The sequence below is a fragment of the Aerococcus christensenii genome (genome assembly GCF_001543105.1).
GTDB classification, from domain to species: domain Bacteria; phylum Bacillota; class Bacilli; order Lactobacillales; family Aerococcaceae; genus Aerococcus; species Aerococcus christensenii.
Map to the genome: position 1 here is coordinate 1,556,626 of NZ_CP014159.1, position 57,671 is coordinate 1,614,296.

General features: G+C 39.2%; 57 protein-coding genes and 1 pseudogene (2 of these 58 only partly in view). 15 read left to right on the forward strand and 43 right to left on the reverse strand.

The window, feature by feature from the left end; genetic code table 11:
• Positions 1–115, forward strand: partial view of a type II toxin-antitoxin system RelE family toxin gene (locus AWM71_RS07460; RefSeq protein ID WP_236701126.1) — the 3' portion only. 248 nt of this gene lie to the left of the window's left edge; only the last 115 of its 363 coding nucleotides appear in the window; its start codon lies beyond the left edge, outside the window; its stop codon occupies positions 113–115.
• 43 nt (positions 116–158) lie between these two features.
• Here the strand turns inward: AWM71_RS07460 and AWM71_RS07465 are convergent, their stop codons facing one another.
• A complete protein-coding gene (locus tag AWM71_RS07465) occupies positions 159–3,302 on the reverse strand; it encodes an ABC transporter permease (protein WP_060777346.1) in 3,144 nt (1,047 codons plus the stop codon).
• 9 nt (positions 3,303–3,311) lie between these two features.
• The gene (locus AWM71_RS07470; RefSeq protein ID WP_060777347.1) at positions 3,312–4,013 is read right to left on the reverse strand and encodes an ABC transporter ATP-binding protein; all 702 of its coding nucleotides are present in this window, start codon (positions 4,011–4,013) and stop codon (positions 3,312–3,314) included.
• A gap of 147 nt (positions 4,014–4,160) precedes the next feature.
• On the opposite strand from AWM71_RS07470, the gene AWM71_RS07475 reads away from it, so the two are divergent.
• The gene (locus tag AWM71_RS07475) at positions 4,161–4,754 is read left to right on the forward strand and encodes a TetR/AcrR family transcriptional regulator (protein ID WP_060777348.1); all 594 of its coding nucleotides are present in this window, start codon (positions 4,161–4,163) and stop codon (positions 4,752–4,754) included.
• Between the two features lie 213 nt (positions 4,755–4,967).
• Here the strand turns inward: AWM71_RS07475 and AWM71_RS07480 are convergent, their stop codons facing one another.
• The 10 genes from AWM71_RS07480 to AWM71_RS07525 all read right to left on the reverse strand — a co-directional run bounded on the left by AWM71_RS07480 (position 4,968) and on the right by AWM71_RS07525 (position 14,379).
• Complete coding sequence (locus AWM71_RS07480; protein WP_197415364.1) at positions 4,968–5,747, reverse strand: ABC transporter permease; 780 nt, start codon at positions 5,745–5,747, stop codon at positions 4,968–4,970.
• Positions 5,731–6,402, reverse strand: a complete 672-nt coding sequence (locus AWM71_RS07485) for an ABC transporter ATP-binding protein (RefSeq protein ID WP_060777349.1) — start codon at positions 6,400–6,402, stop codon at positions 5,731–5,733. Before AWM71_RS07485 ends, AWM71_RS07480 begins: the two co-directional genes overlap by 17 nt.
• On the reverse strand, positions 6,392–7,357 hold the full coding sequence (locus AWM71_RS07490) for an ABC transporter substrate-binding protein (protein WP_201783955.1): 966 nt from the start codon (positions 7,355–7,357) through the stop codon (positions 6,392–6,394). Before AWM71_RS07490 ends, AWM71_RS07485 begins: the two co-directional genes overlap by 11 nt.
• 489 nt (positions 7,358–7,846) lie before the next feature.
• Entirely contained in the window at positions 7,847–8,956 is a 1,110-nt protein-coding gene (locus tag AWM71_RS07495; protein WP_060777350.1) for an LPXTG cell wall anchor domain-containing protein, read from the reverse strand.
• A gap of 297 nt (positions 8,957–9,253) precedes the next feature.
• Positions 9,254–9,661: a hypothetical protein gene (locus AWM71_RS07500; RefSeq protein WP_060777351.1), complete on the reverse strand. Its 408-nt coding sequence runs from the start codon at positions 9,659–9,661 to the stop codon at positions 9,254–9,256.
• Between the two features lie 83 nt (positions 9,662–9,744).
• Positions 9,745–10,281, reverse strand: a complete 537-nt coding sequence (gene hpt, locus AWM71_RS07505; RefSeq protein WP_060777352.1) for a hypoxanthine phosphoribosyltransferase — start codon at positions 10,279–10,281, stop codon at positions 9,745–9,747.
• Between the two features lie 135 nt (positions 10,282–10,416).
• Entirely contained in the window at positions 10,417–10,956 is a 540-nt protein-coding gene (hpt, locus tag AWM71_RS07510) for a hypoxanthine phosphoribosyltransferase (protein ID WP_060777353.1), read from the reverse strand.
• 139 nt (positions 10,957–11,095) lie between these two features.
• Positions 11,096–11,575, reverse strand: a complete 480-nt coding sequence (locus AWM71_RS07515) for a hypothetical protein (RefSeq protein WP_060777354.1) — start codon at positions 11,573–11,575, stop codon at positions 11,096–11,098.
• A complete protein-coding gene (locus tag AWM71_RS07520) occupies positions 11,572–13,143 on the reverse strand; it encodes a VWA-like domain-containing protein (RefSeq protein WP_236701127.1) in 1,572 nt (523 codons plus the stop codon). The genes AWM71_RS07515 and AWM71_RS07520 overlap by 4 nt, the downstream gene beginning before the upstream one ends.
• 30 nt (positions 13,144–13,173) lie before the next feature.
• Positions 13,174–14,379, reverse strand: coding sequence for an ATP-binding protein (locus tag AWM71_RS07525; RefSeq protein ID WP_060777355.1), 1,206 nt, complete (start codon positions 14,377–14,379; stop codon positions 13,174–13,176).
• Between the two features lie 442 nt (positions 14,380–14,821).
• On the opposite strand from AWM71_RS07525, the gene AWM71_RS07530 reads away from it, so the two are divergent.
• The gene (locus AWM71_RS07530) at positions 14,822–15,370 is read left to right on the forward strand and encodes an NADPH-dependent FMN reductase (RefSeq protein ID WP_060777356.1); all 549 of its coding nucleotides are present in this window, start codon (positions 14,822–14,824) and stop codon (positions 15,368–15,370) included.
• A gap of 54 nt (positions 15,371–15,424) precedes the next feature.
• Positions 15,425–16,060, forward strand: a complete 636-nt coding sequence (locus AWM71_RS07535) for an MBL fold metallo-hydrolase (RefSeq protein ID WP_060777357.1) — start codon at positions 15,425–15,427, stop codon at positions 16,058–16,060.
• Positions 16,061–16,156: 96 nt separating this feature from the next.
• On the opposite strand, the gene pip is transcribed toward AWM71_RS07535, so the two are convergent.
• The 3 genes from pip to pnuC all read right to left on the reverse strand — a co-directional run bounded on the left by pip (position 16,157) and on the right by pnuC (position 20,599).
• A complete protein-coding gene (gene pip, locus AWM71_RS07540) occupies positions 16,157–17,089 on the reverse strand; it encodes a prolyl aminopeptidase (RefSeq protein WP_060777358.1) in 933 nt (310 codons plus the stop codon).
• Positions 17,090–17,273: 184 nt separating this feature from the next.
• Complete coding sequence (gene mprF, locus AWM71_RS07545; protein ID WP_060777359.1) at positions 17,274–19,772, reverse strand: bifunctional lysylphosphatidylglycerol flippase/synthetase MprF; 2,499 nt, start codon at positions 19,770–19,772, stop codon at positions 17,274–17,276.
• A 182-nt stretch (positions 19,773–19,954) separates the two neighbouring features.
• A complete protein-coding gene (gene pnuC, locus AWM71_RS07550; protein ID WP_060777360.1) occupies positions 19,955–20,599 on the reverse strand; it encodes a nicotinamide riboside transporter PnuC in 645 nt (214 codons plus the stop codon).
• Positions 20,600–20,766: 167 nt separating this feature from the next.
• Between pnuC and AWM71_RS07555 the strand changes: the two genes are divergently transcribed.
• From AWM71_RS07555 to AWM71_RS07570, 4 genes are all read left to right on the forward strand, one after another.
• Complete coding sequence (locus AWM71_RS07555; protein WP_060777361.1) at positions 20,767–21,201, forward strand: universal stress protein; 435 nt, start codon at positions 20,767–20,769, stop codon at positions 21,199–21,201.
• Positions 21,202–21,216: 15 nt separating this feature from the next.
• The gene (locus tag AWM71_RS07560; protein WP_060777362.1) at positions 21,217–21,648 is read left to right on the forward strand and encodes a universal stress protein; all 432 of its coding nucleotides are present in this window, start codon (positions 21,217–21,219) and stop codon (positions 21,646–21,648) included.
• Between the two features lie 87 nt (positions 21,649–21,735).
• The gene (nth, locus tag AWM71_RS07565) at positions 21,736–22,383 is read left to right on the forward strand and encodes an endonuclease III (protein ID WP_060777363.1); all 648 of its coding nucleotides are present in this window, start codon (positions 21,736–21,738) and stop codon (positions 22,381–22,383) included.
• Positions 22,376–22,948 (forward strand): 5-formyltetrahydrofolate cyclo-ligase, encoded by a 573-nt coding sequence (locus AWM71_RS07570; RefSeq protein WP_060777364.1) that lies wholly within the window; start codon positions 22,376–22,378, stop codon positions 22,946–22,948. Before nth ends, AWM71_RS07570 begins: the two co-directional genes overlap by 8 nt.
• Before the next feature lie 15 nt (positions 22,949–22,963).
• Here AWM71_RS07570 and ybaK read toward each other — a convergent pair whose 3' ends face one another.
• From ybaK to AWM71_RS07595, 5 genes are all read right to left on the reverse strand, one after another.
• Positions 22,964–23,446, reverse strand: coding sequence for a Cys-tRNA(Pro) deacylase (gene ybaK / locus AWM71_RS07575; RefSeq protein ID WP_060777365.1), 483 nt, complete (start codon positions 23,444–23,446; stop codon positions 22,964–22,966).
• Positions 23,439–24,308 carry an NAD(P)H-hydrate dehydratase gene (locus tag AWM71_RS07580; protein WP_060777366.1) on the reverse strand — a complete coding sequence of 290 codons (870 nt, stop codon included), beginning with the start codon at positions 24,306–24,308 and terminating at the stop codon, positions 23,439–23,441. The genes ybaK and AWM71_RS07580 overlap by 8 nt, the downstream gene beginning before the upstream one ends.
• Before the next feature lie 153 nt (positions 24,309–24,461).
• The gene (gdhA, locus tag AWM71_RS07585; protein ID WP_060777367.1) at positions 24,462–25,808 is read right to left on the reverse strand and encodes an NADP-specific glutamate dehydrogenase; all 1,347 of its coding nucleotides are present in this window, start codon (positions 25,806–25,808) and stop codon (positions 24,462–24,464) included.
• 60 nt (positions 25,809–25,868) lie between these two features.
• The gene (locus AWM71_RS07590; protein ID WP_060777368.1) at positions 25,869–26,381 is read right to left on the reverse strand and encodes a ComE operon protein 2; all 513 of its coding nucleotides are present in this window, start codon (positions 26,379–26,381) and stop codon (positions 25,869–25,871) included.
• Positions 26,382–26,550: 169 nt separating this feature from the next.
• Positions 26,551–26,964: a pyridoxamine 5'-phosphate oxidase family protein gene (locus tag AWM71_RS07595; RefSeq protein WP_060777369.1), complete on the reverse strand. Its 414-nt coding sequence runs from the start codon at positions 26,962–26,964 to the stop codon at positions 26,551–26,553.
• Between the two features lie 218 nt (positions 26,965–27,182).
• On the opposite strand from AWM71_RS07595, the gene glyA reads away from it, so the two are divergent.
• Positions 27,183–28,424, forward strand: coding sequence for a serine hydroxymethyltransferase (gene glyA, locus AWM71_RS07600; RefSeq protein WP_060777370.1), 1,242 nt, complete (start codon positions 27,183–27,185; stop codon positions 28,422–28,424).
• 79 nt (positions 28,425–28,503) lie between these two features.
• On the opposite strand, the gene AWM71_RS07605 is transcribed toward glyA, so the two are convergent.
• Positions 28,504–30,186, reverse strand: a complete 1,683-nt coding sequence (locus tag AWM71_RS07605; protein WP_060777371.1) for a hypothetical protein — start codon at positions 30,184–30,186, stop codon at positions 28,504–28,506.
• A gap of 144 nt (positions 30,187–30,330) precedes the next feature.
• Between AWM71_RS07605 and AWM71_RS08515 the strand changes: the two are divergent.
• The 4 genes and pseudogenes from AWM71_RS08515 to lexA all read left to right on the forward strand — a co-directional run.
• Positions 30,331–30,456: pseudogene (locus AWM71_RS08515) on the forward strand (ATP-binding protein DrrA1-3 family domain-containing protein); the annotation flags it as partial.
• Positions 30,449–31,735 (forward strand): ABC transporter permease, encoded by a 1,287-nt coding sequence (locus AWM71_RS07610; RefSeq protein ID WP_060777372.1) that lies wholly within the window; start codon positions 30,449–30,451, stop codon positions 31,733–31,735. The pseudogene AWM71_RS08515 and the gene AWM71_RS07610, both read left to right, overlap by 8 nt.
• A gap of 154 nt (positions 31,736–31,889) precedes the next feature.
• Complete coding sequence (locus tag AWM71_RS07615; protein ID WP_060777373.1) at positions 31,890–33,557, forward strand: Rqc2 family fibronectin-binding protein; 1,668 nt, start codon at positions 31,890–31,892, stop codon at positions 33,555–33,557.
• 79 nt (positions 33,558–33,636) lie between these two features.
• Positions 33,637–34,248, forward strand: coding sequence for a transcriptional repressor LexA (gene lexA, locus AWM71_RS07620; RefSeq protein WP_060777374.1), 612 nt, complete (start codon positions 33,637–33,639; stop codon positions 34,246–34,248).
• Positions 34,249–34,367: 119 nt separating this feature from the next.
• Here the strand turns inward: lexA and AWM71_RS07625 are convergent, their stop codons facing one another.
• From AWM71_RS07625 to rpsU, 13 genes are all read right to left on the reverse strand, one after another.
• Entirely contained in the window at positions 34,368–34,880 is a 513-nt protein-coding gene (locus AWM71_RS07625) for an adenine phosphoribosyltransferase (RefSeq protein ID WP_060777375.1), read from the reverse strand.
• 2 nt (positions 34,881–34,882) lie between these two features.
• Complete coding sequence (recJ, locus tag AWM71_RS07630; RefSeq protein ID WP_144428647.1) at positions 34,883–37,201, reverse strand: single-stranded-DNA-specific exonuclease RecJ; 2,319 nt, start codon at positions 37,199–37,201, stop codon at positions 34,883–34,885.
• 41 nt (positions 37,202–37,242) lie between these two features.
• Complete coding sequence (rnz, locus tag AWM71_RS07635) at positions 37,243–38,163, reverse strand: ribonuclease Z (protein ID WP_060777377.1); 921 nt, start codon at positions 38,161–38,163, stop codon at positions 37,243–37,245.
• A 54-nt stretch (positions 38,164–38,217) separates the two neighbouring features.
• On the reverse strand, positions 38,218–39,552 hold the full coding sequence (gene obgE, locus AWM71_RS07640; protein WP_060777378.1) for a GTPase ObgE: 1,335 nt from the start codon (positions 39,550–39,552) through the stop codon (positions 38,218–38,220).
• Positions 39,553–39,588: 36 nt separating this feature from the next.
• On the reverse strand, positions 39,589–41,682 hold the full coding sequence (gene glyS, locus AWM71_RS07645; RefSeq protein WP_060777379.1) for a glycine--tRNA ligase subunit beta: 2,094 nt from the start codon (positions 41,680–41,682) through the stop codon (positions 39,589–39,591).
• A complete protein-coding gene (gene glyQ / locus AWM71_RS07650) occupies positions 41,675–42,601 on the reverse strand; it encodes a glycine--tRNA ligase subunit alpha (RefSeq protein WP_060777380.1) in 927 nt (308 codons plus the stop codon). Before glyQ ends, glyS begins: the two co-directional genes overlap by 8 nt.
• Positions 42,602–42,863: 262 nt before the next feature.
• Complete coding sequence (gene recO, locus AWM71_RS07655) at positions 42,864–43,646, reverse strand: DNA repair protein RecO (RefSeq protein ID WP_060777381.1); 783 nt, start codon at positions 43,644–43,646, stop codon at positions 42,864–42,866.
• A gap of 26 nt (positions 43,647–43,672) precedes the next feature.
• The gene (gene era / locus AWM71_RS07660; RefSeq protein WP_060777382.1) at positions 43,673–44,584 is read right to left on the reverse strand and encodes a GTPase Era; all 912 of its coding nucleotides are present in this window, start codon (positions 44,582–44,584) and stop codon (positions 43,673–43,675) included.
• A 13-nt stretch (positions 44,585–44,597) separates the two neighbouring features.
• Complete coding sequence (locus AWM71_RS07665) at positions 44,598–45,029, reverse strand: diacylglycerol kinase family protein (protein ID WP_060777383.1); 432 nt, start codon at positions 45,027–45,029, stop codon at positions 44,598–44,600.
• Positions 45,004–45,480, reverse strand: coding sequence for an rRNA maturation RNase YbeY (gene ybeY / locus AWM71_RS07670; RefSeq protein ID WP_060777384.1), 477 nt, complete (start codon positions 45,478–45,480; stop codon positions 45,004–45,006). Before ybeY ends, AWM71_RS07665 begins: the two co-directional genes overlap by 26 nt.
• A 30-nt stretch (positions 45,481–45,510) precedes the next feature.
• Positions 45,511–46,482, reverse strand: coding sequence for a PhoH family protein (locus AWM71_RS07675; protein WP_060777492.1), 972 nt, complete (start codon positions 46,480–46,482; stop codon positions 45,511–45,513).
• A 171-nt stretch (positions 46,483–46,653) separates the two neighbouring features.
• On the reverse strand, positions 46,654–47,097 hold the full coding sequence (locus AWM71_RS07680) for a GatB/YqeY domain-containing protein (RefSeq protein ID WP_060777385.1): 444 nt from the start codon (positions 47,095–47,097) through the stop codon (positions 46,654–46,656).
• A 58-nt stretch (positions 47,098–47,155) separates the two neighbouring features.
• On the reverse strand, positions 47,156–47,329 hold the full coding sequence (gene rpsU / locus AWM71_RS07685) for a 30S ribosomal protein S21 (RefSeq protein ID WP_060777386.1): 174 nt from the start codon (positions 47,327–47,329) through the stop codon (positions 47,156–47,158).
• Between the two features lie 354 nt (positions 47,330–47,683).
• Here rpsU and AWM71_RS07695 point away from each other — a divergent pair, with 354 nt between their 5' ends.
• Positions 47,684–48,610: a 2-keto-3-deoxygluconate permease gene (locus tag AWM71_RS07695; RefSeq protein WP_060777388.1), complete on the forward strand. Its 927-nt coding sequence runs from the start codon at positions 47,684–47,686 to the stop codon at positions 48,608–48,610.
• 88 nt (positions 48,611–48,698) lie between these two features.
• On the opposite strand, the gene AWM71_RS07700 is transcribed toward AWM71_RS07695, so the two are convergent.
• Positions 48,699–49,196, reverse strand: a complete 498-nt coding sequence (locus AWM71_RS07700) for a Fur family transcriptional regulator (protein WP_060777389.1) — start codon at positions 49,194–49,196, stop codon at positions 48,699–48,701.
• 111 nt (positions 49,197–49,307) lie between these two features.
• Here AWM71_RS07700 and AWM71_RS07705 point away from each other — a divergent pair, with 111 nt between their 5' ends.
• On the forward strand, positions 49,308–50,138 hold the full coding sequence (locus AWM71_RS07705) for a pyruvate, water dikinase regulatory protein (RefSeq protein ID WP_060777390.1): 831 nt from the start codon (positions 49,308–49,310) through the stop codon (positions 50,136–50,138).
• Between the two features lie 121 nt (positions 50,139–50,259).
• Here the strand turns inward: AWM71_RS07705 and AWM71_RS07710 are convergent, their stop codons facing one another.
• The 8 genes from AWM71_RS07710 to AWM71_RS07745 all read right to left on the reverse strand — a co-directional run.
• Positions 50,260–50,550 (reverse strand): hypothetical protein, encoded by a 291-nt coding sequence (locus tag AWM71_RS07710; RefSeq protein WP_060777391.1) that lies wholly within the window; start codon positions 50,548–50,550, stop codon positions 50,260–50,262.
• A 33-nt stretch (positions 50,551–50,583) separates the two neighbouring features.
• Positions 50,584–51,165, reverse strand: a complete 582-nt coding sequence (locus AWM71_RS07715) for a hypothetical protein (protein WP_060777392.1) — start codon at positions 51,163–51,165, stop codon at positions 50,584–50,586.
• A gap of 199 nt (positions 51,166–51,364) precedes the next feature.
• Positions 51,365–52,039, reverse strand: coding sequence for an RDD family protein (locus AWM71_RS07720; protein WP_060777393.1), 675 nt, complete (start codon positions 52,037–52,039; stop codon positions 51,365–51,367).
• Between the two features lies 1 nt (position 52,040).
• Entirely contained in the window at positions 52,041–53,063 is a 1,023-nt protein-coding gene (gene sppA / locus AWM71_RS07725) for a signal peptide peptidase SppA (protein ID WP_060777394.1), read from the reverse strand.
• A gap of 49 nt (positions 53,064–53,112) precedes the next feature.
• The gene (gene aspS, locus AWM71_RS07730) at positions 53,113–54,882 is read right to left on the reverse strand and encodes an aspartate--tRNA ligase (RefSeq protein WP_060777395.1); all 1,770 of its coding nucleotides are present in this window, start codon (positions 54,880–54,882) and stop codon (positions 53,113–53,115) included.
• Positions 54,883–56,184 carry a histidine--tRNA ligase gene (gene hisS, locus AWM71_RS07735; RefSeq protein ID WP_101660346.1) on the reverse strand — a complete coding sequence of 434 codons (1,302 nt, stop codon included), beginning with the start codon at positions 56,182–56,184 and terminating at the stop codon, positions 54,883–54,885.
• A gap of 526 nt (positions 56,185–56,710) precedes the next feature.
• Complete coding sequence (locus tag AWM71_RS07740; RefSeq protein ID WP_060777397.1) at positions 56,711–57,118, reverse strand: hypothetical protein; 408 nt, start codon at positions 57,116–57,118, stop codon at positions 56,711–56,713.
• A 310-nt stretch (positions 57,119–57,428) separates the two neighbouring features.
• Positions 57,429–57,671: the final stretch of a YSIRK-type signal peptide-containing protein gene (locus tag AWM71_RS07745; protein WP_082632759.1), read on the reverse strand. It continues 6,807 nt past the right edge of the window; only the last 243 of its 7,050 coding nucleotides appear in the window; its start codon lies off the right edge, out of view — the gene reads right to left on this strand; the stop codon is at positions 57,429–57,431.

The window sequence follows — 57,671 nt, forward strand, 5'->3', positions numbered from 1 at the left end:
CTTAGTCATCATTATCGGCGCTAGGGCAGATTCACAAGTTTATAAAGAAGAATATCCCTACTACTCCTCACCCACTCCTCCTAACAAAAAGGGACAAGGAAAAGACATTCATTAGCCTTTTCCTTGTCCCTTTTTACTTCTAGAGAATTTCCCCTTACCTATTCAACCGACTTCAAGGCTTCTAGCATATCGATCACTTTTAATTTTTGATGAATGATTTCCGCCAATATAGCCGTGACCACTAAAATAATGAAGGCAGGAACGAGGAAGGTCTTGAATTTGAGTGCAGGATCAAACATGACATCTGCAGGTGGAACCACTTCTAATATATAGCGATGAAGGAGTTCTCCTATACCATATCCCACAAATATTCCGATAATCGTCAGTAAGAAAGTCTCTCTATAGATATAGAGGGTCACTTCCTTATCGTAGAAGCCTAAGACCTTAATCGTAGACAGCTCTCGGATCCGTTCAGCAACATTCAGATTGGTGAGGTTATACAAGATAACAATCCCTAATAAGGAAGCAATAATGATCAAGACGGTCATAATTTTATCCAACGCTTCAACGATGGTTTGAACTTGATTGATAAGCATCGTATTTTGAATCACACCACTTACAGCAGAAGACTCCATAAAATAAGCTGCCGTGGATTCTGTATTTGCTATGGACCGATCTTTTAATTGGACCCAATGCGCATTTTCATCCATGTCTTTACCGACCATTTGTTCATAGCCTTTTGGCGTTGTGAACACAAAGTGTCCCATATACATCTCCGTAATCCCTGTAACCTTGGCTTCAAACGAATGTTTATCGTCTTCTTCAAAGGTCACCGTATCCCCTACTTTGGCATTTAAAGCATGGGCCAAGCGTTCTGAGATCACAATTCCCTCATCACTTAAGTCTATTTTCTCTCCCGTCGAGCGATTTTGTAGACAGACATAATCCGAAAGATCAGCTTGTGTTGGAACTAATAGTTTAATGTCTTGTTTTTCTTGCTTATCTAATGTTTTCTGATGCAAGTCTTCATAGTGAATAGACGTATGTCCAGCAATAGATTCATTTTTCAAGCGATTGTCTAAGTCTTCTCGATCCTTGTCTCTCACATAATCATTCTCAGCAACAATCAAATCATACTTTAACAGCTGGGTAAATTGACGCTGGTTAATGTTTGCAATAGAGGATTGGACCGCATAACCTGTAAATAACATAGCGATAGAGCCTGCAACCCCGAAGATCGTCATAAACATCCGCTTTTTATACCGGAACAAATTTCTAGCCGTGACTTTGTGGGTAAAGCTCATCCTCTTCCACAAGAAGGGGATTCTCTCTAACATAATTCGTGACCCACCACTTGGCACTTTCGGGAGGAGCAATTGAGCGGGTCTTTCCGTCAATTCTTCTCTTCCCACAAAATAAGCAGGGATAACTGCACTAGCCATAGCGAGAACTAAAGCCACCAACGAGATTTTCCAATGAAAATGATATTCAATAGCAGGTAGAGCAAAGCCCGTGCGATAAGCATTATAAACGATATAAGGAAGTAAGGTATGTCCTAAGATAATCCCTACCACGGTTCCAGAAAGACTGGAGGCAATCCCGTAAAAGGTGAATTTCTTCAAAATGTCTTTGTCTTCATAGCCCAAAGCTTTGAGGGTCCCCGTTTTAATTCGCTCTTCTTCAACGAAACGCGTCATCGTCGTTAAGGTCACTAAAGCCGCAACAAAGTAGAGGAAGATAGGAAAGACTTTGGCTAGGGCGTCGATCACGTTCGACACAATATAATAAATCTTATATCCTTCTCCACCAGGGATTTCTTTTCTGTTATAGAGATAATATTTTGGCAAGCTCATATGATCGATAAGCGCTCTAAAGTCATCAATTTCCTTTTGCTTGTCTTCTATGGTTTGCTTAGCATCTTCTACCTTTTCATCAAATTCTTTCTTCTTTGCTTGATAGTCTTGCTCTTTTTGCGCAAGTTCCTTTTCAGCACTGGCGAGTTGACTCTCGCCATTTCTTTTTTGGGATTGATAAGCTGCTTGGGCTTGCCGATATTCTTCAGTTTTATCATCGAGTTGTTGAGAAGCGTCTTGCAATAGGGCCCTCTTTTGAGCCAATTCTTCTTCCTTCTCGTTTAAAATCTTCTGCATGCCGAGAAGTTGGTTTTCTTTGGTCGTTAGATCTTCTGGAATAGGAAGATGAGCGGCTTCTAATCGTTTCTTTGCGTCCTGACACTGCGCCCAACTGGCATTAAAGGCTTCTTTCTTTTGATTGAACATATCTTCTGCTTGTGAGAAGAGACCTTGTTTTTGATCGAGCCTTTGACTTCCTGATTGAAGTTCACCTTCAGCCACCGTAAATTGTTGGTTGGCTTGAGAGAGCTTAGCTGCCAATTCATTTTGGCCTTCTGCCAATTTTCTATGATAGTTATCTAAGGTCAACCGGCCTTGCCGCAAAGCATCTTGTTTGCTTTTAAGTTCTGCTTTCTTTTCATTCAATTGGTCTTGATGAGAATCAATTTTTTCATTGGCTTCTTTCTGGATCGCTTCTAAACGATGGAAAGGCTGAGATTTTAAGAGATCCTCTAACTTTTCTTTGTGTTGGTCCAAACGCTCTTCGTAAGTTTTAGAAGCGGGATCTAAGGTAGATAAGTCCTCAAATTTCAAACGAGCAATCATATAAATATCTGAATCAAAAGCTTCTTCACTGAGAACACCATATCCCTTTAAGGAGCCTGTCCCCGCCATAGAGATCCCCTGATTAACATCAGAAATAATCTCTGTCGATCGAACAAAACCCACTAATTGAAAGTGATGCTGCTTTAAAACTTTCCTCCCGGCGATATCTTCTTTTTCATCGAAACGAAGGGTTTCCCCGATCGTATACTGGTCTTTAAATTTAGCGTCTAAAGCAATCTCTTGATCATTTTGAGGCAGTCTACCTTCTGTCACCTCATAATCTGAAACCTTATCTCCTTTTGAAAAGAGACGGATGCTGTCTTGTTTTCCTTCAAAAGTGACATCCTTGAGGTACCCATATTCAATATGTTGGAGACCACCTGCTTGATTTAAAAGGAAAACATCCTCCTGATCAATCCCCTTATCTGCAATCAGCGTGAGGTCCGCAGCATTTAATTGCTGAAAATAATTCCAACCGGTCTGACGCATATCTGGGCCAGTAACCCCCAAACCAACTAATACGAAGGCCCCTAACAGCATTAAACTAAAAATCGATAAAAATCTTCCCTTCGAGTGACGAATTGAAGAGAAAATATCTTTCCAAAACATTTTATTTTTGAACATTCTATTCGCCTACCATTCAATCGATTGAATATCTTTCGGATGAGCATTCAGGTCTATGGATTTCACTCTGGCATCATGCATATGAATCACTCGATCCGCAATGGGAGCAAGTGCTGCATTATGAGTCACAATAACTACCGTTGCCCCATTTTTTCGACTCATATCTTGCAAAATTTTGAGAACCTGCTTTCCAGTTTGATAGTCCAAAGCTCCAGTCGGTTCGTCACATAGAAGAATCTTTGGACGTTTGGCCACTGCTCTGGCAATTGCTACTCGCTGTTGTTCCCCCCCAGAGAGTTGGGCAGGATAATTATTCATCCGGTTTTTGAGACCCACTTTAATCAGTGTCTGCTCTGCATCTTCTGCTTCATTCACAATTTCAGAAGCGAGTTCTACATTTTCTTTCGCCGTTAAATTAGGAATAAGGTTATAAAATTGGAAAACAAACCCGACCTCTTCACGCCGATATTGGGTTAATTGTTTTTTGCTAGCTTTGGAAATATCTTTCCCATCAATAATAACTTTTCCAGAATCATTGACGTCCATTCCTCCGAGAATATTTAAAACGGTTGATTTGCCGGCTCCAGAGGTTCCTAAAATGATGGCTAATTCCCCCTTTTCCACTTCAAAACTTACCTTATTATTGGCTAAAATCTGTGTTTCTCCCATTTGGTAACTTTTGCATGAATCAATCATTTCAATATATGCCATTGATTTCACTCCTTAAATAAACAACGTGTTGATTTTTTAACGCTTGTTAGTATAAACTGATTAGGGAAGTCTTACAATACACAATTTAAAGTGAACTGTTAATTTTGTACAAAACGTTTCTAAATTCAACGACTCAAAGGAGAAGCCATGACTAAACAACGAAACACCTTAACCAAAGAAAAAATAAAAAATGCCTTTTGCCAATTGCTAATTGATAAGGGGATGGATGCCTTAACGGTCAGTGACATTTCCAGATTAGCAGATATCAATCGGGGAACTTTTTACCTCCATTACGTTGACAAATACGATCTCTTAAAAAAGCTAGAGGACAACATTATTGAAGATCTGGAGGTAATTCTATTAGATGAAGACCAGCTCAGTAATACAACTGAACCAACCCTTTTTCCCTATCAATCGGTATACAATGCTCTTGCCTATGTCAAGAATGATTTTCCTTTCATCCATGCTTTGGCTAGTCCTAATGGCGATCCAATGTTTGTCACGCGTTTTAAGCAGGTACTGATCCTTGTTTTTGAAAAAAAGATTCGATCTTTTCCTAATATCTGGCAGTATGAGAACACCCTTCCTTCTGATTATGCGCAAGAAATTTTGATTTCTGGCATTATGGGAATCATTCAACTCTGGATAAAGAAAGGCGGAGAAGAACCCATTGAGCAAATCGCTCAAATTATTACCAAAACCCGCCATCTTTCTGCCGATGATATTGCTAAAAATATTTAGAAAACAGTTGGAAAGGCATGAAATACTTATTTTTTTGGAAATGAAGGGGTTATTCTTGAGTCTCTATTTTGATATAATTTCACTCTAACCAAAAAGCCGACCATCAGAGATTAGCACTTCTGACAGTCGGCTTTCTTTTTTGAAATATTTACTTTTAATATTACAAAAGATACGTTTCTCATTCACAAAATCATTTTTTCAGTCTTTGACTGATTAGGAATCCACATGTTGCGTAATTTTCCATGAGCACGCCCAATTTTCAAGAAGATCCAATAAAAGATATCCGATCATTCCGATAATCCCTAAAGTAATCATGGCTGCATACATCGTATCATAGTTTCGAGTCTCCATAGCATTCATAATATAGTAACCTAATCCAGAGCGCGCTGCAAAGGTTTCTGCTATGAATAACAAAGCAAGTGACATCCCCAAGCTTGTCCGTAAGGCGGACACGATCGTAGGGAGACAAGCTGGCCATAAAAGATGGTGAAAAGTTTGCCAAGGAGTAGCTTGTAAACTTTTCATTAACTGCGTTTGATTATTAGGAATAGACTTAGCCGCATCTCGAATCAACAGTGAAAAATGAAAAAATAAAGCTGTTGATAATAAGCAAATTTTAGAAGAGTCTCCTAATCCTAAAAAGATTAAGATAATGGGCAGAAAAAGTACTTTGGGTAAAGAATACCCTAAATACAGAAAAGGTGAAAAATATTTATCTACCTTCTGTTTCCTGCCGCAGACTAACCCTACCGGCAAAGAAACAAGCAAAGCAATCATAACACTAATAATTAAGCGATAAATACTCGAAAAAATATGAGGAAGCATAGCGCCTGATTTCCAAAGCACCTTAAAATGACGGAGTACAATAATAGGCCGAGGCAAAATCGGCTTATCAATCAGCCAAGCAAAGAAATCCCAAACAAAAAAACAAACCACTAAAGTAAGAAGTAGAGGAAAAGATTTTTTGAGCCTTTTTTTAATTTTTGCGAACATAAGTGATTCCCCCACTTTCATCTTTATTAAATTCAATAATTTGTTCTCCAAAACGAAAGGCTTGTTCCTCCGAATGCGTCACAAGAATTAAGGCAATAGATTTCTTCATCAAGGCCTCCTCTAACAAACTTTGGCAATTTCGGCTAGTGGTACTGTCCAAAGCTGAGAAAGGTTCATCTAGTAGCAATAATTTTGGCTTTTGTAAGATACTTCTAGCCAAAGATACCCGCTGAATCTGTCCGCCTGATAAAGTGAGTGGATAACGGTTCATAATATTTTCAATCTCCATTTGGTGGATGACCCACTCTAAATCTTCAGCTGATACTTCTTCTTTCGCTAATTTTTTAGGTAATAAAATATTCTCTTTTACAGTTTTCCAAGGAAACAAACTATTATTCTGAAAAGAAATACCAATTTCACGTGTAGGCTCTATCAGTTCTTTTCCTTCAAAATAGATAGTTCCCTCTGTGGGGCGTTGAAGGCCACAGACTAGACGTAAAAAGGTAGACTTCCCACTCCCAGATGCTCCCATTAAGGAAATATGTTGACCAGAATGAACAGTTAAATTGATATGGGAAAAGATTGACTGAGAAGCTCCTGGATACTTGACACTTACATTCTTAGCTTCTAAAAGAGGGTGTGAATTAGAAGCCATTATAAACCATTTCCTCATAAGAATAAGGTTTATCAAGCAATTTCTTTTCAAGCATCCAATTCATAATACGCTCAACATCTTTTTCGCTAGGCAATGCTTGTGGTGTAAAGTGAGGCACTTTATAATCATTAGCTAATTGAGAAGGAATATTCGCTTTTTCAATTGCTAAATCTTTATATTTATCCGGATTTTCATTCAAAGCTTTTTCTGCTTTTTGATAAGCAGTTAAAAATTTATGAACGCCTTCTTTGTCTTCCTTAATTCTCTTTTCAGATAATAATAGAACAGATTGTGAATAATTTTCTTTTAATTTCGTATCGTCAATTAAAACGTGTGCTCCATTTTTCACAGCAATTTCAGCCAAAGGATCCGGCAAAATAGCCGCTTGAATATCTTTACCAGCAAGTACAGACTCTAAACGAAGCAATAATTTTGGAAATTGAACCTTTTGAAGATCTTTAGGATCCATTCCTAATTCCTTGCTATATTGATCCACAAGGTATTCCATCATAGTATTTTCAGCAATTGCTAATGGTTTATGAGGTAAATCTTTAGGATCTACAAGGTTACTCTTTGGTGAAGAAACCACTAAAAAACGTCCTTCTTCTTGAGTAGCTCCCAAACATGTGGCAACTGCTCTCACATCACAATTTCCTTTTTTGAATAGAGCCCCTACAATTAAGTCCGTCGTTACGCCATCGAGTTCCCCAGCTTCCATGGCATTTTGTTGATCAACCGTACTATTAAACTCAACAATTTCGATAGGAACTCCTTCCTTTTTAAAGAAGTCTTCTGCTTCTCCCACATAAAGTGGAATATTATCATTAATCCGAAGAACACCAATTCGGTAAGGCTTAACGGCATTAGATGATTTCCCACAAGCAAATAAAGTAACACTGAGTAGCAATACACCAAAAATTACACCAATGGTTTTCATGAATTTTTTCAACTTCATTATTCTCCTTCCTCTTCTATAAGTACTCGTTTAATTAATAAACACAATCATTATAGAAAATAATTCGAAATTACACAAGCTAAATACAAAATATCTACTTAAAAAAATAGTCTAAATAAAACTACTTCAAAAGAGAATTTTTTCTTTTTTGAAGTAGTCAATCACTTATTCCTTGATAACACTCAGGTTGTCATTAGCAAATGATAATGACATAGTGCCTTAGCAAATAAAAACGGAACAACTGAGAAAAGCGATTCCCACGAAAGGGAAATTAACAGAGGTCGAGAATATCAAATATTATCAAGTTTACTCAGTATTGAACAAGCCCACTTTTAATGCTATTATCTTAAACCTTATCAGAAAGGAACATCAAATGCCTTTTAAAAACTCTATAAAAAGTTTGGAAAGAAGGCTTTATTCATGAAAAATATGGCCTTATGCGCTTCTTGATGACTAAAAAAGTCATCACTTTTTGCTCCTTCCTATATCTTACTTTCTCTTTTTGAAAACAGTATAGCCACCTACTGAACTGATGAGTAGCCCTAGACCTTCCAAAAGCGATGACTGCTCTACGATACCAGTTTGAGGTAAAACTTTCCCTTGTTCCCCTTTGTTAGCTTGCTCAGTTTTAGAGCTTTGACCACTTTCGTTTTCTTGAGATTTCTGATTTTTATTAAATCTTGTTAGCTTTTGATCTATTTTAGCCTCAGAATTCCTCTTTGCTGTGCTTACTTTTAAATCTTTTTTCTTTGATTTAATAGAAATTGATAATTCGTTCTTTCCTTGAGAGTCTGCAACCTTGCTTGGCAGCGGTAGACTTGGATTAGGGACCTGTACTCCCAGATCTCCCTTGTCGCCCTTAGGTCCTTGTAGGCCCGGATCTCCCTTGTCGCCCTTAGGTCCTTTTAGGCCCGGATCCCCCTTGTCGCCTTTAGGCCCTTTTAGGCCCGGGTCCCCCTTGTCGCCCTTAGGCCCTTTTAGGCCCGGGTCCCCCTTGTCGCCCTTAGGCCCTTTTAGGCCCGGATCCCCCTTGTCGCCTTTAGGCCCTTGTAGGCCCGGGTCCCCCTTAAGGCCTTTCAAAGCGTCTAAAGAAATGTTTTCCTCTTTGTCATTCATATAGGTTACATGAAGAACAGGCTGTCCATTGACAACTTGAATAGCAATATTGCGAATAGGATTAGGATGGTCGACTGAAAATTTAAAAATAAAAAGCTTATTGGAAGAAATTGAACGCCCATCTGTAACATATAATTTGTACTTTCCATTTTTTAAAGCATTCATGTCAAGAGCAACACTATTTCCGAGAGCTTTCTTCAAATTTTTTCCCTTAGCATTTTCCTTTTCAGGTAAAATAAGGTAATAAATAGATGTCATAGTTTGCGTACCATCTTTATTAATTAATTGATACTGGGAGGGATTGTAGCAAATCCCATCTTTTTCTTTTCCGCAGTGTAATTTGCCGACCCCCTCTTGACTAGAAGAATTCATTTCTATCCATTCCATTGCCGCTTGGGCTTGACTGAGGTAGGCATCTGTTGCGAAAAGAAGTGCCCCTGTGGTGACAAAAAGTGAGAGATTCTTTAAGGTTTTAACTTTCATAATAATACCTCCTTATAAATGAATACGGTTCTCTTTCACAATATTACATTAAAAAAAAAAAAAAAACTCAAAATAAAAGCTTTCAATAGCAAATTTATAAAGAATACCCAAAATCAAAATTTCATCTTAAACCAGCCACCGTATAAAAAAAGATATTCGAACGAAAGAATTCGAATATCTTTTCCTTATATACAATATAACGTCTCACCCTTTGTTTATGGAGACCAATACCTTTTTATATGAAAAATTCTCTTTATAAATATCTAAAGATCACTTCATACTTGTCTGATGAATCTATTATTCCTTTATGTTAAGATCTTTTTTTCTGCCTTGCTTCATGAACCTCATAATAAGAACAATTAAGAAAATGATTCCTATAGACAAAGTCCCTAAAAATACTTCAAACATTGTACTAGCATGAATCAACATTTTACGCGAAATGACAAAAAGAATCAATTCTAGAATTGCTTGGGTGGAATGATATAAAATCATCAGAACTAATTCTACCCCCACAATTAACAAAAGAGCGTAACCTAAAAATCTCTGAAACACTTCATAGGTATCCAGTGTATTGGCCTTTCCTATCAATGTAAAATACTCTGGAAATTCCAACAAACCAATTAAAACACCAACAATAACTAATACAGAAATAGCTATCTCTAAAATTCGTGCTCCTTTTTTAATTTGATCTTTTATATAATCCACTCAAAACCACTCCTTACTTTACATAAAAAGCACTGAAAGGAACTTGTATGCAAGCCTTTTAGTGCCTTTGGAAAATGTGCTTGTTATTGATAACATTTAGGTTTCAAGACCCCAATATAAGGTAAGTTTCGGTATTGTTCATTGAAATCCATACCATATCCCACCACAAATACATTAGGAATCTCAAAGCCAACATAGTCTGCTTGAAAATCAACTATCCGCCGATCTTGTTTATTTAATAAAGCCGTCGTTTTTACTGAAGCGGCGTGACGCTTTAACATTAAAGCGTGGAGTTCCTTCAAGGTTTGACCAGTATCTATGATATCTTCTACAAATAAGATATCTCTTCCCTTCACATCTTTTGTGATATCTTTTATTATCTTGATTTGTCCAGATGAATTTGTCGCTTCTCCGTAAGAAGAAACTTCCATAAAATCAATTTCGAGTGGAATAGGCATATGCCGAATAATATCCATAAAATAAGGACAAGCTCCCTTTAAAATTCCTACTAATAAAGGTTTTCTCCCTGCATATTCTTGGGATAATGTTTGTCCTAATTCAGCGACCTTTTTCTCAATAGCATCCTGACTAATCAAAACTTCTTCAATGGCATCAATCATAATGAACCTCTAATCTCTTTGATCTTTTTTAAACCCGAACTTTTTATTTTATATATTGAATAAGATTCGTGTTTACTAGATTATTATACTGGAACAGGTCAGAATTGCAAGTCCTTTATCTTTCAATTCTCTGAACTAGGCATAAACTTCGGGTTTTAAGACTCCTATTTGAGGATAATTGCGCAGCTGTCCCTTAAAGTCTAATCCATAGCCTACAACAAATTTATCAGGAATTTCAAAGCCTACCCAATTCGCTTGAAAATTATTGACACGATGACTAGGTTTATTCAATAAGGAAACAGTTTTAATCGAGGCAGCTTTTCGTGCTGTGAGCACCTCATATAAGTAAGATAAGGTTCGTCCTGTATCGATAATATCTTCTACAAATAAAACATGGCGCCCTTTAACAGATTCAGAAAGATCTTTTACAATTTTCACCTCTCCACTTGATTCAAAGGCATCTCCATAAGAAGATACATCCATGAAATCAATTTCTAATAAGATATCCATATTCTTCATGAGGTCAGCCATAAAAGGCATGCCTCCTTTTAAAATACAAACTAATAAAGGATTTTTGTCCTTATATTCAATGGCAAGCTCTTTTCCCAATTCTTTAATCCGAGCTTGTAGTTCATCTGCAGGAATTAAGATTTCTTGCATTAACTCATCCATAATAATTATTTCTCCTCGTTATTCAGATATGTGTTCTATAAATACTAAGAAATTGCTCCATCAAAGCAAGCAAAAATCTTTTACCTGCTTCTATTCACAATAGTCTCATTATACAATGAAATTTTAAGAATTCAATCAATCCTCATTTTTTAAAGGTTTCATCTACTTCTCTAGCCTTTAAGAAAGCTTGTCGCTTGGTTTCCAATTCCGGAACTTGCTCTTCCATTAACCGATTCCAAAGCTTCTTAGGCGATCCGTGACGCTGAATAATCGTCCCTTGCTTCTGTGAAAGCGTCTCAGCCTCTGACATTTTCTGGCAGTAAAAAGTCCATATTGCATCTAAAAAAGCATCCAGATCATCCACTTTGACGCGATGTTCTTGGCGATATTGGTTGGCATTAATGAGAAGGGTTTCTTGCTGATAAGAAGACGAGAAAGCTTCCAAGTACCCATTGACGACCATATAAAAAGCCACTTGCGTATCAATATTCTTAAAATTAAAAGTTATGTGAATATGATTAGCTTGCAATTCTTGATAAGGCAAAGTTTTTACCAGTTCAAAATAATGTCCGAATTGGCAAGCGATAATTAAGCGTTTTTTCTCTAAGGTCGATAAAGTCAAGATGAAGCGCCCCTTTTTAGTTGATTCAACAAGTAATGATTATACTTCTCATCCGCTCTTAAATAAAGGAGTTTTCCTTCTGAAGAGGTAGAAAGTGGGGACGCTTCTTTTGGATCAGCATCTGTAAGAATCCAATACATATTGTGGTAACCATAGCGTTCAAACCCGTCATCACCATAGCCATCTGTAAAATAGACAGCTACAGAATTCTCATCATTAAATCCATTATCATGTAACCACTGATAAGCAGGAGCAAAAGAAGTTCCTCCCCGTCCTTTAAAGGAGAAGTTTTCTAGAGTCTTTTGATCCAAACGATCAATTTGAACAACTTTCGTATCTACCTGAACCACCCAAATATCTGTCCCTAAGGTTTTATTAATATTTGCGAGTTCTGCTAAAGAATAATTTAAAGCTTGTTTATTTTGAGAAGCTGATGTATCAATAAATGCAATCATACGCCGGGCGGTGGCTAATACTCGCCCAGGAAGATCAATTCTGAACGGCTGTCTCCGATTCGCCCGGTTTTTAGAAAAGTCATAAGGGATAGGGGCTGAACCAAGTCCCTTCTTAATGATAGAGCGCCAATTAAGAGATCTCTGTTTGACCAAACGAATGACTCTTTCCTTAATATTTCCGCTCATTCTCTCGCGCATTTCTTTGTCTAGATTTTGATAGGCTTTTCTAACAATCCCATCAATGATCTTTCGATGAAGGTCATTGTTTTGAGAATCAGGGATCACCATCTGCATAGAGAGGTTCTTCTTCATTTCATTGTTTAACTGCTCCATAGAATCAATCCGAAGTTCTTTGGTTTTCTTCGGATCAAAGTTGCCACTTAACTGGCTATAAGTATCATCTATAGCCCCAGTCCCCTTCATATGTTCAAAAGTAGACCATACCCGATCATGGCAGCGATGTTTGGGATCATCATAAGCAGCCTTCATTTGTTGGAAATAATAGAGAGAACCTTGCTTCTCCTTCAAGCCCGGTTGGTCTAAAAGATCTCTCAACCAGTCTAAACGAAGCGAATGTTGAGGAAGATTATTAATATATTGATTAATCTCCATTTCCATGGCAACACTCATCATTTTCCCGTCAGCTTCAGACTTATAAGCCCAATCATAATCCGTCAAATGGTTAAAGATAATGTGATAACACATCTGGCGAATGCCTGCTAGCATACGTTTAGGGCCTTCGTAATACATGAAAAATAGAACAGGATTAATCGTCAAGGTAAGGTTCAATCCTTCGATCGACAAATTCATCGGCTTCGACAAGGTAGAAGAAAACTGACGATCCATCTGGTAGAGAACCCCTGCAAAGAGAACATCCCCTGCCCCATGATAGGACTGATTCGACATAAGTTTTGCCGTTAATAAAGAGAGGTAATCACTCATATAATCCCGAAATTTTTCATAATCACTATCCCATCCGAAGTTCATATAGGTGATGTAGGCGACCCGCATTTTGCGATACAGGGCATCCATATCCGCATATCCTAGAGAATCTTGATTTTCTTCTGAAAGATCCTTGTCCATCACCATATTTTCAAAAGCGTGAAAAGGCATTTGATCGCCTCCTTTCATCCAATCTCTACTCTAGTCACAGGAATCATTTCCTGTGGTAGCCATTGTAATTTCATAAGCTTTATCAATAAAGGATTCTTCTTGAGATAAGGCTTGGTTAAGCGTATAGAGCGCATCCCCTTCCTTACTGGAAACTAACCGATTAACTAAAGAATAGATCAAATCTGGATCAGCCGATAATAACAAATGCACATAACGCTTAATCAAATGTGTATCTTCTAGTAAATCTGTGTGATCTGTGAGATAAGCGGTTAGGTCTTCTAAAATTCTTTTTTTACGAACAGATTGCATGGCGTTAAAACGCTCAAGCATTTCTTGAGGAAGTTGATCCCCACTCAGTTCAACAATTTCCTTTGCTTTAATATAGTCTCCGGTTTGACTTTGCAAAAACGTTAAGAAAATTTGCCCAGCCTCTTGACCAATACATCCTTCTATTCCTTCAATTAAAAAGGCTAAAAGATCTTGATCTTCCATCTGGGTTAAAGAAAGGCCTGTCGATTCTAAATCGTCAAAGAAATGAGACAAGCGTTCATAGGCACGTGGAGTTGGGTTTTTATCCCGCGTTTCATCTGTCACAATAAAGTATTGCCGACCTTCTGCTTCTAAGAAATCAATCACCAAAGGATGAATGCGACTTCTTCCGTTAGCTAAAGGAACACGTGCAAAAGCTTCCAACCAATTATCTAAATTCGTCCCCATTCTTATCCGCATCGTCCGGTCATTGATCGCCATGTCCCGAGCATTTGTGCTATAGGCAGTGCCTTCAAAACCTTCCGTATCACTGGATGGGTTTTCAGCTGTAATCACCACAACATTTTCTGGTAAATGAATTCCCATCAATTGACGTTGAAGCACAAGGTTCATTAATTCCCCTTGCACCATCGCAATCGGACGGTTAAATTCATCCAAGAACAAAAGAACTAACCGATCTGGATGTGCATTCGCTTCATCAACAGCTGCTTGAATTTGAGGATTCAAATAGTAAGCAATGCGATCTTCTTTAGGAACTGGCATTGACAAATCCCCTGGCTGCAAAAGAGAACAAGTGATTTCATAAAAACCATAATTTTTCTTTTGTGCTAATTCTTGAACCAGCTGTGTTTTTCCAATTCCCCCATGCCCTACTAAATCAATAACAATATTCGATTTTGCTTCTAATAAACGTTCAATTCCTTTAAATGCGGCAGTATAAGTTAAGCCTTGTGTACGATCAGACATTTTAAGCCCTCTTTCTAAATCTTTAAAATCACCTTTCCATTATAGAAGAAAATAAAATGAATACCTAGTAATATGACTCATTTTTTTATGATAAAATTTTTCTATCTCTTAAAAACAGCAAAGTCTTTTTTTACTTTCTTCCTTTCTCTATCCATTTTTAAATCATCAATCTATTTTATTCTTGTGATTCAGTACTCAAAATTGCACTACTTTTCCCCTCATCCTCTTCGATTTTCTTGTTGTTTTATATAATCAAATTGGAATGTTTGCCCTATTATTCGCGTTATATCAAGGATAAGGGGATGTGATTTTCCTCACTTTTTTAACAAAAAGGTTGGACAATTTTAGCATTTCATCCTACAATAGAAAAGGTGGCTAACTGAAGTTAGCGTTTACTAAAATGATGTTAAAGGATATTTCCTTTAACGAAAGGGGTTTATTAATGAAAATTGTAGGGATTATCGGAAACAACGCTTCCAAATCACATAACAGAATGTTATTGGAACATATGGCAGAACGTTACGGTGCTGAAAATGAATTCGTCCTCGCTGAAATTAAGGACATTCCTCTTTTCAATGCTGATTTTATGGGACAAGATGTGCCGGCTTCTGTGAATGAATTAGCAGACTTAATCGAAAGTGCCGATGGTGTGGTTATTTCAACTGCTGAATATGACCATGCAATTACTGCAGCACTTAAAAGTGTCTTAGAATGGTTATCTTCTGTTCGTAAACCTTTCCAAGGAAAACCTATTTTAATTGTTGGAGCTTCTTTAGGTGCCTTAGGTTCCGTTCGGGCCCAAGACAATTTACGTAATATTCTTACTTCACCTGGTCTTTACGCCAAAGTATTCCCAGGGGCAGAATTTTTAGTAGACCGTGCTGGACAAAAATTTGACGAAGATGGTAAGTTTACAGATCAAGGCTCTATTGAATTCCTTGACATGTTATTTAACCAATACCTCGACTTCATCGCTGAACAAAAAGCTTAATTTTATTGTGAAAGAGCTGATGTTTCATCAGCTTTTTTTCTAAGGAGTGATCAAATGTATCAAGTTAAAACTGTCGTTACTCATTTACTTGACGAAAATAATTACATCATTTATCAAAACGGACAAGCTCTTATCGTAGATCCCGGTTCTTCTCCCAATCGTACCAAAAAAGCGATAGAGGAACTCTCCCTCACTCCTTTAGCTATTTTAATTACACATGGGCACGCGGATCATATTGGTGCTTTAGAGATTATTCGCCAATTTTACGATATTCCCGTTTATTGCAGCAAAGAAGAACAACTCTGGTTGAAAGATTCTGCTTATAATATGAGTCCTATGCTAGGTATGGGAGAATACACCTGCCAGCCAGCCGAGAAAGAATACCTCCTCAATCAAGAAAATACCATTGGACCCTTCACCTTTAAAGCCTTGCCAACGCCTGGACATACCAAAGGCTCGACTTGTCTTTACTTTGAAAATGAAGGGCACCCTTTTGTCATGACAGGAGATACTCTCTTCAAGGGAAGCATCGGACGATCAGATTTTCCAGGAGGCGATAGTGAAGCTATTTTCCCATCCATCGAGAATCACCTTTTCACCCTTCCTGAAGAAACGATTGTTTATCCTGGACACAATGAATCTTCAACTATCGGAAATGAAAAAGCACATAATCCCTTCTTTAAGCATTAAGTGATGCAATAGGCTCTATAAAAAAGGCTAGCTTTTAAAGTGGAGTTTCCAAAAGATTTAATCTTTTGGAGGACACTGTAAAGCTAGTCTTTTTTATTAATTTCCAAGATTATCCATAATACGAATCAATTGATCTTTCATGGCAGGCTCATAAGGGCTGTGGCAAGAAGCCTCTATTAAGTGAAGGCGAGCTTTCGGACAAGCCTTGGCCAAGGCATGAGCGCCAAAAGGTGGACAAATCACATCATAACGTCCTTGAACAATATCCATCGGTATGTCCGCATACCGATCAGCTTGTTCTAACAAGTAATTATCTGATTCAAAGAACATCTTATGATAAAAGTAGTGATTCTCCATCAAACTAATGGACCGTTCTTCATCTGATAAGGTTGTAGGATCTGGGAATTTAGGGAAGAGCGTCAATAAAGAATCCTCCCACTTCGCCCAGCGCTTGTAGGCTTCATCCCTACGTTCTTCATCGTCACCTATCAAAGCTTCATGATAACCAACTACAGGATCTTCATATTCCGAAACAAAGGAACGGAAGCTTTCATATTGTTCAGGATAAAAATACCCAGCTCCTCCTCTGTATAACCAATCGACATCCACTTTTCTCCCTAAAAAGATTCCTCTCAAAACTAAATGTTTCACGCGTTCTGGATGAATAATGGCGTAGGTTAAGGCTAAACTTGACCCATAAGATCCTCCAAATACTACCCATGAAGAAAAACCAAAGTACTGGCGAATCACTTCCATATCGTGAACACTATCAAAAGGCGTGTTCTTTTCTGTTGACAAGAAAGGCTGACTTTTTCCACACCCTCTCTGATCGAAAAGGATTACTCGATATTTTTCTGGGTTAAAAAATTGTAAGCAAGCTTTGCCCGTATGTCCACCAGGTCCTCCATGCAAAAAAACAACAGGAACACCCTTAGGATTTCCGCAATCTGCCACATATAATTGATGAACATCATTCACTTGAATATATAAATCTCGATTGACATTAACATGCTCGTACCCTGTTAACATGATTAAACCTCCAAACTTTTCTCATGAGAATCTAGTCGTGTTTTTTGCTTGTTTATTTTATCAAAATAAGGATGCTTATATTATAACATAATCTCCTCAAAAACGAATACTCGAAAAAAGCGACTCCCTCTAAAAACAGGAGCCGCTTTGATAGACTTTGTACTGTAAAATTTTCTCTTGCCTGCTATCCATTACTTCGATGTGTAATATCCAAGAGAGCAATCAAAAGTTTCACTAAAGCAGATTGATTGGAATAAATCACATAACGATTTTCCCAACGAGGACGAAACTTCTGCTTATAATTTCTTAAACCTTTAAATCCGTAAAAACGATTACCAAAATTATAAGCTAAGTGAAGGGTTTTATCCCGAGAAGAAGAGAAAGACTTACTGCCGACGTTAGCCAAAGGCGCCATCCCCAGATCAAAAATTTGGTAGCCTTGGTCCTTCGACCATTGTAAAAGTTGTAAAATCAACATCTGCATCACGTCGCCAGCTGGATGAGTGAGATAGCGCATGAGATCGATGGAAACTTTCTCATTAGAAATAGGCATAATGGTCGCAAAGGCATAAATTTGCAGGTCATCGCGAAGTAAAGCGATGCGCTCCCGATTGAGATAGTCTTCTTGGAAAGTCCCTAATGAGAAACTCATTTCATCTCTCCCCTTCAACCAGGCATCCGAAATTTTTCGAATGTCTTCTAAAAAGCTCGGGTCAAAAGGCGGATTCAAGACTTCAAACCGAAGCCCTGCCCTCTCCATATCATTGCGCACGGAACGCCTATTTTTATTCTTTTTGCCATCGAAACTAAATGCTTCTAAATCCACTTGGGCGGATTCCCCAATCTTCATGGTTGCGTATCCCAAAGAGCAAAAAGCATCCAAAGAATGTGGACTAACTTCATAAAAGCCTGCTGTCATATTGGTTTGCTCAGAAAACAGGAGAAATTCTTCAAGGGCTTCTTGGAAATCTTCTGTTTTCCCTATTGGATCCCCTAAAGCCACTAGGTTATCTCCAGAAGGCCGGTAAAGAATGGCGACCGTTTGATCTTCATTAAAGAAAATCATCTTATCGTAAAGATAGACCAGATGGCTATACTCACTCCCCCCATATTGATTCACTAAGTCTTCAAACTGACGAATTTCCTTTTCATTCGGCGGTAGAAAAGTAATCCGATCTGTTCGAGTAAAGAGGATCATCACGGTCAAGCTCAATAGGACAATGAGATACATTAAAGTATGCGTAGGATTCAGTAAGGAAATCTTGCGAATCGTTCTCAAAGCAGTAACGTGATTTGCCAAGTAGAAAATAATCAACAAAAAGAGAAAACACATCATAAAAGTGGTCATAATTGTTTTTCTATTTAGAGGCAAGTGATTCCTGGTAAAGAGATAGCGCGTCTGATAAAGTAGATAAGTATTCATCCAGAGGAAGATCGCCTCTTCATAATCTAATCCTTTCACCAAACAAGCTACCGCTCCAATAGGTAAAATAATCAAAGCTATCCACAAGGCCCGCTTTATCCGTTTAAACAAACCATACGAAATTAAAAGTAAAATAACCCCCGTTAAAAGGACAATCAAAACGGAAACATTTTGAAAAAAGCGAGGGATGAAATACTTCAACAAGCGAATTCGTTCAGGAATCGCTGGTGAAAACACAGAAGCAATCAATAAAACCCCATTTAAGAAAAGGGAAGCAGATACAAATCTTCCCACAAAACGGGCAATATTTGCCGTCTGAAGATTGCCTTCAAAGAGGTGATCACTCAACCATTCATGAAAAACATGGCAGCAAGCGAGCATCCATGGCGCCACATAGTAGCATACTCTTAACACAACAATTCCCGCTAAAATGCGGTCTCCGCTAAACCCTGCTTGTTGAAACAGGAAAAGCACACTCATATCAAATGTTCCTAATCCTCCGGGCACAAAAGAAAGAATGCCGATCACATTAGAACAAGCATATACCATCAAAGCGAGGCCCGGTGTCACATCCTGTAAAAACAAGGTCATGACTAAATAGAAATAAGAAAAGGAAGCCAGCCAATCCCCTAAAGAAACCAGGCAATAACGAAACTTTTTCTGGTAAGAAATTTCAATATAACCCGTTTTTCGTACCCATTTTCCTACAAAGGGTAAGTGTTCCCAAAAAAAGAACAAAGGAAAATAAAGGCAATAGGCAATCGCTAAAAGTCGATACACACCCGTCGGAGGCTGTTCTATAAACATTCCTATCACTAAAAAACCTAATCCTAAAAAAGATGCAAACCAGGTTTCTAAAGTAATCTGCAAGGAATCTTTAGTAGAAAGGCCTGCCTTTTGATAGAAGCTTGCACGTAAGGCGCCTCCTGTAAAGCCGCCTAATCCAATAAACTCATTAAAGGCTTGACTAATCCACCCCATTTTTAAAATATCTAAGGGAGTGGCCGTTAATTTATAATTTCGGGTCGCACAAAAATCATACCAGCCATTAAAACTAAATCCTAATAAGCCAAAAAATATTAGTAAAAATCGTGTCGTTGTTGATAACTGAGACAATGCTGTCAAAAAGAGCCGCCAATCAATGGTTCCCATTTCATGCTTCACGAGTAAAGCTAATAGGAAAAATAACAAAAAATAAAACAGCGTCTTCAACAACCGCTTGTGTTTATTCATCAATTCCTTCATAAATCGTCCTTTCATGGCAGTGTCTTGCTAAAAATAATCTTAGCAGTGGCCATCCTTCCTCCTTGAAGTCTTTCTTCTTTCATTATAACGGAAGGTTCTTGAAGAGTTGTAAATAATTCCTTAAGAAATTTTTTAAGTGTTCCTTAGGAAGCTGTTCTTCCGTTAAAAAAGACTGGACACAAGTCCAGCCCTTTATTTTATTCTGTCCAATTGATATACCCACGAATGGCATTCAAAGAAAAGACAAAATACATAATTGCCATTTGCGGAACCCCTTGCTGAACAAAAATATACAAGGAAATGATATTTGTTATTAACCATAGAATCCAGGAAGAACGTTTCCGCTGAACCAATTGCATATATTGTGCAATAATCGCAGTGGCATTATTAAAGGCATCCCAAAAGATTAAAGCACCTCCCATGAAGTAAGAAAGAGAACCTAAGCCAAAGAACCCTACCAAAATAGCTAACCCTACAAACTTCCAATTAGTCGTTTTGTCGACAACTAATTCACCTTCCGCATTTTTATGCCCGCTCCATTGTTTGAATCCAAAGATTTGGGTAAATAAATAATAAATACTAGTGAACATGTCCCCATATACACGATTCTTACCAGCAACTATGGCTGCCGATATATTTTGAATCGAGTTAAAAATAAAGTTTCCCTGCCATTTCTTAGCCAGCCCAATCACTCCGATTAATCCCATCCAAGAAACTAAATTAGGTAAGTTAAACCATCCATTTTGAAAAGAACCAAAAGCTGTAATTCCTACTAAAGCTACATCCGTTAAAAGATTCAAACCCTTTTTAATAGCAGACTTCTGTTTTAATTTTTCTTCCATGATATCCTCCTTTAAAAAGTTCGTTTATTATCTTACCATTTCCTTAAAACTCTGTCGCCTATTTTTTGATGAAAAGGCAAGAAATATATCGATTAAATTATTGATTATAGTTCCTGCTCTTGTTAAAATAAAAGTAAATAAAAGGCTTTCAAAAAGGAGGAAAACGAATGATTAAAGATGCTCAAAAAATTTTAGTGGCTGTGGATGACTCTAAACAAGCTTACCAAGCTTTCAAAAAAGCCGTTCAAGTAGCTAAAGCGATGCAGGTTAATATTTATTTAGTTTCGGTATTAGACGAAGCGCTCTTCAATCCTAAAACTAGAGACAGCATCATCGCTGATCAGTTAATACAGGAGCGCAAGCAATTACTTCAAGATTACAAACTTGAGGCCGAAGAAGAAGATCACTTTACAGACGTGACAACAGAAGTTCTTGTAGCGGATCCTAAGCGTCAAATCGTGCATTTCATCAAAGAAAATCCCGCTTATCAACTCGTTGTTGTCGGTGCTACTGGGAAAAATGCAACCGAACGTTTATTCATCGGTTCCGTTTCACAATATATCGTTCGTCATTCTCCCGTTTCGGTCATGCTTGTTCGATAATTTAGGAGGGATACTATGTCAAATCTATGCAAAAAAATTTTAGTGCCTATTGATGGCTCTGATCAAGCGAAAAAAGCTTTTGAAGAAGCTGTTCATTTTGCTCTTACACAAAACAGTGAACTTACTATCTTAACCGTTGTCGCAGATTATCTCCGTTATGACTTTGGTGAATTAAATTTAAGGTCAAAATACCAAAATTCAACGGCCTATGAAGAACTTCTTCGTCAATATCAGCTTTTTGCCCAACAAGCTGGCGTCAAAGAAGTCTCTTTAAAAATTAAACAAGGTGATCCTAGAAAAGAAATTCTAAATGTCGCTAAAGAAGAAAAAAGCGATCTCATTATTATGGGATCTACTGGCAAAGGAATGATCGATCGTCTACTGATTGGATCTGTTTCTGAATTCATTATGAATCATTCCTCCTGCGATGTTCTTATTACCAAATGATTCTATTGAAAAATTTTCAAAGATTCTCGTTCCTTGCAGGGGAAGAGAATCTTTTTTCTCTGATGATCTTAGAAAGGAAAGATTGACTTGCTCAGTGATGCTTGCTGCCTACATGTTTTAAAAACGATCATGTCCCTCTATCCTAATGCAGGGCCGACCCTCAACTTTCAGAATTCCTTTGAACTTTTAGTGGCTGTTGTTCTTTCTGCCCAAACGACAGATAAGCAAGTTAACAAAGTTACTCCCGGTTTATTTCAAGCCTTCCCTACGCCGAAAGCCTTAGCCAAAGGAACACCTCTAGAAATTGAAACTTACATCAATCAAATTGGACTCTACCACAATAAAGCCCGTTACCTGCATGCCTTAGGGAAATCCCTTCACGAAGACTTCCACGATCAAGTTCCCAAAACAAGGCATCAACTGATGCAGTTAGCAGGTGTTGGAAGAAAAACTGCCAACGTCGTTCTTTCTGTAGCCTTCAATCAACCTACCTTAGGTGTAGATACCCACATTACCCGTATTGCTAAACACCATCAACTTGTTCAACCGGATGCTACTGTTCGACAAATTGAAGACCGACTGATCTCTGTGCTTCCGCCAGAAGATATCTTCCATGTCCATCACGCGCTCATTTCTTTTGGAAGGGAGATCTGTACCCCCAAACATCCCAAATGCACAAACTATCCTGAACTTTACTCTTGTCAAGAAATCAGAAAGGACAATCTCCATGGATAAAGCTACCCTTCGCCATCAAATCAAAAAAAAACGCCCTTTACTCTCTCCTGCTTATTACGATAAAGCTAATAAAATCATTAGCAATCGAATCTTAAACTTAGATATTTTCCAATCCGCTCAAACGATTCTGGCTTTCTCTGCGATGACTTATGAATTTGATAGCTCTATCCTTCAACAGAAAGCCTACCAGCAAGGGAAAAAATGGCTTCTTCCTCGCGTTCAAGGCAAATCACTAAGTTTGCATGCAGTGACTCCTGGTCAAACCTTAGAACTCTCTTCCTTTGGGATTCAAGAGCCCCCTCTTTCTGTCCCAACTACCTCTCTTCAAGACGTAGACCTCATCATTCTTCCCTGTCTAAGCTGTAACCATTTTGGAGAGAGACTAGGATATGGGGGAGGATATTACGATCGTCTTTTGATGCACTATACTGGGGCTACCCTTCTTCCTTACTTTGAAAAATTGATGGTAGAGGTCATTCCTACTGATCGCTACGATCGAAAGGCAGACCTCGTGGTTACAGAAAAAGGCCTCTTTCAAGGCCTCACTTCCAAAGTATCACTCTAAGTAGAAGAAACATCATTAACGGATTAAGTCCGCCGTTTGACAAGCTAGGAAGTTCACTAACTCTATAGGATTAACAATAATTTGCTTGCCACGTTCTCCTCCTGAAATATAAATCTTTTCTTCTTGTAAACAGTCTTCCTGAATCCAAGTTCGGAAGGCTGTTTTCATGCCAAGAGGCGAACAGCCCCCACGAACATATCCTGTTAATCCTAAAAGTTCTTTGACATGGACTAATTCTAAGTTCTTAGTCCCTACTTGTCGGGCACATTTCTTTAAGTCCAATTCTTGATCAATAGGAATCACTAATACCACAATTTCTTTATCATGTGTCCGGGCAACTAGCGTTTTATAGATTGCGCGTCCTTCTTCTGCTTGTTTTTGATAGTGATGCTGTCCGGTGACATCCTCCTCATCATACTCGAAAGTATTCACTTCATAAGCAATATGCGCTTGATCTAATTGGCGCATAGCGTTTGTCTTTTTGATTTTTTTAGACATTTTTTCCCTCCAAATTTTTCATCACTTCTGGCAGACTAGCTGCTAATCGACTAGGAATCACAACATAGTCCTTCTGATAGATCAGATCTGCCGCATAACTATGCAAGAAAACACCACTTAATACAGCTGAATCCACCGATTGAAATTGGCCCACAAGGCCCGCTAAAATTCCGGTTAAAGTATCTCCCATGCCGCCAATCGCCATCCCTGGATTGCCTCTTGTATTTTCATAAATGAGTCCTTGGCGCCCTAAAAACACCTGACTAGGTGCTCCCTTTAATACAAGAGTAAGGTGTTTATTCTGGGCATAGTCTAAAACCTTTTCTTTATCCGTTGGAGCGATCTTTTCTTGGCAAAGTCTTCGCCATTCCCCCACATGAGGAGTGAAGATGAGTCCTTTGGCTTCTGATAAGAAAGCTAACTCATCCTCAAATTGACTATAGAGCGTTAAAGCATCCGCATCCAGAAGAACCACCTTCTCCTGAATAAGGGGCTGTAAAGCTTTCATAATCGCTATAAAACGTGAAGGCTCCCCCCCTAGACCAGGTCCGATGGCGAGGGTGTCTTTGTTCGCCATCAACTCACGCCAATCTTCTATAGCTTCCCAAGCCACTACCATAGCTTCTGGCCGTACACTATGGATAGCCGACAAATTGCTGCCTGCTGTCGCAACCGTCGTGAGTCCAGCCCCACTCAAGATGCAGGCATTTGCCGCTAGTTGGATAGCTCCCCCCATCCTTTCATTGCCGCCAATCAAAAGAACATGTCCGAAGTTTCCCTTATAGACATCCTTCTCACGGCTCGGCCAATGGGCTTGGACTTCTTGTAAAGTGATTTTTCGACTGACTAAGTGACCTTCCATTCTAAGACCTCCTCTTGTGAGATTCTATGAAAATTTTACCACATCATCGCTTTCTTCACTAAGCTCTAACCCTCCGCTTCTAGAAAAAGGTCTAAAAAAGCTAGACAAGAAAGTGTACCTGCCTAGCTTGGATAAAAATTCTATCGTAATTTTTTAAACTAATCCTTGAGAAAACATCGCTTCTGCGACTTTCTTAAAGCCTGCGATATTTGCACCAGCAATTAGGTTATCAGGATTATCTGTATAATCTTTAGCCGCTTGGGCACTAGTGTAATAGATGTCATCCATAATGGTCTTCAATTGACGGTCAACTTCTTCAAAGGTCCAATGTATACGTTGGCTATTTTGAGCCATTTCTAGAGCGGATACAGCAACGCCTCCTGCATTGGCTGCCTTAGCAGGTCCTACGTAAACGCCTGCTTCAAGGAAGAGATCTGTTGCAGCCTTATCTAATGGCATATTAGCGCCTTCAGAAACAAAGCGTGCACCATTTTGAATGGCTTGATGCGCCCCATCCGATTGCACTTCATTTTGGGTAGCACAAGGCATAATGACATCCACTGCCAAGTCCGCTGTCCACACAGAGCCTTCGTAGTAACGCGCAGATGGTCGTTCTTTAGCATAAGTAGAGATTCTCTCCCGTCTCTCTTCTTTGATGACTTTTAAGAGTTCGACATCAATACCTTCTTCATCAATGACATAACCGTTTGAATCGGAAGCTGTCAGAGGAATTGCCCCAAGCTCTGTAAGTTTTTCGATGGCATAGATCGCCACATTTCCAGCACCAGAAACCATTACTCGCTTACCGGCAAGTTCTTCCCCCTTAGAGGATAACATGTTTTCTAAGAAATAAACAGCTCCATATCCCGTTGCTTGGGTGCGCGTCAAAGAACCTCCATAGGTTAAAGGCTTTCCAGTTAACACGCCGTTTTCAAATTCACGCAGCCGTTTGTATTGGCCAAAGAGGTAGCCAATTTCGCGTCCTCCTACACCGATATCTCCTGCTGGAACATCTCGGTTAGGGCCGATATACTTTTGAAGTTCTGTCATAAAGCTTTGACAGAAGCGCATAATTTCTGCATCTGACTTGCCCTTAGGATCAAAATCTGCGCCCCCTTTGCCGCCACCAATCGGTTGACCAGTTAAAGCGTTCTTAAAGATTTGTTCAAAACCTAAGAATTTTAAGATAGACAAATTAACGGTAGGATGGAAACGTAAACCACCTTTGTAAGGACCAATAGCGGAATTAAACTGTATCCGATACCCCGTATTCACTTGCCAATGCCCTTGATCATCTTGCCAAGGCACTCTAAATTGGAATATACGTTCAGGAATAGCTATAAGCCCTAATAAATTAGCTTCTACATATTCTGGATGTTCCTCCAGAACAGGGCCAATAGAATCTACAAATTCATGCAAAACTTGTAAAAATTCTGGTTCATTCGCGTATTTCTGATCCCAAATTTGACGCATATTTTGAATATAATCCGTGGCTGTCATTAAAATTCCTCCTTCTGTTTTTCAGAGTGCCTGTACTTATGAGGTAATCTTTCTGTCTCACTATTCATCTTTTGAAAAATCCGCAGAAATCTTCTGCTTCTCTAAATTTTCTTGGTTTTGTTCAGTTAACTGGTCAAAGAAAGTCGCTCCAAGTTCTCTTTTAACGATCTCTACATGTGCCTTAGCCAATAATTCTATCGCATAGGGATGATTATGGTAATCATATAAATAAGTCACTTTCTTAATACCTGCTTGAATAATCTGCTTAGTGCATTGCAAGCAAGGAAAATGAGTCACATAAATATCTGCATTCTCTGTTGATACCCCAAACTTGGCACATTGAATGATGGCGTTCATTTCAGAATGAATCGTCCGTACACAATGACCATCTTCGAGATAACACCCTTTATCTATACAATGCGTCTCTCCGCTAACAGAACCATTATAGCCACCAGCAATTATCCGATTTTCTCTGACAATAACAGCTCCCACCATTAAACGATGACAAGTCGATCGCATAGATAAGACCAAAGCTTGTGATAAAAAATATTGGTCCCAAGGAATCCGAACCATGAGTCTCCCTCCTTTATCTTCCAAATTTAGCTTATTGTATCACGAAATTTTCAACAAGCAATAATAAGTTCACCCAAGACTCCATATTCTTATCAAAAAAACTTAAAGCCTTTGCAGTTTCTGCGAGACTCTAAGTTTTTTATGATTTCTAATCACATGCGAGCTATTCTTATTTCCCAAAAGAAAAAGTTTCTTTGATGTGTTTTTGAAGGTGTTGATAGGAACCAGTTCCCTCATAAATTTGAAAGGCCTGCACTTTGAAACGTTCCCCCTCATCAGGATAAACATCTTTCACAAAAGGATTATCTTTCAGAATACTTTCAAGGTGTTCCTTACCAATCGCGCGCACTTTTCCGGTTAAACGAATGACTTCTATACCGTCTTCTTTAATCATCCCTGTGACTGCAACGGATGGATTAGCTTCCAACTCTTCATAAAAGTGAGTAGTGGGAGCTGTCATAAAAAAAACGCCCTGCTCATTTGCTACTCCAACGTTTGCGTACCGAGCATCTGCATGTCCCTCTTCATCTACCGTGGAGAACACACATGCGCCTATTTTAGCTAAAATATCCATATATTTCATTGCTATCACTCCTTTTTTATTTTCTTTAGTATACCATAAATTTCCCAAGTATAAGGAGCGCTTTCATTCCTGTTCCTCTCACTTTTTGGTATACGACAATTTCCCTCCTTGATATTCTTCTAAATAAATCGAATTTTCAGCGATAAGCCCTTGCTTTCACCAGATGATTCGGTTTATCATGGGAACATAATTAGCAAAAAGGCAAGGAGGCTTTCTTCATGTGGATAAATGAAAAAAAAGACACTGAAGTATTTGAATGGATTGAAAAAGAAAAAGAACGTCAAGAACAAAGTATCGAGCTTATTGCTTCTGAAAATTTTGTCTCTGTGGAAGTTATGCAAGCTCAAGGGAGCGTTTTAACCAATAAGTACGCTGAAGGATATCCAAGTAAACGTTACTATGGCGGATGCCAAATGGTCGATCATATTGAACAATTAGCCATTGATCGGGCTAAACAATTATTCGGCGCAGAATACGCGAATGTTCAACCTCACTCTGGCTCTCAAGCTAATAGCGCTGTCTTCCAAGCTTTCCTACAACCAGGAGATACTTTCTTAGGAATGAACTTAACCGAAGGCGGTCACTTAACTCATGGCTCTCCGGTGAATTTCTCTGGGAAACTCTACCATGCCATCCATTACGGACTAAACCCTCAAACAGAGCGCGTCGATTATGACCAAGTCAGAGAGCTTGCCCTCAAACATCATCCTAAGATGATTATTGCAGGTTTCTCAGCTTATTCACGTAGCTTAGATTTTAAAAAGTTCAGAGAAATTGCAGATGAAGTCGGTGCTATTTTAATGGTGGATATGTCTCATGTAGCAGGTCTTGTAGCAACTGGACTCTATCCGAACCCGGTTCCTTATGCAGATGTCGTCACAACTACTACCCACAAAACTCTTCGTGGCCCTCGGGGTGGTCTCATCCTTGCCAAAGAAGAATACGGCAAAAAACTCAACTCTGCTATCTTCCCAGGCAGCCAAGGAGGCCCTCTTGAACATGTCATTGCTGCTAAAGCCGTTGCCTTCTACGAAGCCTTACAACCTGAATTTAAGACTTACTGTGAACAAATCATCAAAAATGCGAAAGCCATGGCCGAAGTCTTTACCAGAGATAACCCCGCCCGCCTCATCACGGGAGGCACGGATAACCACCTCTTGTTAATTGATGTGACTGGATTCGGTCTTACCGGAAAAGACGCCGAACATATTCTCGACAGTATTCATATTACGGCTAACAAAAATACAATTCCTAATGAAAAACAAAAGCCCTTTATTACAAGTGGAATTCGGATCGGAACACCTGCTATCACCACACGTGGATTCAAAGAAAAAGAAGCTCAACAGGTCGCTGAATGGATCATCACTGCTTTGGAAAATCCTAAAAATTCAGCTATATTGAAACAACTAAATGATGAAGTTCTCGCCCTAACCACTCGCTTCCCTCTCTATGAAAAATAAAATTTTTCAAAAAGCAGGCAGTCGCCCTAAAAGACGACTGCCTGCTTTTTATATATAGAGATAAAAATTCCTATTCTCCTTATTTTAACAGATCCATTTTCTCTACTTTCCCGTCTTGAGCCACTTGTAACTTCACAGACGTATGAGGCACTAAGAAAGGTAATTCATCATTTAATTGAATAGGCACTTGATAGATGACATTTCCAATCTTCAAATAATAAACCGTATTGCCGTCCTTAACTACTGCTTGGATCTGATCGGCTTGACCTTGGATTTCTTTGAGCTCTCCTTGGTCATGAACCTCTTTAAAGGTGATATGTTTGGCCTTACCGTATTGGCGAATCAATTCTCCCACTGAATTAGCAATCAAAACATTCTGATAGTTGGCCACATCAATTAAGGCATACTGCTTAATCAATCCCGCCTGATCCTTCAAAGATAAGATATATAAAGGCTGGCCGTTCAAATTAATCAGAAGAGGGAAGGTGGCTTTATAGCCCTTCTCTTGAACAGAACCTTCTGCTGATTTCATAGCAGAGTATTCTTCAGCGGCAGTCAATGGGTACATCTTCGCTTCTTTGGTTCGCATATTCACCAAAACAAATCCAATATTCGAAGCATCCGAAACGACTGATGTGACTCCTGTATAAAGATAGATGTCATTATTAATCGGCAAATAATTATAGCCTTCTGTCGGCTTGGTGACCCCTGTTTTAGAGAATTTTGAATTCCAAAAGCCGCCCTTATAGAGGCCATTCATTTGAAGTTGATGGAGGATGAGATCTGAAGAATATACCCGATCAATCCAATGAGGGGCATCCTTTATATCATAAAATTGAGTCTGACCACTCACCGCATCCAATAAGACCACACCATTGACTTCCGGTTCTTTAAAAATAAACCGTTTCCGATAAGTCGTTGCCACATAGTAAGGATGTCCCGTATCGTCTACTTCAAAAGAAGGATGTCCAAACAAAGCAAAAGGATACTTAAACCGTAATCTTCGCTTAGCATTTCTATTCAGTAAATCATCATTGGTGTATTTCATTTTTTCTGGAAGATCAATCAACTGCGTCTCTCCCGAAACCATGTCCACCTGAATATAATTAGGAATACCTTCTTTATAATTGTTCAGCCACTTAAAAAAGCCCGCATATTCCAAAGGGGACACTCGATAGGGACGCCCTTGAATATTAATCTGCGTATAATCACTAGCCGCTTCAAATTGAGAGACAATCTCTGAAAGTTCTCCTAGGCGTCGATTGCCTAATAGAATAGCTGTATCTCGATCAATCAGAGGGATCTGGTTGACATTCGTCTCTGGGAAATCTTCCTTGAAGTCTTTGGTTTGTACATCAATCATATGTGCAAACTGATCTGCCATAAAAAGAGGACTGCAAATCAATTGAACGCCGACATAGAAGACAACTAAAATTCCAAAGGCTTCCAAGAATAGTCGATATTTTTTGGGGAAAGGTCCCTTGTTTTCTACTTTTATTTTTATCTTCTTTTTAAAAAGTGTACCCTCCGTTTGCCAAACGATTCCACCCTGCTTAAAGGTATCAAATAACAATTCAATAACTAAGCTTCCTATGAAAAGCCAGCCCAAAAATGCCCAAAAGGCAAAGGAGGCGTAATTTAACGGTGGAAGAAACAGATAGTAATAGACGCCCATGACAGCTAACCAAATCAGGTAAGCGATAAATCGCCCTTTATTGGAAGAAGACTTGAATGGACGCGAAGAATTGGTAACATCTTTCATAAATGTCCCTCCTTTTCATTCAAGAGTCTTTATATTTCTTTTAGTATACCATAGGGTCACCAAAGAAAGTAAACGATTTCTCCCTTTGAAGAGATTTTGGTTTCACAGTGATTAAGGGCTTGTCAAAGATCACTTGAAAAAACAGACGAAAGCTACGGCAAAATTCTCTTCAATCAGATCACAGGGAGAGAGTACATCACTTGCTTCGATCAACAACCTCCAACACTTGAAGAAATTTTCAAAATGAAAGCAGGTGATCACAATGAATAAACTTTGGATTGTTATCAAACACGTTTACCGGAAAAATGTCGCCAGAAAAGCCTTCATCTGGATGCTTTTCTCTCCTATTATTACCTTAGCTATTTGCTTAGCGATTGGATTTTTCATTGGCAAGTACGAAGGCGAAAAAACAGCTACTGTTGCTCTTGTGGATGCCCCAACCACTCTGCAAGAAAAATTTCAAGCCAACGCCGGCAAGAATACTATTCGAACAGACTTAGATGAAAACCAAACCAAGGAAGCCTTAAAAACAGATAGCATCGATGGCTACCTCGTCTTAACTTCCAAAGATAAAGGCCTGAATCCTACCTTCTACAATAAGACCAACAGTAAAGATATTTCTCTGAAGCCGTTTGAAAATCTTTTAAACGACTTCATCCTTGAACAAAATATTTCAAAACTAGGACTCGATCCCCAGCAATTTAAAGCGATCGCTCACTCGCAAGTACCTATTCAATCAGTCAGCTTTATCTACAAAAATGGCGAACTGGTTCCTGAAATTAAAGAAATGAAAGAAGTCTTCATCCGTAAGGGGATTGCTTATCTGACTTGTTTTATTGTCATGATGTTTATCTTCTCTTATGTGAGTGTCATTGGGCAAGAGATTGCCAGCGAAAAAGGTTCCAAGGTTTGTGAAATCATCCTCTCCTCTATACCTGCTAAGGCCTACTTTTTTGGAAAATTAGCTGCTATTGGTTTGATGGTTGTGACTCAAATTATAATCTATCTGCTGATTGGTGTACTCGTTTGGATGGGATTTCACTTGGATCTCTTCTCCTTGCCAAGTGAATGGACAGAGTTGCTTGCTCAGATTCACTTCAGCCAAGTGCTTCAAGAATCTTTGCCTTCCCTTCTCCTTGGGATTGTTTACGCGGTACTTGGTATTATCATCTACTCCCACTTAGCAGCCTCCTTAGGTTCCTTAATCTCCAAAACAGAAGAGCTTCCAAAAGCTATGATGCCTATTTCTATGTTAGGAGTGATCGGTTTTTACATCGGTATGTTTGCCATAACTTCTACCAATAATACCTTTGTCCGTATAGCCTCACAAATACCTTTCTTTACACCTTTTGTGATGCCTTTCCGCCTCAGCAACGCCTCTATTCAACCGCTCGAAATTACCCTATCCATTGTTTTGTGCTTCATCTTTGCCATGGTCATTCTTACGCTTTCAGTCACTTTCTACAAGAGTAATATCTTAACCACGAGCGATAAGGGCTTTATAGATGCTATGAAGCGTTCTCTTACCCTCTGGAAAACTGAAAAATAATAGCATTGTAAACTTAGCTCCCAAAAAGTTTAAGCTTTTAGGGATCTTTTTGTATTGACAGAGAACGCCTGGTTCTTTTTCAAAAGATAGCTGTCTTCTTTTCACATCTTGTCAATCTTTGTTATAATAAAATTCTAAGAAAGTAGGTGGTTCCATGTCTCTAGATGGATTATTTATCCATAGTCTCACCCAAGAACTTCATCAAGTTCTCTCTAAGGGACGCATCAACAAAATCCAACAACCCTATGACCAAGAAATTCTTTTGACCATTCGTCAAGACCGGCGCACTTATAAATTATTACTAGCTGCCACCCCTTCAGCTCCCCGTATTCAACTCACTCAAAGGGCTTATAGTATTCCTGAAACGCCTCAAAACTTTTGTATGTTTTTGAGAAAACATATAGAAGGCGCAACCATTACAGGGGTTCATCAGTATGAAGCGGACCGCATTGTTTCCGTCGATCTCTGTTGCTATAACGAACTCGGTGATCCCCTCAAACGTCACCTCGTCATTGAAATCATGGGCAGGCGATCTAATATCCTTGTTTTGGATGAGGAACATACCATTATGGACCTCATCACCAAAATTCCGCCAGCCCTCAACCGGTATCGGACGCTGCTTCCAGGAGCGCATTATTGTCTTCCCCCTCAAGCGAACAAGGAAAATCCTTTCACCCACTTGGAAACTTTTCCTTTTGATGAAGAATTATCAAAAGTGTCATTACAAGCTTATTTTATGGGTTTTGGAGCAGACAGTGCCCAAGAAGTCCTCTATCGACTAAAGGGACAGTCCCCTGATGAGCAGGTTCACCGTTTCAAAACTTTTATTCAATCCTTCATGCAACCAAGGCCTTGTCTTACTAAGCAAGATAACAAGGTTCATATGACGGCTTTCCCTTATGAACATCTCCTGGGAGAACGCCAAACTTTCGATAGCCTAAGTCAGTTAATGGACGCTTATTATGATCAAGTCTCTCAATATACTCGCATTAATCAGGTTAGTGAACAATTGGGCCAAGTGGTCAACAAAAAACTCAAACATTGTCAAAAAAAACTCGCCAACCTCGCTAAGGACGAAGAAAAGAGTCAATCTGCAGAAGACTATCAGCTCAAGGGGGAATTACTCACTGCCTCCCTCTATCAACTCCACAAGGGACAAACAGAGGTGACTCTCCCCAATTACTACGCTAATGGTGCTCCCATCACTATCTCTCTTGATCCAGCACTCTCTCCTTCTGATAATGCTCAGAAATACTTCCGGCAGTATCGAAAATATACTCATGCCAAAGAGCATATCGAGGAACAAAAAGCAAAAAACCAAGGAGAAGTGGATTATCTTCTCTCCATCTCTGGCCTACTCACCTACGCAGAAGATAATGAATTACAAGCCATCAAACAAGAACTCATTCTCCAAGGTTACCTGTCTTCTCCTCATCAAAAACGAAAATCTAAAAACACTGCTCCACTCCAACCCAGACACTATCCATCAGTAGCTGGAAATTCCATTTGGATCGGACGCAACAACACGCAAAACGATCAACTCACCTTGAAAAAAGCACACAAAGATTACTATTGGTTCCATACCCAAAATATTCCAGGCAGTCACGTTATCTTAGGAACTGACCACCCCACAGATGAAGAGCTCCTTCAAGCAGCTTCCTATGCGGCCTACTTTTCTAAATACCGCTACGCTACCCATGTACCGGTCGACTATACCCAAGTCAAACATGTCAAAAAACCTAAAGGGGCCAAGCCTGGCTTAGTCAATTACTTTAAACAAACCACTCTCTATGTTTCCCCAACTTCCCCAGATCCTAAGTAAGAATCCGAACATTTGTTTGTAAAATTTCTTTCCTTATGCTACACTAAAGGTAATCTGAAAGAAAGTGATGGTGGTAATAATGAAAGAGCGTCCACTCCAAATTCTTCAATGCATTTATGATAACGTCGAAGAGAAGGGATATCCTCCAACAATCCGTGAAATTTGTGAGTGTGTCGGACTTACTTCTACGTCCACTGTGCATTCTCATCTCAATCGCTTAGAACAAGGAGGCTACCTGTTCAAAGATTCTACAAAGCCACGCGCCTTAGAGATTACGCAAAAAGGTTACAAATTATTAGGCGTTAACCACCAAGGTATCCCTATAGTCGGAACAGTAACAGCCGGCCAACCTATTGATGCCATTGAAGATATTGAAGGCTACTTTCCCTGCCCACCTTCCCTCAACGCCAATGAAGCCGATTACTTTATGCTACAGATTCGCGGCGAAAGTATGATCGAAGCGGGAATTTTAGATGGAGATTACGTGATTGTTCGCCAACAAAATTCAGCTTCTAACGGAGATATTGTCATCGCTATGACCGAAGAAGAACAAGCTACCTGTAAGCGGTTTTTCAAAGAACAAGACTACATCCGACTACAACCTGAAAATTCTTCCATGTCAGCTATTATTCTCAGAAATTGCTATATTCTTGGAAAAGTAGTTTCCCTTTACCGTCCACATACTTTTTAAACGCTCAGTTTTCAATTCTTTTGAATGCTCGCTTATTCATTCCAATAAAAAATCGCATGATTTTTAAGCTCTCTAGTCTACTCATCATGCGATTTTTCTTTTTATTTTTGGGAATTCCCTTAATAAGTCAATAAGCTAAAGATATCTAAATCTTGGATAGCTTCACGTCCCTTGAGGTCTTTTAATTCAATAATAAAAGCAGCTCCAACCACTTTGCCTCCTAATTTTTCAACAATTTCACGGGTAGCATGAATCGTCCCACCCGTTGCCAATAAGTCATCAATGACCACCACTTTTTGTCCTGGGCGAATGGCATCTGCGTGCATTTCAATCTGATTAGTCCCATATTCCAAATCATACTTAAAAGATTCAGTCTCACGAGGGAGCTTACCTGGCTTTCTCGCAGGAGAAAACCCTATATTTAAAGCATAGGCTACTGGACAGCCTACAATAAATCCACGAGCTTCTGGTCCTACGATGAGGTCGGCCCCTTTTTCTTTAGCAAAAGCTGCGATTTGGTCAATCACATAAGAAAAAGCTTCAGGTGACTGTAAAATCGGTGTAATATCTCTAAATATAATTCCTTTCTCAGGAAAATCAGGAATATCCTTAACATAATCTTTTAATTGCATGCTTACTCCTCCTCATAAAGGTAAGACTTAATCGTCTGTATCGTTTGTGTTTGTAATAATTTTTCACTCTTCACTTGGTTTTGCCAGGCTTGCAAATACCGAGACGTTTGCAAGTCTACCTTATTTTGGGAAGTAAAGAAATGAATTTGAGTATTCAATCGTTGAATAAAGCCCACTTCTTCCATTATTTTTAAAATGACTTCTAATTTAGGCTCAGGAAGTTTTAAATAAGCCGCTAAATTAGAAAATTTTCCTTTGAGATCAATCATTTGATGCTGTCTCAAGTAACGATAAACTAAAGTAACCTCTTCTCGTTGAATGCTACCCATTTGACTAATCGGGCGGGCAAGATAGGCAAATAAATAGAGACTATCGATTCTTTTTTCTTTTATAAAACGTTTCAAAGCTTCTAAATTTTTCGGTTGATCGAAAATCACTAACTGACGATAAACAGCCTTAGATTGCTGTAAGTCATTTGGTCCAATGGCTAAAGCTCCACTTGGCAACATGCCTTGATAACGTTCTTTTAAAGTGGGTTCTTCAAAATAATAGTAGGCTTCTTGAACAGAAAAAATTTGTGAGGAATTCTGGGAATGACGCCAGTCAACTAATAAGGGACCTTCTCCCCAAAAATCAATCACTCGGCCTTGTGGGGTAACTCGGCCTTGCCAAGAGTTCAAACTCGCCTCACAGACCACTTGAAGCACTTGGCCTTTCGATAGGTAAGAAGCAGTCTCTCCCTTTCCAAAAGCCACTGCCTCTAGTCCCAGACTTCCTTCTTTTTCACTGAGTTTTAGCTTCAAGGTTTTCTGGTTTTTCCCTAGCGCCCTGGCTTCTATTACTTGAACATCTTTCAATAGAAAACGAGGAACTGGATTATCAGTACCAAACGGACGAAGGCAGTCCAAAGAATGTATCGTTTCTTCAGTAAACTGATCCAAGCTTAGCTTACTATCATAAGTTAGGCGACTTTTCTTTTGGATACAATCATGATCTTCTTTTGCAGCTTCCTTGAGCGCTTTTTGCCACTCTTCAAATTGATCAACAGGAACGGTCATGCCTCCAGCCATAGCATGCCCTCCGCTTTCTGGCGCATAGGCTTTGCCTGCTTGTAAAACTCTAAAAAGATTGACACCTTCAATAGACCTACCAGATCCCTTATAAACTTGGCGATCTTCTAACTTCGTTAGAACAAGGGTCGGCCGATGATACTTCTCTACAAGGCGAGAAGCCACGATACCCAACACGCCTTCGTGCCAACCTTCTTTTTTGACAATAAGTAAATCTTCCAGCTCGTCTAAGGCTTCGACTTGTTGAAAGGCCTCTTGCGTAATCTTATCCACAATTGATCGTCGGGTTTGATTAGAAACTTCAATTTGATCAACTAACGATTTGGCTTCTTCCACATCAAAGGTCGTTAAGAGTTCAACCCCTGGCATAGCAGACCCTAACCTCCCCAAAGCATTGAGCCGAGGGGCCAGTTGGAAAGCCACCGTTTCTTCATTTAGGTTTTTGGGATCTACTCCTACCCGTTGGATCAGTTCCGCTAGTCCTACCCGGTCTGTATTTTGCATAAGCTTGAGTCCCATTTGAACAATGGTTCGATTTTCATCGGTTAAACTCACCAAATCAGCAATGGTCCCAATCGCACACACATCCAAATATTCAGTCGGTAAATCGCCGAGTAAAGCAGTTGCTACTTTCAAAGCAACCCCTACTCCACATAGATCTCCAAAGGGATAGTGTCCCTTTGGATGGCGAGCATGTACAACCGCATAAGCTTCAGGAAGAGTCTCTCCAATCTCATGATGATCGGTAATGATGACATCTACTCCCCGTTCCTTGGCATAATGAATGGCTTGATGACCCGCCACTCCATTATCACAAGTGATAATCAACTGAATGCCTTGCTCAATGTAATACTTGTAAACACTCTGATTAGGGCCATATCCATCTTCGAATCGATCCGGAAGGTAATAAGACACATTCGCTCCTAGAGAGTCTAAAACTTCTACTAAAATCGTTGTCGCTGTAATTCCATCTGCATCATAATCTCCGTATATGAGAATGGCTTCATTATTTAAAATAGCCGTTCGAATTCGTTCAACCGCCTTCTCCATATCATAAAGAAGAAAAGGATCATGAAAAACTTCAGACGGCTTCAAAAAATTCTCAATCGCTTCTTTTGTTTGATATCCCCTACTTAAAGCTAATTCCACCAATAAAGGGGAACACTTCATTTCTTTAGCTAGGGACTGTAAGTCCACTTCTTTGAGGTTTGGAATCTTTTTTTCTTCCCAATCATAAGTTGAATTCAACATCTTGGGCACTGACACCTCCTTATTTATCCTATCTGAAAAATTTAGATCGTGTATTCATCGAAATCTTTCACAACATAGGAGGCCTCAAAAATTTGTCTGGCCCCTTTTTCCAATTCTTGCGCCATTTTTCCAACATAACGCGCTGAAATATGTGTCAAATAAAGTTTGCTAATACCTGCTTTTTTAGCCAATTTAGCTGCTTGACCAGCCGTTGTATGGAAGTAATTATATGCCATCTTCTCTTCTCCAGCCGCAAAAGTCGCTTCATGAACTAATACATCTGCGCCTTCTGCTAAGCGGATACCTTGTGGACAATAGCGAGTATCTCCATAGATTGCAAGAATTTTGCCCTTTCTATCAGGGCCTACAAAATCTTTTCCGTCTAGCACTCTACCATCCTCTAAGGTAATCTGCTTCAAGGCTTTTAATTGCCCTAAAAGTGGGCCATCTGGGACGCCTGCCTCACGCGCTTTATCAATTAATAATTCACCGACCTTATCTGCCTCCACAATTCGAAAACCATACGAAGGCACCGCATGTTCTAAAGTATCATAGGTCACTGTGAACTGGTCATCTTCAAAAGCTACCCCTGTTTGCTCTAATTCAACAAAATGCAAGGGATAGGTTAATTTGGTTTGAGAAACTTTTAAACTGGTTAACACAAACTCCTTCACACCTACAGGGCCATAGATCGTTAGCGGCGTATTTTCTCCCCCTTGAAAAGACCGTGAACTTAAAAAACCAGGGAGTCCATACATATGATCCCCATGAACGTGACTGATAAAAATCTTGGTCACCTTTCGAGGCTTGAGGGTTGTCTTTAAAATTTGTTGTTGAGTGCCTTCTCCACAATCAAACATCCACATCTCATTGCGCTCTTCTAAAAGTTTAAGAATCGTACAACTCACATTCCTAGGCTTGGATGGGACACCAGCTCCTGTTCCAATAAAAGCGAGTTCCATGCAAACCTCCTTTCTAATCCTCAAAAGGAAGGAGGAATACTCCCCCTCTTCCTTCTATTCCATAAATTCAAATTCATAATCCAAAATACGAACAATGTCTCCTGCCTGTGCTCCATGTTCACTGAGCGCTTGATCGACTCCATGATAAGCTAATTTTCGTGCAAAACGTAAAGCACTTTCATGGTATTCCAAGTTTGCCATTTTGAAATCTCTTTCAATAGGCTCTCCTGAAAGCACATAAACGCCATCTTTATCTTGATTAATTTCAAAATAGGGTTCAGGTTCCAAATCTTTTTCCGTATAATTGGCCACTTTTTCTTCTGCTTTCTCCTCCTCTTGAAGGGCATGAAGACGTAAAGTTTCCTCTTCTACTAAACGTGCAGTTTCCTCCATCAGAGCTTCGACTCCTTTATGAGTAAAGGCTGAGATAGGAAAGATAGCTGGCGGCGTCAATTGCGGATAATTTTGCTTGAAATAGTTGCCTAATTTCTCTTGGAATTCTTCCAAATAGAGCTCCCCTTCTGGGATATCCATCTTATTAGCCACGATCAAGGTAGGCCGCGCTAATAAGGCGGGATCATAAGCTTCTAATTCTTTATTAATCGCCACATAATCTTCAAAAGGATCTCGATTTTCAAAAGACCCCATATCGACGACATGCAAGATCACTTTTGTTCGCTCAATATGCCGTAAAAATTGCATTCCAAGCCCAATGCCTTGAGAAGCACCTTCAATTAATCCTGGAAGGTCAGCTAAGACAAATGCTTCTTGGTTTTTGGGGGTTACCACCCCTAAATTAGGATTCAAGGTGGTGAAGTGATAGTCCCCAATCTTTGGATTAGCTCGAGAGACCACAGAGAGGAGCGTCGATTTTCCAACAGAAGGAAATCCTACCAAACCCGCATCTGCTAAAACTTTTAATTCTAACTTGAGCGTGCGCTCTTGGCCAGGCTCTCCGTTTTCTGCAATTTCTGGAGCAGGATTGTTATGGGTGGCAAATTTTATATTGCCTCTTCCGCCTCGACCGCCCTTTGCGACCACCAATTCTTGGCCAGCTTCGACTAAGTCGCCCAAAACTTCTTGACTATCCATATCTGTAACAACTGTTCCAGGAGGGACAGGGACCACGAGAGACTCTGCGCCTCGACCGTACTGACCTTTTGGCATCCCATTCTCTCCGGATTTTGCTTTGAAGTGTTGATTATAACGGAAATCAATTAATGTTCGAAGCCCTTCATCGACTTTGAAGATAATATCTCCTCCGCGTCCGCCATCTCCACCTGCTGGACCTCCATCAGGACGATACTTTTCACGTAAGAAGGCTACCATACCATCTCCGCCCTTACCTGCTTTAACTTTAATTTTGGCGTAATCATAAAAAGTTGACAAGAGTTCCGCCTCCTTTCTTTGGGTTGATTCATACTTTTATTTATTGACAATCTCTTGAACGTTAAAATGAGCTGCCAGTGGCCGTGCTAATTGTTTTAATAGGGTCAAGCGGTTATTTCTGATCGCTTCATCTTCTGTAAAGACCATATTCTCTTCGAAGAAACGGCTGATTAATGGCGTGAGTTGTTCTAATTCTTGGTAATTTTCTTCTTCAAATTCTCCTAAGTTCAATCCCTTCACCGCTTGGCAAAGTTCTTTTTCAGAAGAAGTTTCAAAGAGATCGGGATTAACGGTTGCTTGTTGAACGTGAAGTTCTTCTGCTTTTGCTTTCAAATTGCTAATCCGTTGCCAAGCTTCGACATTGGCCTTGAAGTGATCATCTTTGGCGTGATGATTCAAAGTCTTAGCTGTTTCAATAATGGATAAGACATCGAAAATTTCTGCTTCTCGAACCGCTTGAGAAATATCATACCGAATACCTTCGCTTTCTAGGGTATTCTTTAAGCGATCAGACACAAATTGAAGCAAGTCCGCTGAAACTTTGGATTCTTTTTCTTGATCGAAATTATAAACCAAATCAAGAAGTTCTTTGAGATCTGTATGCCATTCAAAAGGTAAGTGATAGTGCGCAAGAAGGGTCACTATCCCAATCATTTGACGTCTTAAGGCAAAAGGATCGTTAGACCCAGAAGGAGCCTTTCCAATGGCGAAGAAGGAAATAATTGTTTCTAATTTATCAGCAATTGCCATCAAAATTCCAAGCGGCGTTTGTGGCAATTCACTTTCTGACCCATTAGGGAGATAGTGTTCGCGAATGGCAATAGCCACAGCTTCATCTTCTCCAGCTTCTTTAGCATAGATTTCGCCGATAACCCCTTGGAGTTCACTAAACTCATCGACCATTTGCGTCACTAAGTCAAACTTATAGATAGATTGAAGGCGTGAAATTTGTGGCTTGAAGTCACTGGCTAACTGAGAAGCAAAGACCTCTTCCATGGCCCATTTGCTATACAAGAAGTTCGCCACTACTCCTGTCCGTTCCATCTTTTGTTTGAGGGAACCAATTTTAGCATGGAAGGTTACGTGGGTTAATTTCTTAGCAAAATCATCAATAGCGACTTCTTTATCTTCTTTTACAAAGAACATCGCATCTTCCAAACGGGCTACAAGGACCTTTTCATTTCCAGCTTTGACGCTTTCAAGGCCATCCTTTGTTCCGTTCCGTAAAGCAATGAAACGAGGTAACAAGTTTCCCTTCTGATCTTCTACTGCAAAGTAACGTTGATGTTCACGCATAGACGTAATCAAAACAGGAGCTGGGAGAGCCAAGTATTTCTCATCAAATTCTCCCACAAAAGCTGTTGGATATTCGACCAATTGGGTCACTTCTTCAAGAAGATCGTCATCTTCCATAATATGGAAATGATGGCTTTCTTCCAATTCTTGAAGTTGGGATTGAATCATTGCTTTCCGTTTGTCTTGGTCAGCTACAATATACATTTCTGCCAAACGTTCTTCATAAGACACGGCATTGGTCAATTCAAAAGAATCTGGATGTAAGAAACGATGACCACGGCTCTTGCGTCCAGCTTGAAGCCCCATCACTTCAAAAGGTACGACTTCCTTATCTAAAAGCGAAACAATCCAGTGTACAGGACGAATATAACGGAAATCATGATTGGCCCAAAACATAGCAACTGGGAAAGTCATCTGAGTGATACAGTCTTTAATTTTAGGAAGGACTTCCACAGCAGGTTGACCAGGGGATTCCACTTTTACATGAGCGTATTCTTTTCCATTGATCGTTTCAAAATAGATATCATCTGTAGTTAATCCCTTACCACGAACAAAGCCTTGCGCTGCTTTAGTCCAATTGCCCTCTTCATCCATAGCAATAGTTTTAGCAGGTCCCTTAGCCACTTCACTAAAATCGATTTGCTTGTCCGCTAAATTCTTCACTAACACTGCAAACCGACGGGGGGTAGCAAAAACTTGCGTGCTTTCAAAAGTTAAACGTTCTTCTTTTAAGAAAGCTTCCACTAATTTTTGAAATTGTTGGCTGACTGAACGTACATATTGCGCCGGCATTTCTTCTAAGCCGACTTCGATCAAATAAAAATGATTATTCATGTTCTTCTTCCTCCTTTAGATACTGGCTAGCTTCTTCTCTGGAGAGCAGAGGGAATTTTAATTCTTTCCGTTTTTCTACCATGAGTCGAGCGACTTGTTGAGCCATATGACGAACCCGTGCAAGATAAGCTGCGCGGTCTGTCACAGAAATCACACCACGTGCATCTAAAATATTAAAAGTATGCGAACATTTTAAAATATAGTCATAGGCAGGATGAACAAGGCCATTCTCCAATTGTTGGTTGGCTTCTTTTTCATAGGCATCAAAAGCTTTAAAGAGCATATCGGTATTTGCTTTTTCGAAAGAATATACGGAGTGTTCATATTCAGGATGTTGGAAAATTTCCCCATACTTCACACCGTTCGACCATACTAAGTCATAGACGGAATCCACACCTTGTAAATAAGATGCTAAGCGTTCAATCCCATAAGTTAATTCAGAGGTCGTTGGATGGCAATCTAAACCTCCCACTTGTTGGAAGTAAGTAAACTGGGTCACTTCCATCCCATCTAACCAAACTTCCCAACCTAAACCGGCACATCCCATAGAAGGATTTTCCCAGTTATCTTCCACAAAACGAATATCATGCTCTAAAGGATTAATACCTAAACTTTCTAAACTCTTGATGTAGAGTTCTTGAACATTTTCAGGATTAGGTTTTAAAACGACTTGATATTGATGGTGTTGGTATAAGCGGTTAGGGTTTTGCCCGTAACGTCCATCGTCTGGTCGACGAGAAGGTTCCACATAACAAGCCTTCCAAGGTTCTGGTCCAATAGCTCTTAAGAAGGTATAAGGGCTCATAGTCCCAGCCCCTTTTTCTGTATCATAAGCATTCATCACTAAGCAACCTTGCTCAGACCAAAATTGATGCAAGGCCAAAATCATTTCTTGAATTGTCGTTGCTTTCTTTGTCATTAATATTCCTCTCTCTCACTGTCCTAGGCTAGTTCTATTCTAGGGTTCACGACAAATAAAAAACCTATGTATACCTCAGGTACACATAGGGACGTTCAAACGCGGTTCCACCCTATTTCTAGCAATAGCTAGCACTTTAGTTTGTTATGCTCAAGTACGCCTTTCAATAAAACTCCTGATCTGTTCCCACTCACCAGACTCACTGCGCAAGAAGTGTTTATTTACTCTTTACTATCTATGCATAAACTTTTATACGCTCTTATCATACTTTACTGGAATAGGAATCGTCAAGCGGATTGTCAAAATTTATCAGTTTATCAATGAAAGATTTGCTTTTAAGAGAAATTCCCACATATTCCTGATAAAGACTATCGATCGCTTGTCGAATCTCTCGCTTAGTCTTTCCATTCAAAGAGATACTTTGAATGGCTTCATAATCTAATTGACTAAATATCCGAATAAAATGTGCCGCTCGCGCAGACCAATGCGAACGCTTGGGATCCCTCGAGAAATGGTCTTGGCAGATAAGACCGTCATACCTCACAGAGTAATCAAAAATACCTTGATCCTTTTGGCAAAATACACAAGACTTTAAGTGCGGATCCACGCCAAATTTAGGAAGAAGTTGAACTTCCAAAATATTGGCAATGACCATCGAATCGTTCCCTTCTTCTATCTTCTCCAGGGCTTGCCACAGCTTATCGAATAAGCCTTCATCCACCTCTCCCTCTTCTAAGCTCACATCTACCAAATGGGCAAGATAGCTGGCATAAGCATTTGCTTCGATGTCTACTTGAACCTGCTTGGGAAAATAGCAGGTTTTCACTTCATTCAAAAAAGAAAAACCGTGCGCGTTGATTTGGCCAATATAAGTCGCTCTAGCCATGGGGAAACACGCCCGTTTCAAAAAATGATTGGGGCTTTTTAGATTTTTTACAAAAAACATACGTTTTCCCTTCGAACGCGTAAAAATTTTAAGGAGAGCGTCCCGGTCCTTATAGGGACGTTGAAAAAGCACGATACCTAAAAATTCCACGGGTTCCATACGTCTCTCCTTCTATTCCTTAAAGGCTAATAATCAGATTTAGGCTTATAACCAAAGTCATTCAGTAAGCGATTATTATCTCGCCAATTTTTCTCTACTTTTACCCAAAGTTCCAAATAGGCTTTAGCGCCTAGCATGGTTTCAATTTCTCTTCGAGCATTGGAACCAATTTTTTTCAACATAGCCCCATTCTTACCGATAATGATTCTCTTTTGACTCTTTCTCTCAACGATAATATTAGCGTAAACATGAACTTTATCAAACTCATCCTTTTGCATCTTATCAACTGTTACTGCTACAGAATGCGGCACTTCATCGCGAGTCAGTTTTAAAATTTGCTCACGAATCATTTCAGAAACAACAAAATATTCCGGATGATCCGTCACTTGATCTTCTGGATAATATTGCGGACCTTCTGGCATATAAGAAACTAATTGATCAATTAACTCCTCAACACCCTCTCGCTTCAAAGCGGAAATCGGTAAAATAGCCGAAAAACTTTCAGGATGGGGAATAGATTGAAGAAATTCAGCTAAGTCTTCTTTACTTACTTGATCGATTTTATTAATTGCCAAAATTTTAGGTGTTTGGTAATCTTTCAACTTCTCCATAACGAAGCGATCGCCAGGTCCAATCTTATCTGTCACATTGACTAGCATCAAGATGACTTCCACTTCTTCTAAAGCAGAGTAGGCGGACTTCACCATATATTCTCCCAATTCGTGCTTGGGTTTATGAATTCCCGGTGTATCAATAAATATTAATTGTTCGTTTTCTGTCGTATAGATCGCATGAATCTTATTGCGAGTGGTTTGGGCCTTATCACTCATAATAGCAATTTTTTGTCCGATAATCTTGTTCATAAGGGTTGATTTTCCAACATTTGGTCGTCCAATAATAGCTACAAATCCAGAATGATAATGATTCGTTAAATTCAAAGTGTCTTCCTTTCTAAAACAGCCAGTTCAATAAATAAGGAATAAAGATAATTCCACCAATAACCACAGAAAAAACTGCCGTCAAAAAAACCGTCCCTGCCGCAATATCTTTTACTCGTTTGGCAATCAGGGAGTAGTGGTTATCTGTCACCAGATCCACTAACCATTCCACACATGTATTTGCCAATTCTGCTGCTAATACCATTAAACAACATAAAAGCAAAATCACCCATTCCACCCGTGAAACGCCAAAAAAGAAGGCACAGAGAATCACAAGGCCCATCATCACTGACTGGAAGCGAATATTTCGCTCCTGCTTAAAGGCAAAAAACAAACCTTCTAGAGCATAGCCAATAGATTCTCGATAAGAATGCGTCTTGAAGGAGCGACGTGCAGAAGAAGTGACTGCTTTTAGAGGCTTATTCTCTTTTAAGTCCATAGGCATCTAAAATTTCACGTTGTAAGCCAAACATCACCTTCTCATCTTCCGGTTCCATATGGTCATAGCCGTTGAGGTGAAGGAAACCATGACAAGCTAAGAATCCTAACTCCCGTTCAAGGGAATGATTATATTCTTCGGCTTGTCTTTTGGCAGTATCTAATGAAATCAATAAGTCTCCTAATTCATAAGGAAGATCCTCTGGCCACTCCTTGATCTCTTCTTCATCAGGACTTTCATCATTAATAGCAAAAGAGATCACATCTGTTGGGCGGTCAAAACCTCGATAATCCCGATTGATGATATGAATTTCTTCATCATCAACAATCGTACAAGACATCTCAATTTCTCCCTTTAAATCTAACCGTTGAGCGGCGGTATCTAATACACCTTTTATAATTTTTTCTTGCTCTGGGGTAAGTCCCCCTGTTTTATCACAAAATAGAACAGATAACACTGTCCTTACACCTCCTCAAAAATTCTTCCATCAATGACTTGATGCTTGCTGTAAATCATAAGCCTTAATAATCGCCGATACTACTGGGTGACGAACCACATCACTAGCATCAAAATAAACAAAATCAACAGCAGAAAGTCCCTTTAAAATTCTTTCTGCATCCTTTAAGCCGGAATGAACACCACTAGGCAAGTCAATTTGAGTCTTGTCGCCATTGACAATCATTTTAGATCCAAAACCTAACCGCGTTAAAAACATCTTCATCTGGGCAGGGGTCGTATTTTGCGCCTCATCCAAAATAACAAAAGCATCTTCTAACGTTCTCCCTCTCATATAAGCGAGCGGAGCAATCTCAATAACGCCTCGTTCAATTAAGCGTTCTGTATGTTCAGATCCATAGATCGCATAGAGGGCATCATAGACTGGCCTTAAATAAGGGTCTACTTTTTCTTTTAAATCTCCTGGTAAAAAACCTAAGCTTTCTCCTGCTTCCACAGCTGGCCGAGTCAAAATGATTCGCTTGACCTGGCCTTTCTTAAGCTGAGAAACCGCCATCACCACTGCCAAAAAAGTCTTCCCTGTTCCTGCTGGTCCAATGCCAAAAGTAACCGAAGATTTCTTGATGGTTTCTATATAACGAGACTGTCCCAAAGTTTTGGGGCGAATAATTTTACCATCATAGGTTTTCCCAATAGCTTGATCATAGAGATGTTCAAGCCCCTCAAGTTTTCCTTCTTCTGCCAAAGTTATGGCCGTTAGAACATCCCGTTCATCAAGAGGATGCCCCTTCTTTAAGATTCCTTCTAAGCCTTTCAAAATCGCCTGAATTTGATCAACTTGATCTTCACTCGCAATAATCTCCACTTGATCGCCCCGTGCATTGATGGCCGCTCCAAAATGTGTTTCTATGTTTTGAAGATAGTGGTCATGAATGCCGTATAATAAATCCGCATTCTCCGGATGTTCTAAGCGAAATCTTTTCGTGGAAAGTGGTTCACTCAAACGCCATCGTCCTCCCTTTTCTTTATAGTTATAGTATAGCAAATGATCAGCTAAAATTCGAGTCCTTCACAGAAGCTCTCCTATTTTCCGTTAAAAAGAGAATCAAAAGATAGCCTTCTCTTTACACAAAAAAAGCTGGCTTTGGCCAGCTTTTTTAGCGATTATCTATTATTAAGATAAGAGCGATTTAGCAATTTTTTGGATAGTAGAACCATCTGCTTTGCCCTTTAAGGCTTTGACAGCGGCCCCCATCACCTTTCCAAAATCTTTCATGGATTGCGCTCCTACTTGGTCAATGACTTCTTTGAGAGCAACCGTGATTTCTTCTTCGGACAATTGTTTAGGAAGATAAGTTTCCACAATAGCAATCTCCTTAGCAGTCTCATCGGCTAAATCGTCCCGTCCTGCTTCACGAAATTCTGCAACAGAATCTTTCCGTTGCTTAAGTTCTCGTGAAAGAATCGTTAATTCTTCTTCTTCCGTTAACGTTTCACCTTTGTCGATTTCAGCTTTTTGCAAAGCGCCCTTCAACATACGGATAACGGATAAACGAAACTTATCTTTAGCTTTCATGGCTTCTTTTATCTCTTGATTGATTTGATCAATTGCTGCCATGAGGCGCCTCCTATCTCTTATTAACTACGATGCACGCCAATCATTCATACTTACGCTATTAATATTTACGTTTACGAGCAGCTTCCGATTTTTTCTTCCGGCGAACTGATGGTTTTTCATAATATTCACGTTTACGTGCTTCACGTAAAGTACCTGATTTTGAAACCGAACGTTTGAAACGACGAAGAGCGTCATCAATAGATTCGTTTTTACGAACTACAGTTTTTGACATGAACTTTCCCTCCCCTCGTTGCATCCTTAGCATTTCTCGTCACCCAAAGAATCCTTTGGTGAGAAATGTACAAAGAAAATTATACCTAAGTTTAATGAAGCCGTCAATCATTCTTTCTCATTTTCCCTTTGAAAATTTGCTGGATAAGCGAATCACTTTCCCAATTTTTCTGACTTCTTCACTCATTATTCTGGATTTTTTGACTCAACGTGAAGCAGCCGATTCTTATTCTATTTCTTTGAGAAATCTTTTTCCTTTAAAATTTAAGCAAAGTGGCTTATTATGAAAGGAGGCTCTTTAAAATAGGATATTTCTATAAAAATAAAGCCAATTGTATATGAAAGGGGAAAAAGCATGTACACTTTAATGAAAAAAATTCCAGGCGGACTCTTACTTATTCCTATGTTAGTATCCGCCCTATTTTGTACTTTTTTACCACATTTTTTTGAAATAGGAGGAGCTACTGAAGCACTTTTCACTTCGAAAGGCCTTAATTATATCATAGGCTTCGCTTGCTTATGCTCAGGCGTTTCCTTGGATATTCGCCAAGTCTCTACTGTCCTCAAAAAAGAAGGCATGCTGATTCTTGTCAAAGCTTTGCTTAACATAGGATTAGGCTTACTTTTTATTCATATTTTTGGAATGAGAGGCGTCTTTGGCATCTCTGCTATTGCTTATATTGTTACGATTTGTTCCACTAATCCTTCCCTCTTCTTAGCTTTAGAAGAAGATTATGGCTCTCAGAATGATATGGCTGCTTTTGGATTAATCGGTATTCTATGCACACCTGCCTATCCTCTCTTAGTATTTTCGCTCTCCCAAGCCACCACTATTAATTGGACTCCTATTATTTCTACCTTGATTCCAGTTCTTATTGGAGTTGTCATTGGGAATATAGATACCAAAATGAAAGACTTTCTTGCCCCTGGCGCAGCTCTTTCCTTACCTTTTATGGGATTTGCTTTTGGAGCGAATATTAACTTAATCGATGCTATCCAAGCAGGTCCTCAAGGATTCTTGTTAACACTGCTTTACTATATTCCTATGGTTCTTTTGATGGTAGGATTTGAACGCTATCTCCTCAAAAAAGATGGCGTAACTTCTATTGCCATGTCCTCTATTGCAGGCATGTCTGTTTCAGTTCCCGTCCTCATTGGGCAAACTCTACCAGTTTATCAGCCCCTCGTAGGGCCGGCAACTGCTCAAATTGCTTTTGGTGTTGTGATCTCATCGATATTGACTCCTATCTTAGCCCAAAAACTCTACAAATTATCCCAATAATTTAATCCAAAAAATCGCTAGATCCTCTCTTTCGTAGAGAATTTAATCTAGCGATTTTTTGATTCCACACTACTTTATGAAGTTTTTCTTATCTATTGTGTGAATGGGAACAAGAATCTTTTTTGCGACAATCATCGGGACACTTTCTCTTTTCAGCAGCTTTTTTTCGACAGTCTGGACACAGTCCGCGCAATTGAAAAACATGACTCTGAATGAGGTATCCTTCTAACTGTTCTTGATACTGACTAATATCTCCTAAACGAACAGGCACCGTCCCTCCACACGAGGTACAAATAAAGTGATGATGATGGCCAAGAATAGGATCACAATGTTGACGAAAGACCATTCCTCCATCAATTTCATTTTCTTCCAACAGTTCCAACTCTACAAACAAACGTAAATTCCGATAAACTGTATCAAAAGAAATAGAGGGATGATCCTTCGATAGGGTTTGCTGCACCTCTTTGGCACTTTTATAATGTAGAGGATCATCACTAAATACCGCCAACATATCCGCCCGACGCTTGGTGTACTTATAACCCAGTTCACTTAAATAGTTCATTGAAGCCTTTACAAAATCTACCATACTTCTCTCTCCTCACCTTGCCCCATTATTATACAAAATTAATAGGTATTCGGCTAGTTTTAAATCAGAATATGGTATACTGAACAAGAATCTATGAAAAGAGGTGCTCACATGACCCAAAGATCTCATACTTCAGAATTCTATCTCATTTCTGATGCGGTCGGCCAACTAACGGTCGATCTCCTCAAAAGTGTCGCTGTTCAATTTCCAGGCATTAATATCAAAACCACTACCTATCCCTTTGTCCAACACGAAGATAACCTCCTCCCTATCTTAGAGAAAGCCAAACAGACAGGGGCTCACATTGTTGCGACCTTCGTCAAAAAGGAACTCGACCAATTAGCGAACGACTATTGTCAAAAGAACGGCATCTATTATAACAATGTCCTTCATCCTTTAATCCAGTTAGTTAGTCACGATACGCAAACTTCTCCCGATCAAAAACCGGGTCAACGTCACCTACTCAATGACCAATACTACAAGCGAATCAGCGCCCTCGAATTTGCTGTTCAAAATGATGACGGACGTTATCCTGAACGCTTCAAAGAAGCTGATATTGTTCTCTTAGGAATATCTAGGACTTCTAAAACTCCCCTCTCTATCTTTCTTGCTTTTCAAGGTTACAAAGTGGCTAATCTACCTCTAGTCCCTGAAGCCAAGCTCCCTGAAGAAATCTTTCAAGTAGATACCAATAAATTGATCGGGTTGACAAACGATATCGATATCTTAAATAAATTTAGGCGTGAGCGTATGCGATCATATGGAGTAGATGAAAAAGGACTTTACAGTGACGATAACCGCATCGAAAAGGAACTCCAATATGCCAATGACGTCTATGAACGCCTCCAATGCCCGATTATTAATGTAGCCGAGCGCTCCATCGAAGAAACCGCTACTCTTATTTTAATGTTCATGAACTACCTACCCACAAAAGGAAACTAACTTTTCAATAAAACGCCCCCTGCCCGAATCTCCTAAAAGTTTCAGACAGGGGGTTTATTTATATATCACTCAATTAAAGGGTGATAGAAACTTTTTTCTATTAGGGACTAAACGATTTATTTCATACACTCAATAATAATCCAATCACTACCCAAAAACTTACTAAGAAGAAAGAACCGAAGAAAAAGAGACTTTTCTTGCGACCAATGAAGCTTGCTAAAATCATCAAAGCTCCCATAGCTGGGATAATATAGTAATTCATAAAAATCCCTAGGGGGCGTGGAATACCAAAAGTAGTGATCGAAATAAAATCCTTTTGCGGTAATATCCAGCAAATTATCCAAAGAAATAAACTCGCAAGTATCCATGCCTTGCTATATTTTTCAATTTTTGTTCGCACACTTTCTAACATGTCATTCACCACATTTCTATTTGAAAATCGCTCCTAACAGCCCCACTGACCTACCGAATCAAACCAAGCGATAATGGCTGCTGCCTTCCATAAAATGGATTCATCCATATAAGGCATATTTTCCTTCACGTATTCCACAAGTTCTCGATTACAGTCACAATTGGCTCCTGGCGAAAAAGGCTGGTAGCAGAGATCATGCCGTCGACAACCTTCATCCAAGATATCAATCGGCTCTTCTGTAAAATCATTGCCGCTATGTCCAGGTCCACAATAATTCCCATGGAAAGGAATACTCATTCTTAAGAACCGAATCGCAGAAAATTTTCCTTCCGAATAATCTTCACTCAGTTGTTCAATTCCCATCCCGATCTTGATAGCAGTTGCTGAGACACCTTCCTTTTCTGCTCTTCCTAAATCAAAATAAAGGCGATGATTATCTTTGACTAAGTAAGAAACCGCTACATCCGCTTGCTGTTTTACATAGGTCCTCTGTTCAAGAGTAGATAAGACCCTTTTTTCCTTAGCATCTACATTATCTTGAGGCATTTTCCAAGTAACAATACTTATAAAACTTAAAGCAAAAAGTAATCTCATTATTTTTTGTTTCCATTTCATAGGGAATACCTCCATTCATCAATACAAGCTACACCAAACGTTTCTATCACACTTTTAGAATATCTTGAAAGCGCTATCCAGTCAATGGCCTTTTATATCTATTAAAAACTTTTATAAGCCTTTTTTAATAAAAAAACTACTTACTTCTTTTAATTAAAAGAAGCAAGTAGCCCTATATCTTCCAATTTTATGAAACCTTTTACAAAGATCCTTTCATTAAGTGAAATTTTTCAAGAGAAATGACAAGGGTATCTGTAAAAAAGTCGATATAATTTTGCCGTTGGGGCGTAAAGAGAACACACAAGCCTAAAATAGGGAAACGATATAAGATAAGCTTCCCTAAGCCCTCTCGAATCAAGCAAGTTCCCAAAGAAAGATGATCAGATTGAGTAGCGACCACCTTCAATTTACAAAAATACTTGCCTAAAGTTTGCCCCTCCAAGAAAAAACTTGTTAGCGTAAAATACGCCACAAAAACACCATTCATCACAAAGAATTCGAATAAACCATCCTTGACTAAAATCTCTTCCCCTAAAAAATATGTTATTCCAGAAAAACAAATATTACTCAAGCATTTACAGAATAAGACATCTAACCCAAAAGCTACCAAACGCATCCAAAATCCCGCATAGACTGCTCTGGGATAAGCATCCGCTGATAACTCTTGAACTTTACCGCAATCACAAGTCGTTCTGCAGGAACAGGCTTGATCACAAGAACACTTCTCCTGAGTCGACTGATTAGATACGTTAGAGTTTTTTTCTTCTCTATCTTCCGCCAATTCTTTCTCTAAAGCTCCCTGATAGATATGATCATTGAGGCCAGCTAAAATATCTTCCACGGTCTCTTTTTTATTCTTTTTCTTGCCAAACATCTTATTCACCTCCATACAGGTAATAAGGTCTCGGACTCCCTAGTTGCTTACTTAAAGTTTGAACAGCTTGTAAATCATCACTCAAGCCATTTCCACGCATAAGCTTTTGAAGAGAGATTCCTAATGAAAAGCGTTTAAAGAAATGAACTAGCCGGTTCACTTGGCTAGGTTTGACTTGATAAACTTTAGCCCCTTCTAGATTATAATCTTTCTTCAAAGCCGCAATGGCATCTTTACGATAACCTAATTCATCAATCAAATGCTTATCTTTGGCTTGACGAGCGGAATAAATCCGACCATCTGCCAAAGGTTTTACGTCATCTTCTTTCATATGACGCCCTTCCTCAACAATTTTTAGGAATTCTTGATAAGAATCATTTAAGAGGTCCTTCATCATATTCCGTTCTTCATCTGTGACTGAACGATAAGGAGAGAGCATGTCCTTATGATCTCCCGTTTTAAAGGTTTCAACCTTCACACCGTACTTATCCATCAAGTCCTTTACATTGTAAGCAGAAGCAATCACACCGATAGAACCGGTCATCGTTTCCGTATCTGCAAAAATCTTATCCCCTGCCATAGAAATCATGTAACCGCCAGAGGCTGCCATTTTTTTCATGGAGACATAAATAGGGATCTTCTTTTCTTCTTTTAAAGAACGAAGTGCCCGATAAAGTTCAACGCTTTCAAAGGTCCCTCCACCTGGAGAATTCACTTCTAAGATTAAGCCTTTTACATTGTTGTCTTTTTTCAAATCTTCAATCGCACGCAAAGTGCCCTTATGGTCATATGTAAGGGGTTCTTTTAGCGGAGAACCTTCTCCATGATCCATAATCGTTCCTTCCACTGTTAACACTGCAATACGTTTGCTTGATGAGCCTTCTTCGATGGTTTTATTTCCCATCATTTCTTCTGCTAATTGTGCATTCAAATTTGACCGTTCTTGGCGAAGGGAAGCTCCTTGCGCACCAAAAAATAAAAGCAAAGCTGCTGCTATGACAACTAGCCAACTCTTCTTATTCATAATGATCATCCTTCCTCATGACAAGGTTACGCCTATTATCAATTGATTATTAATCGACATCAATCTTGGTAATCGCTAATTTCAATTCATCTAATTGTTTTTCAGAAACTTGACTTGGTGCATTGGTTAGCGGATCAATTGCCCGTCCATTCTTAGGGAAGGCCATGACTTCACGAATATTGTCTTCACCAGCTAATAACATAACAAAGCGGTCTAAACCAATAGCCAATCCGCCGTGTGGTGGGAAACCATATTCCAAAGCATCCAACAAGAAACCAAATTGATTTTGAGCACTTTCTTCACTAAAACCGAGAGCATGAAGCATTTCCATTTGAATTTCTTTCTTATGAATACGGATGGATCCACCCCCGATTTCATACCCATTCAAGACAATATCATAAGCTTGGGAGTAAACTTTTTCAGGTTCAGTGGCCAAGAGATCCAAATCTTCTTCATTTGGCATAGTGAATGGGTGGTGCATAGCGGTATAACGTTTTTCATCTTCGTTGTATTCCAATAATGGCCAGTTAACTACCCAGAGGAAGTTAAATTGATTCTTGTCCATTAATCCAAGTTCACGACCAAATTTCAAGCGAACAGCGCCTAAGGAAGCATTGACTACGGAAGCTTTGTCTGCAGAAAAGACGAGGATATCTCCGGCTTCTGCTTGCATCCGATCTACTAAAGGTTGTGGATTTTCTTTGAAGAATTTACCGATAGGTCCTGTTAAACCTTCTTCACTGACTTTAATCCAAGCGATTCCCTTAGAACCAAATGGGGCTGTAAAGCCGGTTAAACCATCCAAATCTTTACGGGAATACTTATCAGCAGCCCCTTTAATATTGATCGCTTTAACCAATCCGCCATTTTCCAAAGCCATATTGAAAACTTTCAAATTGTATTGACCGATGAAGTCACTGAGGTCTACTAATTCTAAACCAAAACGAGTATCTGGCTTATCAGAACCATAACGTGCCATTGCTTCATCATAAGAAATTACTGGGAAATCTTCTGAAATTTCGATTCCTTTAACAGTCTTCATCACTTGTTTTAACATGCCTTCGACCAAGTCGCGAATTTCTTCTTGGCTGAGGAAGGAAGTTTCTAAGTCGACTTGTGTAAATTCTGGTTGACGGTCTCCCCGCAAGTCTTCATCACGGAAACAACGAACGATTTGGTAATAACGATCAAAGCCTGAAGACATTAATAATTGTTTCAACAATTGAGGAGATTGTGGCAAAGCATAGAATTCGCCGGGATGTACTCTGGAAGGAACTAAGTAGTCACGAGCACCTTCAGGAGTAGATTTAGTTAAGTAAGGCGTTTCAATATCTAAAAAATCAGCGTCTTCTAGATAATTGCGGATGGCATGTGTGATTTTAGAACGTAAACGGATATTTTTCTGCATTTTAGAACGTCGAAGATCGATATAACGATATTTCATCCGAGTATCTTCATTAACGTCGATAGTATCTTCTACAGGGAATGGAGGAGTTTTCGCTTTGTTGAGAATAGTAAGTTCAGTGGCCATAACTTCCACATCCCCATTCTTCAATTTAGGGTTCACTTCACCTTCTGCACGCGCAACTACTGTCCCATGCACTTCAATAACATATTCTGACCGTAATTTTTCAGCCACTGGGAAATTATCCCCTAAGTTTTCTTGGTTAAAAACGACTTGAACGATGCCTTCACGGTCACGCATATCAATAAAGATAACGCCACCTAAGTCCCGACGTTTTTGTACCCATCCTTTTAAAGTAACTTCTTTTTTAATCCATTCGTTGGAAACAAGTCCACAATATGTAGTTCTTTTCATTTATTCTTTTCCTTCTTTCATTAATTCCTCAATTTGACTAAAGTCTGCCAAGACTTGATCCATCTTCAAGGTCTTTTCAAGGCCTGTTTGTAGATTTTTTACATTAATATTAGCCTTTGCTAATTCTTCTTCCCCTAGTGTTAAGGTATAGAGAGCGCCTCTTCTATCAGCGTCTTTAAATTGTTTCTTAGGCTTCTTATGGTTCACATCCATCTCACAAGACACCCCTTGTTGACGAAGTGAATGAACAATTTTCATGGCTTGAGGAATCGTTTCATCTCCAATTGTTACCACATAGACTTGTAAACTTTCGTCTTGAGGAACTGGGACTTGTTGAGCCTGCATAAGAAGGATCAAACGTTCCATACCAATCGCAAACCCAAAACCTGGTACATCCTGACGCCCTTCAGAAAGTTCTTTGACCAAGTTACCATAGTTTCCACCACCACAAATCGTGGTTTCAGCCCCGAAGACTTGATCATTCGTCATAATCTCAAAAATCGTATCTTGATAATAATCTAAGCCCCGAACCATATTGACATCCACTTCATAAGCAATATCAAGGGTTTCAAGAAGAGATTTCACCCCTTCAAAGCGTGCCTTGGATTCTTCTGAGAGATAGTCCAAAATACTTGGTGCGCCTTGAACAATAACCTTATCCTTTTTATCTTTGGAATCTAAGACCCGCAGCGGATTTTGATAGAGACGTGTCTTGGAATCCTCAGATAGTTCATCAAAATGGGGTTCTAAGTAATCAATCAAAGCTTGACGATAGGCCAAACGAGCTTCTGTATCCCCTAGAGAATTGATCACGAGTTTTAGATCTTTGACCCCTAATTTGTTCAAAATATCTACTGCCAAAGCCATCGATTCTACATCACTGGCTGCTGTTGTACCGCCAAACACTTCCACCCCTAATTGATGGAATTGTCTTTGACGACCGCCTTGAGGACGTTCATACCGAAACATAGGGCTGATATAATAAACCTTATATGGCTTCAAATGATCAGGACCATAGAGCTTATTCTCAATGAAAGAGCGCACAATAGGTGCTGTTCCTTCCGGTTTCAAAGCAATATGACGTTCCCCTTTATCATAGAAATCATACATTTCCTTAGTCACAACATCCGTTGTTTCTCCCACACCCCGACTGAATAAATCGAAAGATTCAAATATCGGTGTGCGAATTTCATGATAACAATAATTAGCCATTAACTTACGAGCAACTTGTTCAATATAATGCCAAATGCCGATGTCAGATGGCAAAATATCAACCGTTCCCTTTGGTTTTTGAATCATTATTTCCTCCTTCTTCATAAAAAAACGTCCTTATTTCCTCTTTTGGAAATAAGGACGATAAAATCGTGGTACCACCTTAATTTAGCAGAATACTCTGCCCTTTTCGCCTAACGCGCGATGAACGGAATAGCTTTTCACTATTCACCTCCAGGGTGTCTTTAACCGGTCAGGAGCTCTCACCTTTCTCCTTCGCTGGTCACCAGTCAATGCCTTCGCATGCCCCTTCATTGGTGTTATCAAATGATAGATTACCCAATTTAAGGACAAAAGTCAACACCTAGCCCCCTGAAATCCAAAATGTTTTCTGTTTCCTTCTATTAGGAATAATCTTCTCCTTCAATCACAGCAAAATAAAAAGCCGCCCAATAACGACTTTACTCCCAGCGTAATAATAAAGAATACGACTTCCTATACTTCGAAAACTTTCTCTTGAACTGGGATACCAGGGTTATAATAAAAAGGTATATACCACTATTTATAGAAAAAAGTCAGTAGCTTTTTTTAATTTTAAACTTATAAGTTCAACATATCACTTCATTTGATTATCTTGATCTGCTTTGTTTTTCTTAACTGTTTCTTGTAAAGATTTCAGGGCATCTTTCAACTCTTTGTCTTGATCTGCAAGCTGCTTTAAAGTTTCTTTTGCTTTTTGGGCAGCTTCCGCACTTTGACTTAAATTTGCTTTTAAGCTAGTAATATCCTTTGCTTGCGCTTTGGAGGCTTCTTCAGCTTTTTGAAGTTGTCCTTTCACTTGGTCTAATTGTGATTTTAAGTTTTCATTTTCTTTAGCTTTTGTTTCTAAAGTCCCAATCGTTTTTTGTAAGGCATTGATTGTTTGATCCGTTTGTTCTTTATTTGCCTTAACCGTTTCAGCAAGTTTACTGGTATCCACTACTTTTTTGTCTAATTCACGAATAGCAATATGGATAGTATTCATCTCATTATGAATTTTGTCTAAATCCCCATCATGTTTAGTCAGTGCCTCTTCCGTTTAACTGACTTTTGTCGTTAATTCATCAATAGATTTCTTATTCTCATCAATCCATTCTTAACGCATTTGAAATATTTAATACCCATCAATTCCTCTTTTCCTATACTGCTTCATTAATGCTAATAACCGACTAATAAAACTATTTTCTTTTCAATTCAATAAGTCCTCCTTTTATTTAAACACCATATAAAAAGAGATGAGCATAAACTCATCTCTTTTTATCGATCTACACTTTCTTAAGAAAAGTCATTCATATTTAGTCCTTGGTTTCACGTTTCCTCGGCAAAAGAAATAATCCTGCACTGGCTAACAGTAAAAGACCTAACCCACTAACTGATGACATTCCACTGCCTGTTTGTGGTAATTTCTTATATCGAAGCGTACGGGCTGTATTAGCTTGAATCCTCTTACTCATAGTAACTTCGCCCATATGTTTTGTAACAGTATGAAGTGTGGTATCTGGTAGAGTAGAGTGTCCTTGTTGCAATTGAGAGTGTTC

Excerpts from the sequence above, each read along its gene's own strand:
- hpt (WP_060777352.1), bottom strand. The coding sequence starts at position 10,281 with ATGATTGATGCCATTGAAGAAGTTTTGATTAGTCAGGATGCTATTGAG.
- AWM71_RS07625 (WP_060777375.1), bottom strand. The coding sequence starts at position 34,880 with ATGCAATTAAAAGATTATGTTAAGGATATTCCTGATTTTCCTGAGAAA.
- AWM71_RS07485 (WP_060777349.1), bottom strand. The coding sequence starts at position 6,402 with ATGGCTTCTAATTCACACCCTCTTTTAGAAGCTAAGAATGTAAGTGTC.
- AWM71_RS07495 (WP_060777350.1), bottom strand. The coding sequence starts at position 8,956 with ATGAAAGTTAAAACCTTAAAGAATCTCTCACTTTTTGTCACCACAGGG.
- lexA (WP_060777374.1), top strand. The coding sequence starts at position 33,637 with ATGAAAGAGCGTCCACTCCAAATTCTTCAATGCATTTATGATAACGTC.
- rpsU (WP_060777386.1), bottom strand. The coding sequence starts at position 47,329 with ATGTCAAAAACTGTAGTTCGTAAAAACGAATCTATTGATGACGCTCTT.
- AWM71_RS07490 (WP_201783955.1), bottom strand. The coding sequence starts at position 7,357 with ATGAAGTTGAAAAAATTCATGAAAACCATTGGTGTAATTTTTGGTGTA.
- glyQ (WP_060777380.1), bottom strand. The coding sequence starts at position 42,601 with ATGACAAAGAAAGCAACGACAATTCAAGAAATGATTTTGGCCTTGCAT.
- AWM71_RS07595 (WP_060777369.1), bottom strand. The coding sequence starts at position 26,964 with ATGAAATATATGGATATTTTAGCTAAAATAGGCGCATGTGTGTTCTCC.
- AWM71_RS07555 (WP_060777361.1), top strand. The coding sequence starts at position 20,767 with ATGATTAAAGATGCTCAAAAAATTTTAGTGGCTGTGGATGACTCTAAA.
- pnuC (WP_060777360.1), bottom strand. The coding sequence starts at position 20,599 with ATGGAAGAAAAATTAAAACAGAAGTCTGCTATTAAAAAGGGTTTGAAT.
- AWM71_RS07610 (WP_060777372.1), top strand. The coding sequence starts at position 30,449 with ATGAATAAACTTTGGATTGTTATCAAACACGTTTACCGGAAAAATGTC.
- ybaK (WP_060777365.1), bottom strand. The coding sequence starts at position 23,446 with ATGTCTAAAAAAATCAAAAAGACAAACGCTATGCGCCAATTAGATCAA.
- AWM71_RS07680 (WP_060777385.1), bottom strand. The coding sequence starts at position 47,097 with ATGGCAGCAATTGATCAAATCAATCAAGAGATAAAAGAAGCCATGAAA.
- AWM71_RS07695 (WP_060777388.1), top strand. The coding sequence starts at position 47,684 with ATGTACACTTTAATGAAAAAAATTCCAGGCGGACTCTTACTTATTCCT.
- glyA (WP_060777370.1), top strand. The coding sequence starts at position 27,183 with ATGTGGATAAATGAAAAAAAAGACACTGAAGTATTTGAATGGATTGAA.
- mprF (WP_060777359.1), bottom strand. The coding sequence starts at position 19,772 with ATGAAAGGACGATTTATGAAGGAATTGATGAATAAACACAAGCGGTTG.
- pip (WP_060777358.1), bottom strand. The coding sequence starts at position 17,089 with ATGTTAACAGGGTACGAGCATGTTAATGTCAATCGAGATTTATATATT.
- AWM71_RS07720 (WP_060777393.1), bottom strand. The coding sequence starts at position 52,039 with ATGTTTGGCAAGAAAAAGAATAAAAAAGAGACCGTGGAAGATATTTTA.
- AWM71_RS07710 (WP_060777391.1), bottom strand. The coding sequence starts at position 50,550 with ATGTTAGAAAGTGTGCGAACAAAAATTGAAAAATATAGCAAGGCATGG.
- rnz (WP_060777377.1), bottom strand. The coding sequence starts at position 38,163 with ATGGAACTCGCTTTTATTGGAACAGGAGCTGGTGTCCCATCCAAGCCT.
- AWM71_RS07740 (WP_060777397.1), bottom strand. The coding sequence starts at position 57,118 with ATGAATACTATCCATATTGCTATTCGTGAATTAGACAAAAAAGTAGTG.
- recO (WP_060777381.1), bottom strand. The coding sequence starts at position 43,646 with ATGGAACCCGTGGAATTTTTAGGTATCGTGCTTTTTCAACGTCCCTAT.
- aspS (WP_060777395.1), bottom strand. The coding sequence starts at position 54,882 with ATGAAAAGAACTACATATTGTGGACTTGTTTCCAACGAATGGATTAAA.
- AWM71_RS07560 (WP_060777362.1), top strand. The coding sequence starts at position 21,217 with ATGTCAAATCTATGCAAAAAAATTTTAGTGCCTATTGATGGCTCTGAT.
- gdhA (WP_060777367.1), bottom strand. The coding sequence starts at position 25,808 with ATGACAGCCACGGATTATATTCAAAATATGCGTCAAATTTGGGATCAG.
- AWM71_RS07465 (WP_060777346.1), bottom strand. The coding sequence starts at position 3,302 with ATGTTCAAAAATAAAATGTTTTGGAAAGATATTTTCTCTTCAATTCGT.
- sppA (WP_060777394.1), bottom strand. The coding sequence starts at position 53,063 with ATGAATAAGAAGAGTTGGCTAGTTGTCATAGCAGCAGCTTTGCTTTTA.
- AWM71_RS07700 (WP_060777389.1), bottom strand. The coding sequence starts at position 49,196 with ATGGTAGATTTTGTAAAGGCTTCAATGAACTATTTAAGTGAACTGGGT.
- AWM71_RS07590 (WP_060777368.1), bottom strand. The coding sequence starts at position 26,381 with ATGGTTCGGATTCCTTGGGACCAATATTTTTTATCACAAGCTTTGGTC.
- AWM71_RS07520 (WP_236701127.1), bottom strand. The coding sequence starts at position 13,143 with ATGCCTTTTCACGCTTTTGAAAATATGGTGATGGACAAGGATCTTTCA.
- recJ (WP_144428647.1), bottom strand. The coding sequence starts at position 37,201 with ATGTTGAATTCAACTTATGATTGGGAAGAAAAAAAGATTCCAAACCTC.
- AWM71_RS07665 (WP_060777383.1), bottom strand. The coding sequence starts at position 45,029 with ATGCCTATGGACTTAAAAGAGAATAAGCCTCTAAAAGCAGTCACTTCT.
- AWM71_RS07580 (WP_060777366.1), bottom strand. The coding sequence starts at position 24,308 with ATGGAAGGTCACTTAGTCAGTCGAAAAATCACTTTACAAGAAGTCCAA.
- AWM71_RS07615 (WP_060777373.1), top strand. The coding sequence starts at position 31,890 with ATGTCTCTAGATGGATTATTTATCCATAGTCTCACCCAAGAACTTCAT.
- AWM71_RS07480 (WP_197415364.1), bottom strand. The coding sequence starts at position 5,747 with ATGTTCGCAAAAATTAAAAAAAGGCTCAAAAAATCTTTTCCTCTACTT.
- AWM71_RS07570 (WP_060777364.1), top strand. The coding sequence starts at position 22,376 with ATGGATAAAGCTACCCTTCGCCATCAAATCAAAAAAAAACGCCCTTTA.
- AWM71_RS07530 (WP_060777356.1), top strand. The coding sequence starts at position 14,822 with ATGAAAATTGTAGGGATTATCGGAAACAACGCTTCCAAATCACATAAC.
- AWM71_RS07535 (WP_060777357.1), top strand. The coding sequence starts at position 15,425 with ATGTATCAAGTTAAAACTGTCGTTACTCATTTACTTGACGAAAATAAT.
- AWM71_RS07715 (WP_060777392.1), bottom strand. The coding sequence starts at position 51,165 with ATGAAATGGAAACAAAAAATAATGAGATTACTTTTTGCTTTAAGTTTT.
- AWM71_RS07470 (WP_060777347.1), bottom strand. The coding sequence starts at position 4,013 with ATGGCATATATTGAAATGATTGATTCATGCAAAAGTTACCAAATGGGA.
- AWM71_RS07475 (WP_060777348.1), top strand. The coding sequence starts at position 4,161 with ATGACTAAACAACGAAACACCTTAACCAAAGAAAAAATAAAAAATGCC.
- glyS (WP_060777379.1), bottom strand. The coding sequence starts at position 41,682 with ATGAATAATCATTTTTATTTGATCGAAGTCGGCTTAGAAGAAATGCCG.
- AWM71_RS07705 (WP_060777390.1), top strand. The coding sequence starts at position 49,308 with ATGACCCAAAGATCTCATACTTCAGAATTCTATCTCATTTCTGATGCG.
- AWM71_RS07605 (WP_060777371.1), bottom strand. The coding sequence starts at position 30,186 with ATGAAAGATGTTACCAATTCTTCGCGTCCATTCAAGTCTTCTTCCAAT.
- AWM71_RS07525 (WP_060777355.1), bottom strand. The coding sequence starts at position 14,379 with ATGTCTGATCGTACACAAGGCTTAACTTATACTGCCGCATTTAAAGGA.